Genomic DNA, 57,671 nt, shown 5'->3' on the forward strand with positions numbered 1-57,671 from the left:
AGGCTATGGAGTTCTGTGCTGTGAACAAGGGCGGCGTGTAGCCGGCTTTCGAATAGCGTGCGATTCGGTAGGCCGGTGAGTGGGTCGTGGTGCGCCTGATAATCGAGCCGGGCCTGCGCCTGTTTGAGGCTCGAAATATCGGCGAAAACGGCGACAAAATGGGTGATGAACCTCTCGCGGTTGCGCACTGCGCTGATCGTCAGCCAGCTAGGGTAGATCTCGCCGTTCTTCCGGCGATTGCTGATTTCTCCCTGCCAATGGCCTTCCGCGGTCAGCTGATACCACATGGCTGCGTAAAACGCGCTGTCATGTAGCCCTGAGGCCAGCAGGCGAGGGGTTTCGCCGATGGCTTCGCTCTCGCTGTAGCCAGTGATTTCACTGAAGGCGCGGTTGACGGCATTGATGCGCTGTCGAGTGTCGGTGATCAAGACGCCTTCGGCTGTGCTCTCGAAAACAGTGGCGGCCAATTGCAGCTTTTCCTGCATCTGCTGACGTTCGGTAATATCTCGGGCGATGGTGAGCATGCAGTCTTCGCCGCCGATGGGCAGCGGTCGTGAAGATATTTCGCACAGCCTTATCTGCCCGTCCCTACGTCTGATATGGCTAGTGAAGTCCTTGACGAAGCCATCGCGGTTCAATTGCTCAAGCAGTTGCTGACGCTCATTCAGATCGACCCATATCCCGAGCTCAAGTGTCGTGCGATCCAGCGACAGCGAGCTGTGATAGCCAGTGATACGACTGAAACCATCGTTGATTTCCACCAGCAGTCCGTCGCTTTGCCGCGAAATGAGCAGGCCGTCGGGGGAGGAGTGGAAAGCCTTGGCGAACTTCTCCTCGGATAGCTGCAACTGCTGCTGAGCTTCCTTGAGTGGGGTGATGTCGCGCACAACCACCACCACAGCAGGGGTTGAATCCAGATCGAAAGGTTCAGCGGACAACAGGCCGGTAAACGTTCTGCCGTTGCTGCGGCGAAATGGCATTTCCAGATTGCGGATGCTGCCCTTTTGCAGGCGCTGAAGCAGACTGGGGCCAATATCCGGAATGCCCCAGATGTTCAGTTCACTCGGCGTTCGGCCGATCACCTCGCTGGCGTTTATGCCGATCTGCTCGACGAATGCCCGGTTCGCCTCCAGGAAGCAACCATCCGACAGTCTCGCAATCACCAGGATGTCCGGGCATTGCGCGAATACCGAGGCGAATTTCCCCTCAGATTGACGCAGAGCCTCTTCGGTCTGCTTGGCTTCTGTGATGTCGATCATGAGCCCACGCATCACCGGTTCGTGGCCGTAGCTGATCAACGCAACGATGTCACGTATCCACAACGTTCGGCCGTCGGCACTGATGACGCGATAATCGACGCTGTGATCGTTGCCCAGTTTTGTTTGTTGGTCGCAATAAGTTACGGCAGCTTGCAGGTCCGCAGGGTGCACGAGGCTGTGCCAGAAACCGGGCTTGAGCCATTGGTGGAGCGGGTAGCCGAGCAGGTTCTCGGCGTGAGGCGAGACATAGTTGTACGAATAGTCGTGGGTGCTGGCTTCCCACGCGATGGCCGACAGACTTTCGATCATGCCGCGGTAATGGTATTCGCTGCTGCGCAGCTCCTGTTCGAGTGCCACCCGGCGGGAGATCTCCGAGCTGAGGCGGCGGTTGATCCGGACTACGATCGCCAGAATCGTCGACAGCAGGAGCAGGCCCGGAAGCCCGTAAAGCAAGAAGTCCCGCCAGAACTTGGCGGATTCGCGGGAGCGGGCGTTCAGCGCGGGTGTCCCGAGATCGGCTCGGGGAGGGTCGGCGTAGGTCAGCGCCTGATGCAGACCGTCTTCCGAAGCCGGAAGGTTGCCGCCGACGAAACTGATTCCGTTCAAGTGTTCAATGTCCGGCGATGCAGCATCCGTGCGCTGCATTGATCCGTCATGCATGCCCGGCCAGGTCGTTTCCCCTTGTGGAAGAAGCTGAGCGTCGACGGTGGTCGACCCCATCAAGCACAACAAAGCAATGGCCGGCATCCAAAACATGGCAGCCTCATTAGTTGCATCGTTAGGAATGAGTCGAGTGTAGCTGTGCTTGGGGCGGGTGGCACACTGCCAAATTTCTGTTCCTTGAAACGCAAGACCCCCGGCATGGCCGGGGGTCTTGTTTAGACGCGTTTGAGCTTACTCGTCCAGGAACGAACGCAGATGTTCGCTTCTGGTCGGGTGACGCAGCTTGCGCAGCGCTTTGGCTTCGATCTGACGAATACGCTCACGGGTAACATCAAACTGCTTACCGACTTCCTCGAGGGTGTGGTCAGTATTCATGTCGATACCGAAGCGCATACGCAGCACCTTGGCTTCACGGGCGGTAAGGCCGGAGAGCACTTCACGCGTTGCCTCTTTCAAGCTCTCAACGGTTGCAACGTCGATAGGCGACTGCATGGTTGAGTCTTCGATGAAGTCCCCCAGATGCGAATCTTCGTCGTCACCGATCGGGGTTTCCATGGAGATCGGCTCTTTGGCAATCTTCAATACCTTGCGGATCTTGTCCTCGGGCATTTCCATGCGTTCGCCCAGCTCTTCCGGCGTCGGTTCACGACCCATTTCCTGCAGCATCTGGCGGGAAATGCGGTTGAGCTTGTTGATCGTCTCGATCATGTGCACCGGAATCCGGATGGTGCGAGCCTGGTCAGCGATCGAACGAGTGATCGCCTGACGAATCCACCAGGTGGCATAAGTCGAGAACTTGTAACCACGACGATATTCGAACTTGTCCACCGCCTTCATCAGGCCGATGTTGCCTTCCTGAATCAGATCCAGGAACTGCAGGCCGCGGTTGGTGTACTTCTTGGCAATCGAGATCACCAGACGCAAGTTCGCTTCAACCATCTCTTTCTTCGCGCGGCGGGCCTTGGCCTCCCCGATCGACATGCGACGGTTGACGTCCTTGATTTCCAGCACGGTCAGGCCGGTTTCTTCTTCCAGCGCGGTCAGCTTTTGCTGGCAACGTTGGATGTCGGGCTGCAGGCGACTAATGGCTTCGGCGTATTTGCTCTTGCCTTTGGCCAGTGCATCGGTCCAGCTCTGATCGACTTCGTTGCCAGGAAACTGGCGCAAAAAATCGGCACGTGGCATGCGTGCATCACGCACACACAATTGCATGATAGCGCGTTCCTGCGCACGCAGACGCTCCAAAGCGCTGCGAACACGTTCGACCAGACCCTCAAACTGTTTTGGAACCAGTTTGATTGGCATGAACAATTCAGCCAGAGCCAGCAGCTCTTGGTTAGCCTGCTTGCTGCCACGACCGTGCTTTTTCAGGGCCTTGACAGTGACCGCCATTTGATCGGAGACCGCACCGAAGCGTTGCGCTGCCACGACCGGATCAGGGCCGCTTTCGGCCTCTTCCTCGTCGTCGCCATCGGCAGACTCTTCGTCGTCATCGTCAGCTTCGGCCTTTTCGGCTTTCTGATCGATCGGCGGCGGAACCTCGGCTGGCGGCGCGATGCCGTCGTCCGGGTCGATATAACCGCTCAGAACGTCGGACAGGCGACCACCTTCGGTGGTAACGCGGGTGTATTCGGAGAGAATGTGCTCGACCGTGCCAGGGAAGTGCGCGATTGCGCCCATCACTTCACGAATGCCTTCCTCGATACGCTTGGCGATTTCGATTTCGCCTTCGCGTGTCAGAAGCTCGACCGTACCCATTTCACGCATATACATGCGCACAGGGTCGGTCGTGCGACCGATGTCGGTTTCGACTGCCGCCAACGCTGCGGCTGCTTCTTCAGCGGCCGCTTCGTCGGTGTCAGCTTCGGCCAACAGAAGGGCGTCCGCATCCGGAGCACTCTCGAATACGTTGATCCCCATGTCGTTAATCATGCGGATGATGTCTTCCACCTGTTCCGGATCTGAAATATCCTCCGGCAGGTGGTCGTTGACCTCCGCGTAAGTCAGGTAACCCTGCTCACGACCACGGCTGATCAACTCTTTGAGGCGAGACTGCTGTTGCGCTTTTCCGGACATAACACCCTATCCACTGAAGGTCTTGGCGGGCAAAAAACAAGCCGAGGATTATACCCGAGCTCGGACCTCACGCGCCAGTTGAGGTCGGGGTTTGTGCAGGAACTTTGCGATTTAACAGGTTGAGTAGCTGAACTTTTTCCTCAGCACTCAGCCCGGTCTGCCGTTCCTTCCTGATCAATTGATCCAGGCTTCGCTCGCGTTGGCGGGCGGACAAGCTAGTTATAGTGTCGAAAAACTGTTGTTCAAGGTTATCGGCCGATATCAGCCATTCCTTTTCCGCCAGTTGTCGTAATAATCGTCCCTGATCGGTCCCGTGCCAGCGAGCGATCAACTGCAGCGATCGCAGCTTGGGGTTTTTTTGCAGTGCTTCGAGTAGCGCCACCAGCAACTGTGAGTAAACGTTGTCTTCTGCGGCGAAGTGGCTGGTATCTTCCACCTTCTGTGACAGATCAGGATGATGAAGCAGGGTCCTGAGCGCTGTCAGAGTCGGAGGTTCGACGGTCGCCGGCGTTCGCGGGGCACGTGGCTCAAAATCGGGTCGTTTACCGTTCCTGTCCCACTTCTTGCCCTTGTCCCAAGGTTTCTTTTCCCATTTTTTCTGTTGTCCGCCCGATGTATTGGGCGTCCATTCCTGCTGCGGTTCGTATGCGTCGTGAGGCTGGTAATCGCCGTAATCGGGCACTGAATCGTAGTCGAAGCCCGGATCGTAAACCGGTTGTGGCTCGGCTGGAGCGGTCTGCACCAGCTGATTCACGGCCGCGGTATCCAGCCCGGTAATTTCCTTGAGACGGCGACGCATCAGTTCGCGCAGATTAGCCCCAGGGACTTTTTCGATCAGCGGTGCCGCCAGGGTGACCATATGTGCTTTGCCTTCCAGCGAGCGCGGGTCCGCCTCTTTGGTCAGCTGTTCGAAAAAGTAGTCGGCCAGCGGTTGTGCGTGCTGGTTGATCCTGGCCTTGAATGCGTCAGTGCCTTCCGCGCGAACCAGGGTATCCGGGTCTTCGCCTTCGGGTAGAAACAGAAAGCGCGCGCGACGACCGTCCTGAAGACTGGAAAGCGTTGCCTCCAGTGCTCGCCAGGCGGCGTTGCGGCCGGCCTGGTCTCCGTCGAAGCAGAACAGAACGTTCGGCACCACGCGAAACAACCTTTTAAGGTGCTCTTCGCTGGTGGCGGTGCCCAGTGTCGCGACGGCGTTGCGCAAGCCCTGTTGGGCCAGTGCAATGACATCCATGTAGCCTTCGACCACGATGATCTCGTCGAGGTTGCGATTGTATTTGCGTGCCTCGAACAGGCCGTACAGCTCCTGGCCCTTATGAAATACCGGGGTCTCCGGAGAGTTCAGGTATTTCGGTTTGTCGTCACCCAGAACCCGACCGCCAAAGGCGATGACTCGGCCTCGACTGTCGCGAATGGGGAACATGACCCGGTCGCGAAAACGATCGTAGCGCTTGCCGGTTTCGGCGTTCTCGATCAGCAGGCCGGCATCGATCATGGCCTTCTGCTGAAGGGTGTCGCTGCTCAGATGCTTGTACAGATTGTCCCAGCCAGGCGGGGCGAACCCCAGGCCGAAGTCGCGGGCAATCTCGCCTGACAGGCCACGGCCTTTCAGGTAGTCCACTGCGGATTTACGTGTCGGATGGCTTTTCAGTGCGGCACGGTAGAAATCGGCGGCGGCGGTCAATAGCGGGTAAAGCGGCGAATCAACGGGCTGCCTTGGCTTTTGGCCTCTGACACCCTGTTCGCGGGGTACTTCCATGCCAGCGGCTTTGGCCAGTTCCTCGACGGCCTGGGGGAAATCCAGGTTGTCGTGGTCCATGATGAAGCCAAGGGCGTTGCCACCTGCGCCACAACCGAAGCAGTAATAGAACTGCTTGTCGGGGCTGACGCTGAACGACGGTGTCTTTTCCTTGTGGAAAGGACAGCAGGCGCTGAAGTTCTTGCCGGTTTTCTTTAATTGGACGCGTGAGCTGACAACATCGACGATGTCGGTGCGGTTCAGAAGGTCGTCAATAAAACCTTGGGGAATCAGTCCGGCCATGGCGTTCTCATCATCAGGCGCCCCGCCAGAAAGATCGTGGCGAATCCAAAGCGTAACGACGGTTGCTTGGTCAGTGTAGACGGGTCAACGCTGCCTGAATCAGGCTGGAAGAATGAGACGAGGTTCGTCTTGGTCGCATCTGCGATCGTCGAAAGCCTTTGTCCGTGCTGCTTGAGGCTAAAACTGTAACTGCCGACAGCCCGGCTTTGAGGCCGGGCAAGGCAGAAGCTTGCGACGAACGTCTGTATTAATACAGACGAACGGCGCGGCGCTGTTCGCGCTGAACTTTCTTGGCGTGACGCTTAACAGCAGCAGCTGCCATACGCTTACGCTTGGAAGTTGGCTTCTCGTAAAATTCGCGGCTACGAACTTCGGCCAGAGTGCCGGCTTTCTCGCAGGAGCGCTTGAAACGACGCAGAGCTACGTCGAAGGGTTCATTCTCTTTAACTTTGACGGCTGGCATCCAGAGCTACCTTCATTCATTACCGGGGTCGACGCCTCGTACAACGCTTGCACTGAGTACGCCGGTTTTAAGGGTTGCGGATGTTAACCCCTCGGCGCGAGGAATGCAAAGCCCCTGATCGAAAACTGCTGGTCGCAGGCATAAGCGGCGACTATTATGCGCGCCTTCGAATTCAGCCTCCACAAGGCGTACCCCCATGTTAGTACTGGGATTGGAAACATCCTGCGACGAGACCGGCGTTGCGCTCTACGACAGCGAACGCGGGCTGCTCGCCGATGCATTATTCAGCCAGATCGACCTGCACCGGGTCTACGGCGGCGTGGTTCCGGAGCTTGCCTCCCGCGATCACGTAAAACGCATGCTGCCTTTGATTCGTCAGGTGTTGGCCGAAGCCGATTGCGCTGCGACAGAGATCGACGCGATCGCTTACACCGCAGGCCCCGGCCTGGTTGGCGCGCTGCTGGTCGGGGCTTCCTGTGCACAGGCGCTGGCTTTCGCCTGGGACATTCCCGCCCTGGGCGTACATCATATGGAAGGTCACCTGCTGGCTCCCATGCTGGAAGCACAGCCACCCGAGTTTCCGTTCGTCGCTTTGTTGGCTTCAGGTGGTCATACGCAGCTGGTTCGTGTCGATGGCATTGGTCTTTATGAGCTGCTGGGGGAAACCCTGGACGACGCCGCCGGTGAAGCATTCGACAAGACTGCGAAGATGATGGGCCTGAATTACCCAGGCGGGCCCGAGATTTCTCGTCTGGCGTTAAGCGGAACGTCGGGTCGCTTTACTTTCCCGCGACCGATGACTGATCGCCCCGGCCTTGATTTCAGTTTCAGCGGCCTGAAAACCTTCGCTCTGAACACTTGGCAGCAATGCCAAAGCGCTGGAGACGACGGCGAGCAAACCCGTTGCGACATCGCGCTGGCCTTCCAGCAGGCGGTGGTGGAGACTTTGACCATCAAGTGCAAGCGCGCACTCAAGCAAACCGGCCTCAAGCGCCTGGTCATTGCCGGGGGCGTGAGCGCGAACAAGGCTTTGCGTCAGTCGCTGGAGCAGATGCTCGGCGCACTGGGTGGCAATGTGTATTACGCGCGGCCGGAGTTCTGCACCGACAACGGCGCGATGATCGCTTTTGCCGGGTGTCAGCGCCTACAGGCGGGGCAGAAGGAAAGTCTGAGCATCAGTGTCCAGGCTCGCTGGCCGATGGAGCAGTTGCCGGGTCTTTAATGTAGCGGTTTAGTCAAAAAAGGCTCGAATGAGCCTTTTTCATCTTTTGCATTCAGAAATGCCGTTCGCGCCCGGCAAACAGGTCGCGTAGATTGCCGCGATGACGCCAGACAATCAGCAAGCTCAGCAGAGTCATGGGCAACAGCGCGTGAGGTTCTTGCCAAGCCAGCAGTGGCAGAGTCAGAGGCGTTGCGATCAGCGAAGCCAGTGAACTGGTGCGGGTGAGGTAGAAAATCAGCAGCCAGGCAATGATTGCCAGCAAGGCGGCAGGCGCATACAGGCCCAGCAGCATACCAGCAGCGGTGGCGACGCCTTTGCCGCCACGGAAACGGAAGTACAGCGGGAAAAGATGGCCGAGCACCGCGCAAAGCCCCACCCACGCCTGTTGCCGTGGATCGAGTCCGGCCCAGCCAGCGATCAGCACCGGGATCAACCCTTTGCAGACGTCGCCGATCAGGGTCAGGATAGCGAGCTTCTTGCCGGCCAGGCGCAGCATGTTGGTGGCGCCCGCATTGCCCGAACCACTGGCGCGCGGGTCCGGACTGCCGGTGATGCGGCTGAGCAGGATGGCAAAGGACAGCGAGCCGAGCAGGTAGGCGAGGATCGCCAGTAACCAAAACATGCTAACCATTCCGGGTAGGGATGCCCTGATTCTAACGGCGCATCGCGCCCTTGTCGTGCAGCGGAGAGAAAGGCTTGGACAGAGTTTTCATTGAGGGTCTGGAAGTCGATACGGTGATTGGGGCCTACGACTGGGAGCGCGGCATCCGACAATGCCTGCGTCTGGATCTGAGTTTTGCCTGGGACAATCGGCCGGCGGCGGCAGGTGATGACCTGAGCAAGGCGCTCGATTACGCCAGTGTCTGCGCGCGCATCCAGGCGTTTGCCGATGTGTCGCAGTTCCAGTTGGTTGAGACCTTCGCTGAACGTCTGGCCGAAGTACTGATGAGTGAATTCCATATTCCCTGGCTGCACCTGAAGCTGACCAAGCCCGGAGCCGTGCCAGCGGCCAAAGGCGTGGGCGTGGAGATTGAGCGCGGATGTCGCTGACACGGATTTTCCTTGGGCTGGGCAGCAATATCGACCGGCATCTGCACTTGTGTGCGGGGCTCGAGGCACTGGCTGACTTCCTGACTGACATGTCCTGCTCGCCTGTGTTCGAGAGTCATCCAGTGGGAATCAAGAGTGGGCCATTCATCAATCTGGTGGTGTCAGCGCTGACGGACCTGCCCTTGATCGAGCTTGACCGCCGCCTGAAATTCATCGAGGCCGATAACGGACGCTACGCACCGGACCGCAAGGGTTTGCCGCTGGATATCGATGTATTGCTGTATGGCGATCAGGTTGGCAATTTCGATGGCTTGATCCTGCCGCGCGCGGAAATTCTGAAGAACGCATTCGTGCTGTGGCCTTTGTCTCTGATTGCGCCGCAGATGACGCACCCAGACGTAGGCGTAACATTCGCTCGTTTGTGGGAAAACGCGAAGATCGACCAGCAGCTGTGGCCGGTCGGGTTCGAGTGGCGGGGTAAGCAACTGACTCCGGTCGGGATGTTGCCCTCTATCTAACAGGCATCACCCGTTCTCTGTACGAGTGAGCTTGCTCACGGACGCCTAGTGCCAGTCAGCTTGGGTGGGACTGCCCCACCGCATTCGTGAACAAGCTCACTCCCACAGCGACCGCAAACTCCCCTGTGTCATGCATTCAAACTTGATACGACGCCTTGTAAACCGTCAGCGTATCCAACCGTTCCCGCTTGAGTGCTTCGCCCAGCTCCTGCCCTTGATAGCCCTGGTCCAGCAACGGTTGCACCGCGACTTGCCTGGCGGCCTCGGCCGCGCCACGCAAATACTCGGCCTGTGGATAACTGCGATCCTCGAACCCCTTGCGCCCGCAGGCATCCATCTCGCAGGCGACGATGAATTCCTCGAAACGCTGAGGCCGGCGATACACGTCGAAGCTTTGCAGTAGATCGAGCAACGTCGAAGGTCGCAATTCCAGTGCCCGATGCCCGTGGGTGTGATATTGGCCGACCAGCAGCGCCAGCTCTTGGCAGTCCCTCGGTACCTTGAAGCGCAGGCTCACGGCCTTGATGGCTTTCAGGCCCTTCTGCTCGTGGGCAATGTGCCGAGGCCATTCCTCTTCCGGCGTCAGCCCTTTGCCCAGATCATGCAGCAGGCACGCCCAGCGGACACTGAGCGGCTGATTGTGCACAGCGGACTGATGCAGAACGCTTAGGACATGCAGGCCGGTATCGATTTCCGGGTGATGGGCTGCGGGTTGAGGCACGCCAAACAGTGCATCGATTTCCGGCATCAGCACCTTGAGCGCGCCGCACTCACGCAGCACCTGAATGAATACCTGTGGCTCGCGTTCCATCAATGCGCGGGAAATTTCCTTCCAGCTGCGCTCCGGCGTGAGGGCTTCCAATTCGCCCGACGCGCTGAGTTGACGCATCAGCATCAGTGTTTCGGGAGCAACGATGAAACCGTCGGGTGCATAGCGCGCAGCAAAGCGGGCAACGCGCAGCACTCGCAGGGGGTCTTCCGCGAACGCCGGGGAAACGTGGCGCAAAATGCGCTCCTGCAAATCGCGTTGACCATGATAGGGATCGATCAGATGGCCGTCTTTGTCTTCGGCAATGGCGTTGATGGTCAGGTCGCGGCGGATCAGGTCTTCTTCGAGGGTCACGTCCGGTGAGGCGTGGAACACGAATCCGCCATAACCGCGTCCGGTCTTGCGCTCGGTGCGGGCAAGGGCGTACTCCTCGCCGGTCAGCGGATGCAGAAACACCGGGAAGTCCGTGCCTACGGGGCGGTAGCCCTTGATCAGCATTTCATCGGTTGTCGCGCCGACGACGACCCAATCGGTGTCCGCGACGGGTTTGCCAAGCAGGCGATCGCGTACCGCACCGCCAACTTTATAGATCTGCATAAAAAACCTCCGTAAGCGCGACAGGATAAACCTTACGTCGCGCTTGCGGAGGTGCATTTTTTCTTCAGATCCCGCTTTAGGTTCTATAGGTGAACGACCGCCAGGTCGAGCCGGGGATACTCACTGTCAGCGTGTTCGCTTCTCGGCGGTACGTGGTGGGTTTTCATCACTTGATCGCCCTGCAGCGTCTCCAGATGAATGTCGAAGCCCCAGAGACGATGCAGATGTTTGAGCACCTCGTCGGTAGAGTCGCCCAGCGGCTTCCGGTCATGCTGTTGATGGCGCAGGGTCAGCGAGCGATCGCCGCGGCGGTCGATGCTGTAGATCTGCACGTTGGGTTCTCGGTTGCCCAGGTTGTATTGGGCAGCGAGGGTTTCGCGAATTGTCCTGTAGCCCGTTTCGTCATGGATGGCAGGAACCAGCAGATCGTCCTTCTGATCGTCATCCAGAATGCTGAACAGCTTGAGATCGCGGATTACCTTGGGCGACAGGTACTGCAGGATGAAACTCTCGTCCTTGAAGCTGCTCATCGCAAACTTCACGGCAGTGAGCCAATCAGTGCCGGCCAGGTCCGGGAACCAACGCCGGTCTTCGTCGGTAGGGTGCTCGCACATCCGCCGAATGTCCTGATACATGGCAAAACCCAGGGTATAAGGATTGATGCCACTGTAATAAGGGCTGTCGAAACCGGGTTGGAACACCACGCTGGTGTGGGACTGCAAGAATTCGAGCATGAATCCGTCAGTCACCAGGCCTTCGTCGTACAGGTCGTTCATCAGCGTGTAGTGCCAGAAGGTCGCCCAGCCTTCGTTCATCACCTGGGTCTGGCGTTGTGGATAGAAATACTGCGCAATCTTGCGCACGATGCGCACCACTTCACGCTGCCAAGGCTCGAGCAGCGGCGCATGTTTTTCAATGAAATACAGGATGTTTTCCTGCGGTTCGGCAGGGAAGCGGGCGTTGTCCTCCTTGTCGTTCCTGCTGGCGTTTTTCGGGATGGTGCGCCACAGATCGTTGATCTGCTTTTGCAGGTGCTCTTCCCGATCCTTCATGCGACGGCGTTCTTCTTCCGCCGAAATAGGGTAGGGGCGCTTGTAGCGGTCCACGCCGTAATTCATCAGGGCGTGGCAGGAATCGAGCAGGTCCTCCACGGCGTCGATACCGTGGCGTTCTTCGCATTGCATGATGAATTGCTTGGCGAATACCAGATAGTCGATGATCGAGCTGGCGTCGGTCCAGGTACGAAACAGGTAATTGCCCTTGAAGAAACTGTTGTGGCCATAGCACGCATGGGCCACCACCAATGCCTGCATGCATATGGTGTTTTCTTCCATCAGATAAGCGATGCAAGGATCGGAGTTGATGACGATCTCGTACGCCAGCCCCATCTGCCCGCGTGAGTAAGATTTTTCCGTGCTGAGGAAGTGCTTGCCGTAGGACCAATGGTGATAGCCCAGCGGCATGCCGACCGACGCATAGGCGTCCATCATCTGCTCGGCGGTGATCACCTCGATCTGATTGGGATAAGTGTCCAGGGCATAACGCTCGGCGATGCGGCTGATTTCCCGGTCGTACGCCTGGATCAGTTCGAATGTCCACTCTGAACCCGTGGAAAGGGGTTGGCGCTTCTGCTCTCTAGCGGTCATGTCACTAACCTGCGCTGGAAGAGTTCACGGAATACCGGATAGATATCACCGGCAGAGACCAGCTGCTGCTGGGCAAACGTGTCAGCGAACGCTTCGCCGATACGTTCGTATTCGAACCACAGCGCCTGATGCTCGCGCGGGGTGATCTCGACGTAAGTGTAGTACTGCACGAACGGCATGATCTGCTTGATCAGAATGTCACGGCAGATGGGCGAGTCATCGTTCCAGTTATCACCGTCCGACGCCTGCGCCGCGTAGATGTTCCACTCGTTGGTGGGGTAGCGTTCGGCCATGATCTCCTGCATCAGCTTCAGTGCACTGGAAACGATGGTGCCGCCTGTTTCCCGGGAATAGAAAAACTCCTCCTCGTCGACCTCGCGGGCGCTGGTGTGGTGGCGGATGAACACGACTTCGATCTTGTCGTAGTTCCGCTTCAGGAAAAGGTACAGCAGGATGAAAAAGCGTTTGGCAATGTCCTTGGTCGCCTGAGTCATGGAGCCGGAGACGTCCATCAGGCAGAACATGACGGCTTTTGAGCTGGGGTTGGGTTGCTTGACCAGTAGGTTGTACTTGAGATCGAAGGTGTCCAGATACGGCACCCGTTTGATGCGTGCCTTCAAGCGTTGGGCTTCAACCTCCAATTCTTGAATGTCGCCAAAATTGTCGGGTTCTTCGCGTTTAAGGCGCTCAAGTTCGGCGAGCACTTCTCGAAGCTTGGCTCGACTGCTGCCCGATAGCGCAATGCGTCGGGCGTGTGCCGAGCGCAGCGTACGAATGATGTTGATCCGCGACGGGTTGCCTTCGTTACTGATGCCCGCACGCACGGTTTTGAAGGTATCGGTACCACTGAGGTTGCGTTTGACCAGATTGGGAAGTTCGAGGTCTTCGAACATGAACTCGAGGAATTCTTCCTGGGTGATCTGGAACACGAACTCATCCATGCCTTCGCCGGAGTTGCTCGCCTTGCCGGGCCCCTTGCCACCGCCGCCTCCTTGCGGACGGGCAATGTGCTCGCCGGTGGTGAATTCCTTGTTGCCAGGATGGACGACGGTCTGTTTGCCGCCGCGGCCATGGTGCAGCACCGGTTCGTCGATATCGCGACCGGGGATGCTGATCTGTTCGCCATGCTCCATGTCCGTGATGGAGCGGCGGCTGACTGCTTCTTCGACTGCTTTTTTGATGTGGTCACGGTAACGACGCAGAAAGCGCTGCCGATTTACCGTGCTCTTGTTCTTGCCATTGAGACGTCGGTCGATCACATAGCTCATAGGCCCTCCGGGCAGCTACAAGAAAAAAACAGCCACAAGCTGCAAGCTGATCCTGGCCAGGCATTCAGACGCTGACCCATCCAGCTTGCCGCTTGAAGCTTGTAGCTCACAGCTGCTTTATTGCGACTTCCGCACGCGCAGGTACCACTCGGAAAGCAGTCGTACCTGTTTGTCCGTGTAACCCCGCTCGACCATCCGGGTGACGAAGTCGTTGTGTTTTTGTTGATCCTCTTTGCTGGCTTTGGCGTTGAAGCTGATAACCGGCAGCAGATCCTCGGTGTTCGAGAACATCTTCTTCTCGATCACTACGCGGAGTTTCTCGTAGCTGAGCCAGGTCGGATTCTTGCCATTGTTATTGGCGCGGGCACGCAAGACGAAGTTGACGATCTCGTTACGGAAATCCTTCGGATTGCTGATGCCTGCCGGTTTCTCGATCTTCTCCAGCTCTTCGTTGAGCGCAACTCGGTTGAGGATTTCGCCGGTTTCCGGATCGCGGTATTCCTGATCCTGAATCCAGAAGTCCGCGTACAGCACGTAGCGGTCGAAGATGTTTTGACCGTATTCGCTGTAGGACTCCAGATACGCCGTCTGAATTTCCTTGCCGATGAACTCGATGTAGCGCGGCGCCAGGTATTCCTTGATGAAGCGCAGGTAGCGTTCGCGGGTTTCCGCCTGGAACTGCTCCTGCTCGATTTGCTGTTCCAGGACATACAGCAGGTGAACCGGATTGGCCGCCACTTCGTGCGGGTCGAAGTTGAAGACCTTGGAGAGGATCTTGAACGCAAAGCGAGTCGACAGTCCGTTCATGCCTTCGTCGACACCCGCGCTGTCGCGGTACTCCTGAATCGACTTGGCTTTCGGGTCGGTGTCCTTGAGGTTCTCGCCGTCATAAACCCGCATCTTGGAATAGATGTTCGAGTTTTCCGGCTCTTTCAAACGAGATAGAACGGTGAACTGCGCGAGCATTTTCAGAGTGTCGGGCGCGCAATGCGCCTTGGCCAGCGAGCTGTTGAACAACAGCTTGTCGTAGATCTTGATCTCGTCGCTGACACGCAGGCAGTACGGCACCTTCACGATGTAGATACGGTCGATGAAGGCTTCGTTATTCTTGTTGTTGCGGAAGCTGTGCCATTCCGATTCGTTGGAGTGGGCCAGCAGAATACCGGTGAACGGGATCGCGCCCAGGCCTTCGGTACTGTTGTAGTTACCTTCCTGAGTAGCGGTGAGCAGTGGGTGCAGGACCTTGATCGGCGCCTTGAACATCTCCACGAATTCCATCAGGCCCTGGTTGGCCCGGCACAGCGCGCCCGAGTAGCTGTAGGCGTCGGCGTCGTTCTGTGGATATTCTTCGAGTTTGCGGATGTCGACTTTACCCACCAGGGCAGAAATGTCCTGGTTATTCTCGTCACCCGGTTCGGTCTTAGCTACCGCGGTCTGGTTGAGAATCGACGGGTAGAGTTTCACCACCCTGAACTGGCTTATGTCGCCCCCGAATTCGGCCAGACGTTTGGTCGCCCATGGCGACATGATGGTATTCAGGTAGCGGCGCGGGATGCCGAAGTCCTCTTCGAGGATCGTCCCGTCTTCGGCAGCTTTGAACAGGCCCAAGGGCGATTCGAAAACCGGCGAGCCCTTAATGGCGTAGAAAGGCACTTTTTCAACGAGCTGTTTAAGCTTTTCAGCCAGAGACGACTTACCGCCGCCAACAGGGCCAAGCAGATAAAGGATCTGTTTCTTCTCTTCCAGACCCTGAGCGGCGTGGCGGAAGTACGAAACGATTTGCTCGATGCAGTCCTCCATGCCGTGGAAGTCTTCGAACTCCGGATAGCGCCGGATGACTTTATTGGAGAAGATTCTGGACAGCCGGGAGTTGGTCGATGTGTCGAACAACTCAGGCTCGCCGATGGCCAGCAGAAGACGTTCTGCGGCTGAGGCGTATGCACGGCGGTCGGTTTTGCAGAGCTCCAAGTACTCCTGTAGCGAGAACTCTTCCTGGCGTGTCGATTCAAAGCGTTGTTGGAAGTGGCTAAAAATACTCATGACGTCACCTCGCTCGATACGTGGAGCCGGCGGCGGATCGTCAGTCGATGCTGGATGACTGCCGATCACTCAGCGGTCATTACCCCCCAAACACCATAAAAGTAGCTACCGATGACCCACGCGCCGGTGTACCGGCTCTCCCCTGATTCGGATGGCCTGGGCTAAGGATAGTTCGGATTCGCACACAGAAAGAAGGAAGGCGTGTGAATGAGGGGTAACCGTTCGTCAGTTAGACGCGCGAGGCCGCGTAGGACGCGGCTTCGCGCATCAAAAAAATATTTTTCGATCAGCCTTGCACGGTTTCGCTCGGGAAAGTGGTTTTCCAGAGTTCGAACCCGCCATCCATGCTGTAGACCTCAGAGAAGCCCTGACCTACAAGATAGGCCGCCGCGCTCTGGCTTGAGTTACCGTGATAGCAAAGCACGACGAGCGGTTTGTCCAGGTCGGCCTGACGAATGAAGTCAGCGATGGAATGGTTATCCAGATGGTGCGAGTCGGGGATGTGATTGCTGGCGTAGGTCTGTGCATCGCGGACGTCGACCAGTACGGCGCCTTGTTCGCGCAGGGCTTGGGCCTGCTCCGGCGGAATGCGTTTGAAGTCGGTCATGGCGTGGGCTCCTGGGCCGTCGGGTTCTCGGTCTGTCGAGAACGGTAAAAACGATTTTAACGCTGTACAGGGCTTCGGTCGTTAGCCGTCAAGTCAGTCAATGCCGGTGAAGCGACGTTGCCTTGCTCATTGCAGTCGCAATGGATCAGCTCACGGGTGTCGACATTCATCATTGTCATTGCCCCGCCCCATACGCAGCCGGTGTCGAGGGCGTAGACGCCGGGCTCGCTGCAGCGACCTTCAAGCGCGGCCCAGTGTCCGAAGATGATGCTCAGGCCCTTGGTCTTGCGATCCTTGTGGCTGAACCACGGCGCGTATCCGGCAGGCGCGCTGTCCAGACCTTCCTTGCTCTTGAGGTCCAGCTTGCCGTCGCTGGTACAGAAACGCATCCGCGTGAAGTAGTTGGTGATCACGCGCAGGCGGGTCACGCCATGCAGATCCTTGTCCCACTTGGCCGGTTCGTTGCCATACATGCCATCCAGAAACGGTTCGAACAGATTGTCGTCGCGCAAGGCTTCTTCGACTTCTTCGGCACAGCGCAGGGCCTTTTTCAGTGTCCACTGCGGCGCAATGCCTGCATGCACAAGGGCGATGTCGCGCTCGGCGTCGTAATGCATCAGCTTTTGCTGCCGCAGCCACTCGAGCAGTTCGCTGGCGTCGGGGGCTTCGATGATTTCCCGCAGCGTGTCGCCTTTCTTCAGGCGTTCGATGTTGCGGCCGGCGGCGAGCAGGTGCAGGTCATGATTGCCGAGCACGCAGATGACGGAATCGCGCATGGCATACAGGAAACGCAGGGTTTCCAGCGATTCGGGCCCACGATTCACCAGATCGCCGACCAGCCACAGCTTGTCTCTGGCGGGATCGAACGACACGCGTTGCAGCAGGCACTTCAGCGGTTCGAGGCAACCTTGCAGGTCGCCGACTGCGTAAACCGCCATCAGTGCAGCGCCCCCGGCACAGCCAGGCGGAAGGGGGCAATGACCGCGTCGAAGCGTTTGCCGTCTTCTGCCAGCATCTGATAGGTGCCTTGCATGTTGCCGACCTTGGTGGTCATGACCGTGCCGCTGCTGTAGGTGTGGCTCTGGCCCGCCTGAATCAGCGGCTGCTGACCCACGACGCCTTCGCCACGCACTTCTTCGACATTCCCGTCTCCGTCGGTGATCACCCAGTGCCGCGACAAGAGCTTGGCCGCCAGCTCGCCGCTGTTGTGAACGGTGACGGTATAGGCAAAGGCGAAGCGGTTTTGCTCAGGTTGGGACTGCTCTGCGAGGAAGCGGGTGACGACGCTGACGTCGACCTGATAACGAGGATCGGACATGCAAGAGGCCTTAAAAGCGGGGGCGGAAAAAGCCGGAAAAGCCCGGAGAAGAGTGAGTCTAGGACATGTGAGGCATAAAAAACCAATTGGTGCTTAGACCAGACATGTCCCGAGGGTATCAACCGACGACAGGCTTATCTGTGAGCTTGTCAGCCAGACGCACGAACGCTGCCAGATCCAGCTGCTCCGGACGCAAGCTGCCATCTACACCCGCTTCAGTGATTTCTTCGCTGGTCAGCAAAGCCTTCAAGGTATTGCGCAAGGTTTTACGCCGCTGGTTGAAAGCTTCGCGGACGACGCGCTCCAGCGTACGGTGATCCTTGGCCGGGTGGGGCAGGGTCTCGTGGGGCACGAGACGGACGATCGCCGAATCGACTTTCGGCGGCGGATTGAACGCGCCGGGGCCGACGTTGAACAGATGCTCCACGCGGCAGTGGTACTGGACCATGATCGACAGGCGACCCCAGTCACCCCCGCCAGGGCCAGCCGCCAGCCGCTCGACCACTTCTTTCTGCAGCATGAAATGCATGTCGCGAATCAGGTGGGCGTTCTGCAACAGGTGAAAGATCAGCGGCGTGGATATGTTGTACGGCAGGTTGCCGACCACGCGAAGGCTATTGGGGGCGGCGTTCAGGCTGGTGAAGTCGAACTTCAGCGCATCGCCTTGATGCAGGTTGAAGTTCGGCATGCCGCTGAACTGTTGCATCAGGATCGGCACCAAGTCTTTGTCCAGTTCCACAACGTCGAGTTGGGCGCCGCTGCTGAGCAGGCCTTCGGTCAAGGCACCCTGGCCCGGCCCGATTTCCAGCATGCGGTCATCGGCCTTGGCGCGAATCGAACGCAGGATCTTGTCGATCACGCCCGCATCGTGCAGGAAGTTCTGGCCGAAGCGCTTGCGTGCCTTATGTTGGTATTGCTCAGTCATTTACGGGTCTCGGCCATCTGATAGGCGGTTCGCAGCGCGACCTTGAGGCTGCCGGTGTCGATCTTGCCGCTGCCGGCCAGATCCAGCGCAGTGCCGTGATCCACAGAAGTGCGGATGATCGGCAGGCCCAGCGTGACATTGACGGCGGCGCCGAAGCCTTTGTACTTCAGCACGGGCAGGCCCTGGTCGTGGTACATCGCCAGCACTGCGTCGCAGTGCTCCAGATATTTGGGGGTAAACAGAGTGTCGGCAGGTAGCGGGCCGCGCAAATCCAGACCTTCGCTGCGCAGACGCTCCAGGGTAGGTTCGATGATGTCGATTTCTTCACGGCCCAGATGGCCGCTTTCGCCCGCATGGGGATTCAACCCGCAAACCAGAATGCGCGGGTGAGCAATGCCGAACTTGTTGACCAGGTCAGCGTGCAGGATGCGGGTGACTCGCTCCAGCCGCTCAGGGGTGATGGCGTCGGCGATTTCACGCAAGGGCAGGTGAGTGGTCACCAATGCCACGCGCAGATCGCCGGTGGCGAGCATCATCACCACCTGTTCAGTCCGGGTCAGTTCGGCCAGAAATTCGGTGTGACCGGAGAAAGCGATACCGCTTTCGTTGATCACGCCCTTGTGCACGGGGGCGGTGATCATCCCAGCGAAATCGCCATCGATGCAGCCTTGCCCGGCGCGGGTGAGTGTATCGAGGACGAACGGGCCGTTGGCCTTGTTCAATTGCCCGGTAATCACGGGAGCCTGTAGCGGGGTGTCCCACACGTAGAGGCTGTTGGCCGGAGCCGGCGCGTCAGGCCATGCGCACGGCGTGACGGGAATCAGGGTGACAGCCACACCCAGTTGCGCGGCGCGCTCATTGAGCAGGTCGCAACTGGTGATGGCAATCAGGGGGTGTGGCTGGGACTGCGCGGCGAGCAACAGGCAAAGGTCAGGACCGATGCCAGCGGGCTCGCCGGGTGTCAGGGCGAAACGCTGGGGTTTCACTTGGCAGCCTGGTCAGCGCCAGGCAGCTTGATTTCAACGTAGGCTTCATCGCGAATCTGACGCAGCCAGGTTTGCAACTCTTCGTCGTATTTGCGGTTACGCAGTACGGTCATGGCCTGTTGCTCGCGCGCCTGATTGGTGCTGTCAGTTGCGCGACGGCCCAGGACTTCCAGCACGTGCCAGCCAAATTGAGTCTCGAACGGTTTGGACACGACGCCCTGCGGGGTCTGGTTCATCACATCGCGGAATTCCGGGACCAGCGAGCGTGGGTCAACCCAGTTCATGTCGCCGCCGTTGAGCGCAGAACCCGGATCCTCGGAGAAGCTTTTCGCCAGTTCGCCGAAGTCTTCACCGTTTTGGATGCGGTCATAAATACGCTGTGCCAGCTTCTCGGTTTCGGCCGGGCTGCGGATTTCGCTCGGTTTGATCAGAATGTGACGAACGTGGACTTCGTCGCGCATCTGGGTCTGATTTTCACCGCCGCGTTTTTCCAGCAGCTTGAGGATGATGAAGCCGCCCGGCGTACGGGCCGGAGGCGTCACTTCACCCGGGCTCATCGAACTGAGCATGTCGCCGAATGGAGGTGGCAGTTGCGCAGCTTTACGCCAGCCCATGTCGCCGCCGTCCAGTGCGCTTTCGCTGGCCGAGGAAGAAATCGCCAATTGCTCGAAGTTCGCACCTTGCTGCAGCTTGCCGTAGATGTCCTTGGCCTTGACTGCCGCCGCCTGGATCTGATCCGAGGTGGCGCTGTCAGGTGTAGGCACCAGGATGTTGGCCAGGTGGAACTCTTCCGAGAACTGCGCCTTGCCCAGATCCGAGGCGAGGAAGTTCTTCACTTCCTGCTCTGACACTTGAATGCGCTCGGCCACACGACGCTGACGCACGCGGCTGATGATCATTTCTCTGCGAATCTGTTCGCGTGCGCTGTTGTACGACAGACCGTCGTGCGCCAGTGCAGCCTTGAACTGGTCGATGCTCATGTTGTTGCGTTGAGCAATGGTGCCAACCGCCTGGTTCAGTTCTTCATCGGTGATGCGAATGCCGGAGCGCTCGCCAATCTGCAGTTGCAGGTTTTCCAGAATCAGACGGTCGAGGACCTGAGACTCCAGAGCGCTGGCAGGAGGAACACCCTGGCCGCGCTTGGCGATGGTTTGCTGAACTTCACGGGTGCGCTGGTCGAGCTGGCTTTGCATGACCACGTCGCTGTCGACGATGGCTACAACCTTGTCGATGGTGCGCACTTCAGCGTGCGCCACCGTACCGATGAGTAACGCGCCCAGCATCAGCGGGCGCAGACAATCAGAAAGCTTGGTCTTCACGTTCACGATAACCTTGGATGCCTTTGTCGAGGAAGCTTTCAACTTTTTGGCCGACTACGCCACCAAGTCCCTTCAACACGATTTGTAGGAATACGCCGCGGTCGCCTTTCTCGTTCTGCGGTATCTCTTGAGTGGACTCGTCATAGTCGACCCAGTACCGGTTGATCAGACGCAGCTTCCAGCAGCAGTTGTCATATTCAAAACCACCAAAGGCTTCGAGGGTACGATCACGGTTGTAGTCATATTGCCAGCGACCGATAGCACTCCATTGCGGCGCGACTGGCCAAATGACCGAGAAGTCGTGCTGCTGGATCTTGTAGTAGTCCTTGATGACGGTGCCGTCAGGATAGGTGTAATCGCCGCCGCCCACGCTCCACCGGCCAGTGGTCTGGTCGTAGCGAACCTGGTCGTTGCGGTAGCGGTAACCGGCGTTGATGATCTTGCCGGGATTGTCTTCAGGCTGGTAGTGAACCATCGCGCTGCCGGAGCGGGTGCTGCGGCTGTCCGGGTCCCAGTTGAAATCCGACGTGGCACGCCAGTCGCGGTTGAAGCGGTATTCGTATTCCAGTGCATACGGAGACACGTCGGACTGTGCGTCCTTGCGGTCTTCGTAGCTGATGCCTGGCAACTGCACCTTGCGATCGGCGAAGTAAACCGCCTGACCGATGCTGACGCGCTGACGTTCGAAGCCGTTGTCTTCGATCCAGCGGTTGGTCACGCCCAGCGACAGCTTGTTCTCGTCGCCGATCCGGTCAGAGCCGACGAAGCGGTTGTCACGGAACAGCGAGGCGTAGTTGAAGGTGGTTTCACCTGAGTCGAAAATCGGGATGTTGTCTTGATCTTTCTCAGGGACGTACAGGTAGTACAGGCGCGGTTCCAGGGTCTGGCGATAGTTCTTGCCGAACCAGCTGGTGTTGCGATCGAAGTACAGACCGCTGTCTACGCTGAAGATTGGTACTGCACGGTCTACACCACTATCGAAACTTTGGCGCGTGGCGGAATTCTGGTTTTCGTCAGAGGCGATGAAGGCCTTTCCTTGCCCATCCAGGTCTAGATCATATTTGGTGTAAACATACTTCAGCTTCGGATTTATGAATCCGTAGCTGGCTGTCATCGGTAAGCTGATCGAAGGAGCGAGGTTCATCCTGTCACCGGTGGCGCGTTCAATCCCTCGAATGTTGTTGTCCAAGCGGGAGCTCGCATTACCATCCTCGTCGACGAAGTTGCCATCACGCAAGTCACGATCAAACCGTACCAGTTCGGACTCGTAATCGAACTTCAAACCACCCGGATTGAAAGGCAGCGTGCCGTTCAGGGTCAGTTGAGGCAAACGGCCATACGGCGTGATCTGAGTCACAGTAGTCAGCTGATACTGCTGAACGTTCAGGCGTGCCTGATAGCTGTCGCCGCGATAGGTCAGATCGCCCTGCTGGTTCAGGTAGTCGTGAGTGCTCACGCCTTCCTGGCCGCTTTTCAGGTCCTTGAAATAGTAAGGATCGCTGACTTTGGTGTAGTCGACGTGCGCGGTCAGGCGTTCATCCAGACCGCTGCGGTTCTGCCAGTTGATCATCCAGCGAGTATCTTTGTAATCGGATTCCTGCTTGCGATCGTCGTTGTCGTCGTTCAGGTAAGCGGCACCGAACTGACCTTCGCTGCTCTTGGTCAGGTAACGGAATTCGCCTTCGAGCAACAGACCCCGTTTGGCCATGTAGGTCGGGTACAACGTGGCGTCGTAGTTCGGCGCCAGGTTGAAGTAGTACGGGGTGAGCAACGAGAAGCCGGTGTCGCTGCTGGCACCGATGCTCGGTGGCAGGAAGCCGGACTGGCGACGATCGTCGATCGGGAAATAGATGTACGGCGTGTAGAGGACCGGGATGTCATGCACGCGCAGCGTTGCGTTGGTCGCGGTACCGAAACCGGTGGCCGGGTTCAGGGTGATGTTGTTGCCCTTCACCGTCCAGGCATTGCTGCTTGGTTCGCACGTGGTGTACGTACCGTCCTTCAGGCGGATGATCGCGTTCTCTGCACGGCGAGCGTACAGCGCGTTACCACGCACGTTGGATTTGTGCAGCACGTATTCGGCGTTGTCGACTTTCGCTTCGCCGGTGTCCAGCTGCACTTCGGCGTGATCGCCGACGATCAGCGCGCCGTTGTCGCGCAGACGGACATCGCCGTTCAGCTCTCCACGGTTTTCAGCCTGGTGCAGGCTCGCTTCATCGGATTCGACCTGCATGGAACCCTGACGCAGCACAACGTCACCGGCCAGGGTCGCGATCTGCTCTTCCTGCTGATAGCGCGACGCCTTGGCACCGATGAAAGTCGGCGCGTCGCTCTTCGCGGTCTTGTCATCCATGCCTGGACGAATCGGCTCAATATAGGCACCGGAGCAGTAAGGACCAGTCTCTGCCAGCTGGGCAGCGGTCAACTTCTCGCGTGGCACCCAGTCCAGATGGCTGTAGTCTGCGCTGCGCGACTTCAGGCCACGGCCCTTGGCCTCGGTAACCAGCATCGTCTTGGGCACGACTTCACCGCTTTCGGTGGTCGTTGTCGACTCAGTCACCGTGCTGCTGTTGGACGACACGCTGTTGGCGTCGTGCACTGGCCGCGGAGGCAACTGGGCTGCATTGGTCTTCGGGGAGCAATCCCAGGAACCTGTAGCAGACACCGAGCAGTCATACTGTTCAGCTGCGACCACATACTGGGTGGCCAGAGGTTGCATCGCCAGCAAACTGCCGGTTACGAGCAACGGAAATTTTTTACGAAACGCGGGGGATTTCAATGCCATCTTATTAGTCCGGGCTTCCTGCGCGCCATCTGCCCGCGGGGGGGCCGCACGCCTCTCGATGGGCTGAAAAAGATGTCGGATAATAAAGCATGACCCGCTTGACGGCTAGCGCCGTCGGAGACCCTTGCAATGCCAGATCAAGATGTACGCCTGCAACACCTGAAAGATTGGCTCGATGAGCAACTGCCAAAGTTGTTCGCGGCCCAAGGCTGGGGCGCCATACCCCCGGCCACGTTGACTGCGGCCAGTAGTGACGCAAGTTTCCGTCGCTACTTCCGCTGGGAAGGCGAGGGTCGCACTTTTATCGTCATGGACGCTCCACCCCCTCAGGAAAACTGCAAACCCTTCGTCGATATTGCTCATTTATTGAGCGAATCAGGAATTAATGTTCCCAAAATTTATGCCGAAGACCTGAATCAGGGCTTCCTTTTGCTCAATGACCTGGGTCGAAAAACCTACCTGGATGTCATCGACGAAAAAAATGCGGACCCATTGTTCGCCGATGCCATCGAAGCACTGCTGGCGTATCAGCAACTGCCGATGGATGCGCCGCTGCCTGGCTATGACGCCGCCCTTCTGCGTCGCGAGCTCGAGCTTTTCCCCGAGTGGTACGTCAAGCGGCATCTGGGAATCGAATTCGATCAGGCGCAGCAGGTCAGTTGGCAGCGGGCCAGTAATCTGCTGATCGACAGTGCGCTGGCACAGCCCGTGGTTCTGGTCCATCGCGACTACATGCCGCGCAACCTGATGGTCAGCGAGCCGAACCCCGGCGTGCTGGATTTTCAGGATGCGGTATATGGCCCGGTGACCTACGACATCACTTGCCTGTTCAAGGATGCGTTTTTGAGCTGGCCGGAAGAGCGTGTTGCGGGCTGGCTCAAGACCTATTGGGAGAAGGCCGCGGCGCTGGGGATTGCGGTGCAGGATGATTTCGAGGAATTCCGTCGCGCCAGCGATCTGATGGGCGTGCAGCGTCATTTGAAGGTCATCGGGATTTTTGCGCGGATTTGCCACCGTGACGGCAAGCCACGGTACGTCGCCGATGTGCCGCGCTTCTTATCTTATATAGAAGCCGTGCTGGCGCGCCGACCTGAGTTGGTCGAGTTGAGGAACCTACTGACCAGTCTGGATCAGCCCAAGCAAGAAGCCGCCGTGTGAAGGAATGGATGTGAAGACTGTCTTGAAGAGGGACACATGAAAGCGATGATTCTGGCAGCCGGCAAGGGCGAGCGTCTGCGTCCGCTGACGCTGCACACGCCCAAGCCGCTGGTTCGCGCCGGTGGTGTCCCGCTGATCGAATATCACCTGCGGGCATTGAAAGCAGCGGGTTTTGCCGAGGTGGTGATCAACCACGCCTGGCTCGGTCAGCAGATCGAGGATTATCTGGGCGATGGTCGACAGCTGGGCTTGAGCATTCGCTATTCACCCGAGGGCGAGCCGCTGGAAACCGGTGGCGGGATTTTCCGTGCGCTGCCGTTGCTCGGCGATGAGCCGTTTCTGGTGGTTAACGGGGATATCTGGACCGACTGTGACTTCACGGCGTTGAATGCTTCGATAAACAGCGCGCCAATCCAGGGGTTGGCGCATCTGGTGCTGGTGGACAATCCGCTGCATCACCTCGCTGGCGATTTCGCTCTGGTGGGTGGCGAAGTGCGGGACGACGGCAGCCTGCCGCGCCTGACCTACAGCGGCATCGCTGTTCTGGATCCCCGGCTCTTCGCCGACTGCAGTGAGGGCGCGTTCAAACTCGCACCTCTGTTGCGCGCTGCGATGGCCAAGGGCCTGGTAACCGGAGAACATTTCACCGGGCGCTGGGTCGATGTCGGCACTCACGAACGGTTGGCGGAAGTCGAGCGAATCCTTGCGGTGAAGCCTTAAATGCTCTGGCCATTCACATTGATCGGCGGCGGCGCCGGGTACGCGATTGCCAGCATCCCCGGCGCGATGCTGGGCGCGTTGCTGGGGCAGACGCTGGACCGACGTCTGCATATCCAGAGCCTGGCCGAGCTGCGCGAGCGCATCAGTGGGCGAGAGGCGCTGCGCGATGACGAGCTGATCTTCATCCTGCTGGGCCGAGTGGCGAAAAGTGGTGGTCGGGTGGTTGATGGCCACATTCAGCAAGCCCGGGTCGAGATGCGTCGTCTGGACTTGAGCGAACCGGCTATGCGACGGGCGATTGCGGCGTTCAATCGTGGCAAGGACGGTCGCGATAATTTGCGCGTGCACCTGACACGCCTGAAAACCCAGCCCCATGCCGCCGAAGGCCTGTTGCGTGCCTGCTGGCGCATGGCCTGGGCCGATGGCAAAGCGACGAGAACCGAGCGCGAGTTGATCGTGCTGTGGGGCAAGTGGCTGGGCTGGACTGCGGAGAAGGTCGGGGCTTTATCGTCGACCGAGGATGAACAACGAACGCGGGCGCCCGCCAGCAGGGTTGGCGAATACCAGGAAGCGTTACGCCTGCTTGGTGTGCGCACGGATTCGGAGCCTGCGCAGATCAAGCGCGCGTATCGTCGGTTATTGAGCCGTCACCACCCGGACAAAATCGCTGGTTCGGGTGCCAGTCAGGGCCAGGTCCGCGATGCCACAGAAAGAACTCGCGAACTGCATCATGCCTATGCGGTGATTCGGGAGAGGCGTGGGTTTCGGTGATCTCTCGGGCGTTGTAGGAGCGCGGTGGCTCCTACTGTCCCTCCAACCAACCCCGAACCCGGCGAAACAGTTGATCCTGTTCCATCGCCGCATTGCCCGGAATCGCGTTTAGTGTCACTTGAGTGAAGCGCGCGTTCTTCACGCGCTTGCTGGCATCCAGTCGATCTTGCGCCTGTTGGCGGGGCACCGTCTTGTCCTTGCTCACGAAGTCCGCAGTCGCGACCTTCAGGGTCGGCAACACCTCCAACAACGAAGGTGTGTCCTTGCCGGTATCCACCGCCGTGACCATGACCAGTTTCTGAACCGCAGGCGACGGCCGTTCGCTCATGTAGCGTGCAACCCAGTACGCTCCCGTGCCATGACCCAGCAGCGCGATGCTGTGAGCCTTGTTCTGCTGGGCGAAGACGACGGCGCTATCGATACGGGCGAAGATTTTCTCGGCGTTGGCTTTCGCCAGTTCAGCTTGGGCAGCTGCTTGCTCGGCGGCCGCGGCTGCATCGGCTTCGGCGCTAGCTGCAGGATCGGGCGTCTTGGCTTGGGCGTCCTTGGCCTTGTCTTTGTCAGCGACGGCTTTGTCGTCTGTCAGTGGAGTGTCAGCAGTGCGTGCGAAAATGCCATCGTTGTAGGCGTCCGGCATGCTCAGGCTCAGGCTGGACCAACCCACATCCGGCAGCTTGCGTCGTAGCGGTCCTACAGCATTCGGCCAATCGGTGGATTCATCGGCACCGGGCACGATCACTACCGCGCCTTTGGCGTCGTCGGTGTTAGCCGGCTTCCACAAGGCCAGAAAGCTCTCGTCCCCGGCCTGCAGTTGTTGCTGCTCGGCCTTGGGCACCTGACGCTCCAATGCCAGGGTGTCTTCCTGGCTGCGCGAAGGTAACGCTGCACGTTCGACCGGGGTTTCGGTCGCCTTGTCATCTTTGGCTGGGGCAGGATCTGCCGCCATCGCGATCTGTGTGCAAGGTAGTATCAGCGTCAGGCAAACCGCGGGAAACATTGCGCGAATGGTGTAGGGCATCGAATATTCCAAAAGCCGGAAACAATTCCGGCAGCCTAATGGGTTGATGACTGTTTGTCAGGCCGGGTGTCGACGCCTGCATCTCGGGCGTCTCGCACAACACATGGTCGATCAAGGATTCCGGGAAGTGGAGATGACAGGTTGAGAATCCGCATGCTGCGCCTATGGCTTATCGGCTGTCCGAGAGCGCTCTTGATTGGCCTGCTGCTGAGCATTCTGGCATCGCCCGTGCTGGCCGGAGCGGCGAGTGCGCCCCCCGACGTCCTGAATCGTGACCAGCGGGACTGGCTCAATCAGCGCGGTCAGCTGCGTGTCGGCCTGGTATTGCAGGCGCCTTTCGCGCAGTTCGATCGCCGTGCGCAGGTGCTGTCCGGGGCTAACGTCGATCTGGTCAATCTGATGGCCAAGACCCTACAGGTCGAGTTGCTATGGCGTAACTTCTCCGATCAGGCCGAGCTTGAAAAAGCACTGAACGCTGGGCAGATCGATTTCGCACCGGGACTGACGCAAACCCCGGCCGGGCTGCGCATGTGGTTGTATTCCGACCCTTATATGCGGGTGCCACAACTGGTGGTCGGCGAGCGCGACGGGGCAGGCGCGGTGGACCTGGAGAAACTCGACAGCCTCGTCCGCGTGGCCGTGCGCATGCCCAGCGCCACTGCCGATTACCTGCGTTCCAACTACACCCACCTCAATCTTCAGGGCGTGCCGCTCGAGCGTCAGGCTTTGCAACTGCTGCTGAGCCAGCAGGCGCGTTACGCGGTGGTCGACGAAGCCCAGCTCAGCCGTCTGTCTCGGGAGAGCGAGTTCGCCGGGCTCGCAGTCGTTGGCGATATCGGCTTTCCCCAGTTGCTGAGGGTGGCATCCCGACGCGACGCTCCTGAATTGGCGCAGATCATCAGCCAGGCGCTGAGCGCAATCGCCCCCAAGGACCTGGATCAGCTGCACGCGCAATGGCTGCAGATCAAATATCCCCAGGTCAGCGAGACACCGGGGCTGTGGAAAAACATCGCGGTGCTGTTGCTGGTCCTGTTGATGGCCAGCGCGACGATTGTGTTCTGGCAGCGCAAACAGCAGCAGGTGCTGGAGCGCGATTTGCTTGCCGCCCGTGAAGACATCGCCCGGCGTCTGGCGGGTGAAGAGGCCTTGCGCCTGGCGCAGTTTTCCATCGACCAGAGCACGGTGGGCATTCTTTGGGTCAACTGGGACAGCCACGTGCGTTATGCCAATCAGGCCGCTGAGGCTATGCTCGGGTATGGACGGGGAGGTGTCGTCGACCGGCCGCTGATTGACTTCGAGCCGGGACTGAACATGGACCGCTGGTTGACTCTGTGGAAAAACGCCCGCTCCAGCGATGAAGGCCCGCAGAATTTCGAAAGCAATTGTCTGCGCGCCGACGGCAGCGTCCTGCCTACCGACGTGTCGCTGAGTTTCCTGCGCTTTCGCGAAGCCGAGTACCTGGTGGTGTTCATCACTGACGTCACCGAGCGACGTCGTTCGCTGGCCGCCTTGCAGGAAAGCGAAGCACGTTTGCAGGTGCTGGCCGAACAACTGCGCGACTTGTCGGCACACCTTGAAACTGTCAGGGAAGAGGAAAAGGCCCGAATCGCGAGAGAGGTTCACGACGAACTGGGTCAGATGTTGACTGTGCTCAAACTGGAAACATCCATGTGCGAACTGTCCTACGCCGATCTCGATCCTGGACTACGAGAGCGGCTCAACAGCATGAAGCGCCTGATTGCACAGCTCTTCCAACTGGTGCGCGATGTGGCCACTGCGTTACGGCCGCCGATTCTCGACGCGGGCATCGCTTCGGCCATCGAGTGGCAGGCGCGACGCTTCGAGGCACGTACGCAGATTCCTTGTCTGGTCGAAGTACCGGACAACTTGCCAGCCCTGTCGGACGCAACGGCAATCGGCCTGTTCCGGATCCTTCAGGAGTCGCTGACCAACGTCATGCGCCACGCCCAGGCGCACACCGTTGAGTTGAATCTGAGTCTGAGTGACGGCGTGTTGTGCATGAGCATCGCCGACGACGGACAAGGGTTCGACCAAAGTCACGAACGACCTGCATCCTTCGGTCTGGTGGGCATGCGTGAACGGGTTCTGATCATGGGCGGACGATTGCATCTGGACAGCACGCTGGGAGAAGGCACAACCTTGCGCATCTTCATTCCGCTGGAACAGGTTGCGCAGGAGCAAGTGCAGTGATTCGTGTATTGGTCGCCGAGGATCACACCATCGTTCGCGAAGGCATCAAGCAGTTGATTGGTCTGGCCAAGGATCTGCAAGTGGCGGGGGAGGCCAGTAATGGCGAACAGCTGCTGGAGGCGCTGCGCCATATCGAGTGTGAGGTCGTGCTACTCGACATTTCGATGCCAGGGGTCAATGGCCTGGAGGCGATCCCGAGGATCCGCGCACTGAACAATCCCCCGGCGATCCTGGTGCTGTCGATGCACGACGAAGCACAGATGGCCGCTCGGGCGTTGAAGATCGGTGCGGCGGGTTACGCGACCAAGGACAGTGATCCGGCGCTGCTGCTGACCGCGATCCGGCGGGTGGCCGCGGGCGGGCGTTACATCGACCCGGATCTGGCTGATCGCATGGTGTTCGAAGTGGGGCTGACCGACAGCCGGCCTTTGCACTCGTTGCTGTCCGAACGCGAGTTTTCGGTATTCGAGCGTCTGGCCCAGGGGGCCAACGTCAACGACATCGCCCAGCAGCTGGCCCTGAGCAGCAAGACCATCAGCACCCACAAGGCGCGGTTGATGCAGAAGCTCAACATCACGTCGCTTGCCGAGCTGGTGAAGTATGCGATGGAGCATAAGCTGGTCTGATCGCGTGTCTAAAAGCGACCTTCTGCTGAGACTGTGCTGACGTCACCGCGGGCAAGCGCGCTCCTACAAAAGCACCGCGATACCCTGTAGGCGCGCTTGGTCTGGGCCGCAACCCGACGAACAGGCAGCAACAGGCGAAAAGTATCTCCCTGAGCACATACCTATCCCCGCCATCGTTGTAGGGCAATCCCTACAAAGAACCTTCCATCTCGCCTAGCCGAATCTCTCCTGCCCCCCGATTTGCGTGGCCTGCAGCCTCATCTACGCTTGCTCCCACGGTTGATAATTCAAAGGTGTGGGTAATGAGCAACGTCGATTCAAGCGCTGGGGCGAGTGATGTTCTGGTCAGCTTTCGCGGTGTGCAAAAGAGCTACGACGGCGAAGCCCTGATCGTCAAAGACCTCAACCTGGACATTCGCAAAGGCGAGTTCCTCACCCTGCTCGGGCCTTCGGGTTCCGGCAAGACCACCAGCCTGATGATGCTCGCCGGTTTCGAAACACCGACTGCGGGGGAGATTCTGCTGGCCGGTCGCTCGATCAACAACGTGCCGCCGCACAAGCGCGACATCGGCATGGTGTTCCAGAACTATGCCCTGTTCCCGCACATGACTGTCGCCGAGAACCTGGCGTTCCCGCTGTCTGTGCGAGGCATGAGCAAGACCGATGTCACCGAGAAGGTCAAACGCGCGCTGGATATGGTCCAACTCGGCACCTTCGCCCATCGCTACCCGGCGCAGTTGTCCGGTGGTCAGCAGCAGCGTGTGGCGTTGGCCCGTGCGCTGGTGTTCGAGCCGCAACTGGTACTGATGGACGAACCCCTTGGCGCACTCGACAAGCAGTTGCGCGAACACATGCAGATGGAGATCAAGCATCTGCATCAGCGTCTGGGCGTGACCGTGGTCTACGTCACTCACGATCAGGGTGAAGCGCTGACCATGTCCGATCGCGTGGCCGTGTTCCACCAAGGCGAAATCCAGCAGATCGCGCCGCCGCGCACGTTGTATGAAGAGCCGAAGAACACCTTTGTCGCCAACTTCATCGGCGAGAACAACCGCATCAACGGCACCTTGCTCAGCCAGACCGGCGATCGTTGCCTGGTAGCCCTGACTCGCGGCGAGAAGGTCCAGGCGCTGGCGGTCAACGTCGGACCGGCGGGCAGCCCCGTGACGCTGTCGATTCGCCCCGAGCGCGTGAACCTCAACGGCCGAAGCGAAAGTTGCGTCAACCGATTCTCCGGTCGCGTCGCCGAATTCATCTATCTGGGCGATCACGTGCGGGTGCGTCTGGAGGTCGCCGGTAAAACCGATTTCTTCGTCAAGCAGCCTATTGCCGAGCTGGATCCGGCATTGAGCGTTGGCGACGTTGTGCCCATTGGATGGCAGGTCGAGCACGCTCGTGCGCTGGACCCTTTGCAGGAAGCGTATTGATTCACCTGCGGTACGCGTCAACAGAGTCACCCAGAGGCGAATCAATCGCCCCAACGCTTAAAACAACATTGTTCGTGGAGAGAAATACAGATGCTCAAAACATTGAAACTCACCGCCTTAACGGTCGGCATGATGTGCGCGGCGCAAGCCATGGCAGCTGATCTGACTGTCATCTCCTTCGGTGGCGCGAACAAGACGGCTCAGGAAAAAGCCTTCTACGCACCGTGGGAAAAAGCTGGCGGCGGCAAGATCATCGCGGGCGAGTACAACGGTGAGATGGCCAAGGTCAAAGCCATGGTCGACACCAAGAGCGTGAACTGGGATCTGGTGGAAGTCGAATCGCCGGAGCTGTCCCGTGGTTGCGACGAAGACATGTTCGAAGAAATCGACCCGGCGATCCTGGGCAAGAAAGAAGACTACGTGCCGGGTGCAATACAGACCTGCGGCGTAGGCTTCTTCGTGTGGTCTACCGTGTTGGCCTACAACGCCGACAAGCTCAAAACCGCACCTATCGGCTGGGCCGATTTCTGGAACACCGAGAAATTCCCGGGCAAGCGTGGCCTGCGTAAAGGAGCCAAATACACCCTGGAATTCGCCCTGATGGCCGACGGCGTTGCGCCGAAAGACGTGTACAAAGTGCTGGCGACCAAAGAAGGCCAGGACCGCGCCTTCAAGATGCTCGACAAGCTCAAGCCAAGCATTCAGTGGTGGGAGGCGGGCGCACAGCCTCCGCAATTCCTGCAATCGGGTGACGTGGTCATGAGTTCGGCTTACAACGGCCGTATCGCGGCCGTACAGAAAGAAAGCAACCTGAAAGTGGTCTGGACCGGCGGCGTGTATGACTTCGACGCCTGGGCCATTCCGAAGGGCGCGAAAAATGCCGAAGAAGCGAAGAAATTCCTCGCTTACACCCTCAAGCCTGAACAGCAGAAGACCTACTCCGAGAACATCGCTTACGGTCCGGCCAACACCCAGGCTGTTTCGCTGCTCAGTGCCGACACCCTGAAAGACATGCCGACCACCCCTGAGAACATCAAGGATCAGGTGCAGATCGACGTGAAATTCTGGGCTGATTTCGGTGAGAGCCTGGAACAGCGCTTCAACTCCTGGGCGGCCAAATAAGCCGCTGTCATTAGCGATAAGCGTTGAGTTAGATCCGGGTGCGTTTTTCTCCCTCGCCATAGGGAGAAAACGCACTCCTTGTTGAAAGATTTCGGAGTTCGCTATGGCCACCGCCGTGCCCCTGACTGAAGGCGCCAGCCCGACCTTGAAGCAACGCTTGGCCCGTGCCGAGCGCGTCAACCGCTGGAAGGCTCAGGCGTTGATCGCGCCGTTGGCGATTTTCCTGCTGCTGGTGTTTCTGGTGCCGATTGCGGCGCTGCTCTACAAGAGCGTGAACAACCCTGAAGTGGTGGGCGGTCTGCCGCTGACCGTTACCCAAGTGTCACGATGGGATGGCAAGGGTCTGCCACCGGAGCCGGCTTATAAGGCGCTGAGTGAGGATTTGGCCGCGAGCCGCAAGAATCAGACCCTGGGCGATCTTTCCAAACGCCTGAACCAGGAGCTTGCCGGTTATCGCAGTCTGTTGGCGAAAACTGCCCGCGCCGTTCCGTTCAAGGAAGAGCCGTCTTCCTATAAGGCGGCGCTGGAGGCCATCGACGAACGTTGGGGCGACCCCGCGTACTGGCAGGCGATTCGTCGCAATACCTCAAGTTTTACCCCCTATTATCTGCTGGCCGCTGTCGACCACCGTATCGATGATCTCGGTGAAGTGGCGTCTGCGACCCCCGACCAGGCGATCTACATCGACATCTTCGCCCGCACTTTCTGGATGGGCCTGGTGATCACCGCGATCTGTCTGCTGCTGGCCTATCCCTTGGCCTATCTGTTGGCCAACCTTCCGGCACGGCAGAGCAACCTGCTGATGATTCTGGTGCTATTGCCGTTCTGGACTTCGATTCTGGTGCGTGTCGCCGCGTGGATCGTGCTGCTGCAATCGAGCGGCCTGATCAACGGCGCGCTGATGGCCCTGGGGATCATCGATAAGCCGCTGGAACTGGTGTTCAACCGGGTCGGGGTTTATATCTCGATGGTGCATATCATGCTGCCGTTCATGATCCTGCCGATCTACAGCGTGATGAAAGGCATCTCACCGACCTACATGCGTGCGGCCATTTCCCTGGGCTGCAACCCATTCGCCAGCTTCTGGCGGGTGTATTTCCCGCAGACCTACGCAGGCATTGGCGCGGGCTGTCTGTTGGTGTTCATCCTGTCCATCGGCTACTACATCACCCCGGCGCTGCTCGGCAGCCCTAACGATCAGATGGTCAGCTATTTCGTGGCGTTCTACACCAACACCAGCATCAACTGGGGGATGGCGACTGCGTTGGGCGGCCTGCTGTTACTGGCGACCGTGGTGCTGTACCTGATTTATAGCTGGCTGGTTGGCGCCAGTCGTCTGCGTCTGAGCTGAGGAGAAAGATCATGTTGAGCCCTTATTCCTCGCCTGCCGAACGGCTCTGGCATTACACGCTGCGCACCCTGTGCGGTCTGATCCTGTTGTTTCTGGTGCTGCCGGTCCTGGTGATCGTGCCGCTGTCGTTCAACTCCGGGAGCTTTCTGGTCTACCCGCAGCAGGGCTTTTCGTTGCACTGGTATCAGGACTTCTTCGGCTCGGCCGAGTGGATGCGTTCGCTGAAAAACAGCCTGATCGTCGCCCCGGCCGCCACCGTGCTGGCAATGGGTTTCGGCACACTGGCTGCGATTGGTCTGACCCGCAGCAACTTCCCCGGCAAATCGCTGGTGATGGCGCTGGTGATCTCGCCGATGGTGGTACCGGTGGTAATCGTCGGGGTCGCGAGTTATCTGTTCTTCGCGCCGCTGGGGCTGGGCAACAGTTACACCTCGTTGATTCTGGTGCATGCCGTCTTGGGCGTGCCGTTCGTGATCATCACGGTGTCGGCCACGTTGCAGGGTTTCAACTACAACCTGGTGCGTGCAGCGGCCAGCCTGGGGGCCTCGCCGGTGACTGCGTTTCGTCGCGTAACCCTGCCGCTGATTGCGCCGGGGGTGATTTCCGGGGCGCTGTTCGCCTTCGCGACCTCGTTCGATGAAGTGGTGGTGACCCTGTTCCTCGCCGGGCCAGAGCAAGCAACCCTGCCACGGCAGATGTTCAGCGGCATCCGCGAAAACCTCAGCCCGACCATCGCCGCCGCTGCAACCCTGTTGATTGGGTTTTCAGTGATTCTGTTGCTGGTGCTGGAATGGTTGCGCGGGCGCAGTGAGAAGCTGCGTACAGCGGTGGAGTGATCGGTTTCTGATCGTGCCCACGCTCTGCGTGGGCATGCCTCTCATGACGCTCCGCGTCACATGGACGCAAAGCGTCCGCTCGGGTGTTACCACGCGCAGCGTGGGAACGATCACTCAGGTTGATCGCGATCCGGGTTTTGTATCAATTGCGCCATCACCGTTTAAACTCCCTCTTCGCGACCCATCACGCACGGAGCCCCTCGGTGAACGTCAACGACGCCAGTTTCGAAGAACTGCTCAACGCTTTGCACGACGGCGTCTACATTACCGATGGCGACGGCAAGACACTCAAGGTCAATCACGCCTATGAGCGACTGACCGGACTCAGCGGTGCCGACCTGATCGGCAGGCCCATGCAGGAACTGGTGAAGGCGGGCGTTATCTCGCAATCGGCTTCCTTGCGCGTGTTGCAGGAAGGCCGCCCCGTGTCGGTGATGCAAAGCCTGAGTCAGGGCAAGAAGCTGTTGGTCAGCGCGACGCCCATTCTCGATGCCAACCACCGCATTTCCTACGTCGTCAGCACCGTACGTGACATGACCGAACTGCTGCGCATGAAGCATGAGCGCGATGAATTGCAGCAGCTCAAGCAACTGCGCCACAGTACGGCCAAGCTCCATGCCGGTCAGCGGGACAATCTTTTGCACTCGCCGCTGATGGCCGATCAGGAGGTATCCGGCCGGGTGTTCGCCTTGGCCCGTCAGGTAGCCAGCAGCTCGGTAAAAGTCCTGCTGCAAGGCGAAACCGGTGTCGGCAAAACCCTCGTCGCCCAGTTCATCCACAATGCCAGCCCACGTGCCAGCGAGCCGTTTTTGGCGCTGAATTGCGGCGCCTTGCCCGAGAACCTGATCGAAGCCGAGTTGTTCGGCTATGCCCCCGGCGCGTTTACCGGGGCAGGCCCGAAGGGCAAACGCGGCCTGCTGGAGCTGGCGCATCACGGCACCCTGTTTCTCGATGAGATCGGCGATCTGCCGCTGCCAGTGCAGGTCAAGCTGCTCAAGGTCATCGAAGAAAGCCGCTTCATCCCCGTGGGTGGCCTGGAGTTGAAAGAGGTGGATGTGCGCATCATCAGCGCCACTCACCACGACCTCAAACAACTGGTGGCCGAGGGGCGCTTTCGTGCCGACTTGTTCTATCGGCTCAATGTGGTACCGATCAGCATCCCGGCCCTGCGCGAGCGCAGTGAAGAAATACCGCCGCTGCTGCATTACTACCTCGACAGCTTCAACAGCCGTTATGAGCGCAATGTGCGGTGGAGCCTCGAAGCCCTCGATCTGCTGTGTGAATACGCCTGGCCTGGCAACATTCGCGAGTTGATCAACATCGTCGAGCGTCTGGTGGTGACCAACCTGAACGGCACCATAGAGGCGCTGGATCTGCCCGAGGAAATCCTCAACCTCAATCCGCAGACCACCGACGACAGTCGCCTGCCGTTGCGCAAGGTGCTGGAGAATGCCGAGCGTTCGGCGATTCGTGCCGCGCTCCAGGTACACAAGACCACGCGGCTGGCGGCCAAGGCACTGGGCGTCAGCCAAGCGACCGTGGTGCAGAAGATGAAACGCTGGGAACGCTCTGATTAGGATTTCAATCAAGGCCCTGTAAATCGATCAAAAAGCTGATCAGAACTTTCCGCTCAAATCCCTTTTTAACTCCAAACGATTCGCGCAAACGCCTTGACCACGGTGCTTTGCGCGGGTTGGCACAGCTTTCGCTCTCTCATTCGGCACGTCTTCCGATAAAACAACGTACACAGGACGAACCCGGTGAGCCTTTCTACATCCAAAATCACTGCCTTCAAAATCGCCAATAAACTGATCACCGGCCCAGCCGCCATCGAGCAGCTTGCCGCCGAGCTGACCCGCCTCAACGTCAACAATCCCCTGATCGTCACCGATGCCATTCTGGTTAAGTCCGGCACCGTCGATCTGGCGTTGGCGCAACTGGGTGGACGTCGCTACGGCCTGTTCGATCAGGTCAAACCCGAGCCGGAAATTTCCATCGTCGAGGACTGCACCCGCGCTTATCGCGAAGGTGAGCATGACGGCTTGATCGGACTGGGCGGCGGCAGCGCCATCGACATCGCCAAGGGCGTAGCGGCGTTCGCCGGGCATGAAGGGCCGCTGGCCGAGTTGTTCGGTGTGGATATGGTCAAGCGCAAGGGCCCGGCATTGATCGCTATTCCGACCACCGCCGGTACCGGTTCTGAAGTGACCAACGTCGCTATCTTTTCCGATAAAGAGGCGCAGCTGAAAAAGGGCATCGTCAGCGATTACCTGCTGCCGGACGTCGCCCTGGTCAGCCCGATCATGACCCTGACCTGCCCACGTAGCGTGACAGCGGCCAGCGGCGTCGATGCACTGGTGCATGCGGTGGAGTCGTATCTTTCGGTCAATGCCTCGCCGATTACCGACGCCATCGCGCTGGGTGCCATCAAGCTGATCACCAAGGCGCTGCCCAAGGCTTACGCCAACCCGTCCAACCTGCAGGCCCGCGAAGACATGGCCACCGCCAGCCTCATGGCCGGCATGGCCTTCGGCAACGCCGGGGTGGGTGCGGTGCATGCGCTGGCGTATCCGTTGGGCGGGCGTTTCAACATCGCTCATGGCGTCAGTAACGCGCTGCTGCTGCCCTACGTAATGGCGTGGAACAAAATGGCCTGCGTCGAGCGCTTCCGTGATATCGCCGAAGCCATGGGCCTGCGTGTTGCCGACCTGAGCGACAAGGACGCCGCCGATCAGGCCGTCCAGGCCATGGCCGACCTGTGCGCTGCGGTGGACATCCCGTCCGGCATGCGCAGTTTCAATGTGCCTGAAGAGGCGATTCCGGCCATGGCCGAAGAGGCCAGCAAGATCGACCGTCTGATGCGCAACAACCCGCGCAAACTCACCGCCGCCGACATCGAGAAAATCTACCGCGCTGCCTACTGATTCTGAAATGCCAGAACGCCCGGCCGACAGGTACGGGCGTTTGCCGACACAAGACCAATAAAACAGGTACACACCATGTCCAACACTCCTCAGCCGCGGAGCGAAAGCCCGTACATCCCGCTCGGCCCGTTCAAGGTCCGGCTGCCGTTCATTCATTACAAACTCGAGATGCCGGACTACCTGCAAGGGCTGCTGATGTGCGCCGTGGACCTGGCCGCCATCCCGCTGATGACCGAATTGCTCGGCATGCCGTTCGAGGTGGCTCTGGCGGTGGTGATGCTCAACGGCCTGCTGTATCTGACTCACCATTTGCTGGGCGACCCGACCGTGCCCGGCTGGATTACCCCGGCGGTCCCACTGTTGATGGCCTACTGCGCACAATTTCCAGTGGGCCCGGAGCGTGTCCATGCCTTGATCGCCTTCCAGTTGATGCTCGGGGTGTTCTCGGTCGCGCTGGGGGCGACCGGCATGGCGAAGAAGGTCGTGGAATACGTGCCGTCGGCGATCAAGTCCGGGATTATCGTCGGCGCGGGGCTGAGTGCAGTGATCGCGGTATTTCAGGTCGGCGGCAAATTCAACGTGTTGCCGTGGACCATCTCCATCGCGGTGGGGATCGCGTTCTATCTAATCTTCTCCCAGCACTTCAACGAGCTGAAACAGCGCAACCGCTTTTGGTGGAATTTTGCCAAGTTGGGCATCCTGCCGATCATTCTGCTGGCCGTGGTCATCGCACCGCTGTTTGGTGAAGCGCCGTGGCCGACCATTCAGTGGGGCATCAGCAAGCCGGATTTCGCCGGTCTGTGGAGCCACTACACGGTATTCGGTCTGGGCATGCCACCGCTGTCGATGTTCATTTCGGCGCTGCCGACCATGCTGGCGGTGTACATCATCGTCTTTGGTGACGTGCTCAGTGCCAAGGCGTTACTCGATGAAGCAGAAACTGTTCGCACCGATGAAGTGGTTGATTACAACCCGGATCGTGCCCATCTGATCTTCGGTGCGCGGAACGCTTTGATGAGCATCTTCGGCCCGGATGTCGCCATGTGCGGCCCGAAATGGGCGGCAATGCTGGTGGTGGTGATCGAACGCTTCAAGGGCGGGCCGAAGGCGATGCAGTCGATCATCGGCGGTGTCGGTTCTTTTCGCTGGGGCACCAACACCGGTTTGCTGCTGTTGCCGGTGGTGACGCTGGTGCAACCGATCCTCGGCGTGGCGCTGTCGCTGACCTTGCTGATTCAGGGTTACGTGAGTGTGCGTCTGGGGATTCTCGAAGCACGCAGTCAACGTGATCTGGGCATCGCCGGCGTGATCGGCGCGGTACTGGCGATCAAGGGCGCAAGCTGGGCGTTCGGGATTGGCGTCGTGCTGTGCCTGCTGATTTACGGCAAGAACTTCTTCAAGGGAGAAGTGGATGGCACCTTTACCAAAGACTTGAAGGCGCCTGATGCCAAGCCCGTCGTCAACGCCGAGCGCCTGAAGGAAGACGCGTTGGTGGATTGATAGTCTGTGCTCGCGAAGAGGCCGGCACATCCATCGAGTGTGGCGGCTGTGATTCAGCTTTCGTGAGCAAGCTCACTCCGACAGTTTTTCATTGCTGTGAAGGAACAAGTCGGTTGAACGGCCCGGCATGACGTTGCGCTACGCCTTCCAGCCGGACCAAAAAAGCGGCTCCCGACCTTGGGCCCGTTACTGACCCATCGGCAATGAATAATCTGTGGGAGCGAGCTTGCTCGCGAAGAGGCCTGCAGGGTCACATTGGCTGCACGCTCTGCGCAGGTCTGATCAATTGCAACTGCTGTCGGTAATCATCGGTCACTTGTCGCGCCTGACTATTGCTGGTGACAACCCGCGGCGTGATCAGCACGATCAGCTCCGTGCGCTTCTTGGTCTTGCTGGTGTTGCCGAACAACCAGCGAAGGCCAGGTACACGTCCCAGGTAAGGCACTGCCGACACCGTGTCGCTGTTGTCCTGCTTGATCAGTCCGCCCAGCAACACGGTCTGCCCGCTTTGTACCGCAACCTGGGTCGACACAGAGCGGGTGGAGATGCGCGGGTTGCCGTTGGTGTCGGTGGTCGCGGTGCTGTCGGCATCGCTGACCTGCTGCTGGATATCCATGTACACCAGGCCGCCCGGATTGATGCGTGGCACGACATCCAGTATCACCCCGGTCTGCACATATTCGACACTGCTCAACGTAGTGTCCGAAGTGCTGGTGTTGACGGTGGTCTGGCTGATCGGAATGTTGTCGCCTACTTGAATCTGCGCCTGCTGATTGTTCATCACCACCAGCGAAGGCGCCGACAGCACCTGCGTGCGTCCGCTGGTTTCCAGGGCGTGCAGGGCAAACTGCAGGTTGTTGCTGACGAATGAATAGAACAGCGAATCCGTGGCACCTAAACCGGCGCCGCCACCCCCCAGCGCGCCTTGACTGCCGGCCGTGTTGGCAACGGTGGTGCTGGTGGAATTACCCGCCAGACGCCCCAGATACCACTGCACGCCCAGGTCCAGCTCACCGCTGAGGTTGACCTCCAGAATGCGGGTCTCGATCTGCACCTGCAGCGGCGCGTTGTCCAGGCGTTTGATGGCTGCTTCGATCTCCGCCCATTGCGCTGGACGCGTGCGAACCAGCAGCTGATTGCTGCTCTTCTGCGCGGTGATACGCGTGCTGTCGTCCAGACGCTGGCTGGCGGCGGCAGTGCCTGTGTTGCCGGTGCTCTGGTCTTCTGTGCCGCTGTCGGCGTTTTCATCGGCATCGTCGTTGTCCGAGTCGTCACTGCCCTGTTGCAGTCCTGTCTGACTGGTGCCGCTGCTCGCGGTAGAGCCCAACCCTTGGCCCGTGCCACCCATGCCGGTTCCGTTCATGCCACTCACGCCCGTGCCGCTCAGGCCGCTGCCGTTGCTGCTGGCGCTGCCGTTAAGGGACGACAAGGTGCGGGTGCGCAGGCCCGGCGCCACTTTGGCGGCCGTGTCGTCCTTGATCTGCCCGTTGCCATAGATCTGCCGCAAGTACTTGGCCAGATCGGACGCCTTCATGTTGCGTACGTCATAGACGTACATTTGCGGCTCGTTGCCGCCGCCTTCATCAATGGTGTGAATCCAGTCGCCGACTTCACTCAGATAAGCGGGCTGCGCGGAAATGGCCACCACCGAATTGGTCCGTTCGATTGGCAGAAAACGCACCATGCCCGCCAGGGGCATGCCGCTGTTGGGGCCGAACATTTTCTGGAGTTCCGGCATCAGCTCGCCGACGGTGGCGCGCTGCAAGCCGTACACGCCGATCGACATGCCTTTAAGCCAGTCCACGTCGAAGGTGTCGATGGTGTCCTGATAATTGGCCAACTCGTCCGGTGTGCCTGCGAGGCTGAGCACGTTGCGCGCTGGATCGACCAGCAGAAAAGCATTATCACGGGCAAAGGGTTTGAGCAGTTTCTGCATCTCGGTGGCCGAGATGTAGCGCAGCGGATACAGGCGCGCCGACAAACCGTTGGCGGGCCTGGATACCGGCATCTCCGGCACCAACTTACCGGCTACCGCCTGATTGGCCGGCAGGATCACGTAGCGATCGCCCTGGCGGATCATTGCATTGTCGGTCCACGACAACAGGGTCTCGAGAATCGACAGCGCCTGTTGCTTGTTGACCGCCTGCGATGTGGAAAAGCTGACATCGCCTTTTACGCCCTGGGCGATGCTGTAGTTCTCATGCAGCAAGTCACCCATCACGCTGTTGATGACGGCTTCGATGGGCTGATTGGTGAAGTTGAAAACGATATCGGCCTTGGCATCGGCAGTGCCTTGCGCACTGGGCACGGCCTTGGCCGAGCCTGGGCCGTGGACGAAGGTCTGGCTGCCGCGAATGATCTGCCGGCGGGCCGAAGCGGTGGCTGGCGCTGCCGCCGGGTTCGCTGCGACGACGGGTGCGTCACTCACAGGGGCGCGCTGCGAGCCTGTGCCATTGAGTGCTTCCTGCATCAGGGCCGGGTCGTTTTCGAAACGCTCCGGGGAAGAGGCGCAACCGGCCAGTGCCACGGCGGTGGCCAGGCACAGCAGCGGGCTGCGCAAACGGGAAAACTCAGGGTAGCGATTGTTCATGGTGTGGGTACGTTTGGAAGAGTAATGGGATGTGCTTTTGATGGCGGAGGAAGGCGAAGCAGGGTCAGGCGCAGTTGGCGAGTCTGGCCTTGACCGGTAAAGGTGGCTTGCTGTGGGGTGACGCCGGTCAGGGTCCAGCCACTGTCCAATGCGCTACCGACCGCAAGCTTGATAGTGCGTTTGTCTGGCAATTGCAGAAGCACCCATTGAGCTTGGCCGTCGATGATCACTCCGGTCAGACGCGTGCCGTCCAGCGAAGAAGTGCCGGCAGTGCCGTTGACCGGATCAGGTTGGCGATCAGGGCTGAACATCGATTGCTGCCACGTCAGCGCCAGTGCTTGCGCAGGCATGTCTGCCATTGGCGCAGGTGCGGCCACCTTGACTGTCTCGCGGACCTGGCTGGGCGGTAACCAGGACACGGACTGGCCCGCGCCGCCTGCCAGGCTCACGACCGCACCCGCCAGCAAAGCAGCGGTGCCCAACAGGCCGAGGGTCAGGATATCGAGCTTCATGCTTCAGGCTCCTTGGGCGCAGATGAGGGTGCCGGAGGTTGTGAAGCCTTGGCCTGTTGCAGATAGCCGCGCAGCAGCAGATGCACTTGCAGACGGCCCGCAGCGCCGCTGGACGGTGCTGTCGTTGCGCGGCGAATGCTCAGGTTGTCGATGAACAGAAACGGCTGGGCATATTCCAGCTCGTGCAGCAGGTTGGTCAGCGGCTCCATGGCGCATTCCAGCGTCAGGCTTACCTTCACCTGTCGATAGGGCTCGGCACTGTCCGACTCCGGCATGATCGGCATGCGCTGCGTCACCTCGCAGCCAGGGCCTTCATTGGCATGAGCCTTGACCTTGTCCAGCGTGCGCTGCATCAGTTCGGCGGCCACGGCGCTGGGATCTTCGCCGGGTAACAGACTGCTGCGGCTGGAAGGGTCACGGCGGGCTGTCTGTAATTGCTGCTGCAGCGTCTCGCGTTGCTCCACGACCCCGGCGTAACGCTGCTGCTGTTCGCGCAGCGCGTCGGCCTGGTCCTGTAGCGCCAGCAGGGGATCGAGGAACCAGCTTTGCACCAGCAGCCACCATGCGGCGGCCAGCACCAGAGCCAAGCCAATGAGTGCGGCGCCGCGTCGCTCGCGGGCGTTGAGATCACGACGCATCGGAGGCCTCCCGGTGTAATTGGGCCCGCAGTGAAAAGTGTTCTTTCCCGGTCTGTGCGTCAGGCTGGATGATGCCCTGGAACTGCACGTCGCGAAGGGTCTTGCAGCCTTTCATGCGGCTGATCAAGGCGCTGGCTCCGGCGCTCTGACCCGTAATGGAAACCCCGCCGCTGTCCGATATTTCCAGCTGCTCCACCCATGTGTCAGCGCCCAGACAGCCGGTCAGGTCCACCAGCACGCTGCTCAGTGTCGGCTGGGCGGCCTTCTGTTGGGCCAGATAGCGCGCTGCACCCTGCGTGTTGATCAATTCACGGCGCAATTGCTGTACCTGTTGCACCTGTTGGCGCTGCTGCTCCACACTCTGCTGCATGCTCTGGACCATGGCCGAGCGAGCATCCAGCCACAGCACCATGCAAGTCAGCAGCAAGACGCCACAGGCCCAGCCCAGGTAACGTGGCAGACGCGCACTGCGAACGCGTGGGGGTTTGAGCCCGGCGGGCAATAAGTCGAGGCCCAGCGGCTGGCCGTCGGCGCTGCGGCAATCCACGCGGTGCAAGGCCAGCCCTTGTTCTGCGCAACTGTCGAGAATCGTCTGCAAACGCTCACGCAGGATGGCAACCAGCATGACCTGCGCCAGAGTTTTGCCTTTGCCAAGTACCCGCGCAACGTACTGCATCTGCTCACGCGGGAAGGGGGTGTACTTGTCCAGTTCGAAGCCGACCACGCTGTGCAGATCGCGCAGGGCGCCCAAAGGCAACTGCAGTGGCTGTGCCAGAACCATACTGGCGGGCAGCAGCAAAACCAGGCGTTCGCCTGCATGCTGATGAAACGAGGCAGGCAGCGGCCAGTCGATTTGCTGCTCGCGAACCTGCGGCAGCAACCGGGCACGCGCGCTCGCAGGCAGCAGCGCCTGCAGTTCGCGCAGCCAGGCTTGCCAGAGACGTTGCGCAGGGCTGTCGCGCCAATGTCGCTGCACCCGAGAGAGCGGGGGCGTCAGACGCTGTAAAAGTAATTGCTTCATTCTTGCCAGCGCAGGACCCGGTAAGGTCGAGTCCCCTCCTTCGATGGGTTCAGTAAGAGCGTGACGCTTAGCGTCGTGGTGTGTCCGCCGGGCAATGTCGCCTGACTGCTGATGGTGATCACGGGACCTGCATCCCGGGTGGCGCCTGCGACCTGCGGCAGGCTCAACGCACGCCGCAGCCAGGCCGAGGCCATACGTGCATCCGGCATCGTTTGGCCGCTCCAGAGGGTCACGTTGTCGGCCGCGCACTGATACAGCGGTTGGGTCATGCCGGACAGCTCGCGCAGTTCTTCGATCATGCGCAACGGCGCCCGTCCGCCACCGCGACGTTGCTCCAGTGACTGCGCCATTCGCTGCGACAACTCCGGCGCTGCCCCGCACGCCGTTACCAGATGCGCGAACGCCTCGGCAGGGGCGGTATTCAAATCCAGCTTGCCCTTCTCGCTGCTCAGGCTGACCGCCAGCTGCGCATCGTCAAAGCGCAATTGATGGGCCTGACCGTCTGCAATCCAATGCCGCTCGGGATCGCGGTCCAATTGCGCCAGCACCGCCATGCCGACACCCGCCTGGGCGGCCAGCAACGACTGAGTCTGCTGCCGTTGCCACAGCGCCTGACGGTTCTGCAGGTGCACCCAGCCCAGCAGTCCGGCCAGCAAGGTGCTCAGCAGCGCCAGTACCCACAGCACCAACAGCAGCGCGACGCCGCGTTGACGCTTCATAGCGCATGCGCCTCGCCGGACAAGTCCAGGCGCACGGCAATGCTCTGCATCGGCCAGGGCACAGGCCCTGAAAGCTGCGCATCGACCCGTACGCCAAGCGGCAGGCGTCCCGGCCACGGCCACTGATCCAGCCAGCCACTGGCCTCACCCTTGGGCGATACGCCGCGGTAGCTGAACTGCACGCTCTGCACCTGATGCAGCAGCACTTGCGGTTCGCCCATCGGCAGCAATGCCTGACCTTGCAGGCGCTCCAGACTGACCTGCAAGCGATGCCCGGCGACCAGCGCCAGGCTGTAGCGGTACAAACCTCCACCCAGCGTTGCCGGCAGCGGCGCGTAGAACGTCATGCTCTGCGCATCGCCTTTGAATACCGGTGACTGCTCAGTACCCGGCGCACCGGCTGCCAGGGGCAATGCCTGACCCACCACGCGATGCAGAAAATTCTGCGTCGAGCGCACCTCGTCCAGACGCGTGCTGTAGCGTTCAGCCTTGCCCATGGCGCGGTTGGCCCCGGTGATGGCGGCGCCCACCAGGGTCAGCAACACGCCCAGCAGGCTGATCACCACCAGCACTTCGAGCAACGTGAAGCCCTGCATTCGGCGTGTCATCGAGCGGCCCCCGAACCTGCGCTGCGCACTTGAAGGCTGCTGAAGTGTGCCTGGCGGGCTCCATCGCTGACCTTCAAATCCAGGCGCCACGCCTGTGCCGAGACATTGCCGGCCGGCAGGCTGCTGACATCCAGTTGCCACTTCACGCCGCTCCAATGGCCTTCGGTACGTCCTGATTCCAGACGACCGGCGCTGGCTTCATCCATCAATGAGCGCGCCGCCAGACTCAATCGGTCACTGCGCTGCGCCTGCTGCAACGCTTGCGCGCTTTGCCCGAATGCGACCACCAGCACACTGCTGCACAGCGCCAGCACAGCCAGTGCAGCGAGCATTTCCAGCAAGGTAAAGCCGCGCTGGCCGGTCAATTAAGCGTGCGCAACTGAACGTTGCCCGTCAGCCAGCTGATGTCGATACGCCAACGTTTGTCGCCGCGTGACAACAGCAGGTGACCGCCGCTGGAGCCGCCATCGGGGTAGAAGTCGAATGCCGAGCCCAGGCCGTCGGCCGTCTGCAAGGTAAGCTGCATGTCACGCGGCAACTGCTGAACCTTCTGTCGCGGGCCCTGGAAGCGTCCATTACGCAGGTCAAAGCGAGTCTGTGCCGGTTGCCCGGTGACAATGGCCTGCACCCGGGCTGCGCGCAGCGCCTGAACCGTCGCGCTTAACGCACGGCGCTCACCCGCGGCCTGCAACCCGTTGCCCACGCCATAGCCCATCAGAGCGACGCTGATGCCGATCAATACGATCACCACCAACAGTTCGAACAGGGTGAAGCCGCGGGCGCGGGGCAGGGCGCGCATGGTTATTCCCAGTTACCGATGTCGGCCTTGTAGCCTTCGCCACCTGGCTGGCCGTCCTGACCATAGAAAATCAGGTCGAAGCTGCCGTGTTCGCCGGGATAGCGATAGCCGAAGGCATGTCCGAACGGGTCCTTGAGGTCCGATGGCTTGGCGTAAGGACCTGCCCAGCCAGGGGCGTTCGCTGGTTTGCTGACCAATTGCTGCAAGTTCGCCGGGGGCGTGCCGACATCCAGGCCGTAACTTTCGATCTTCATGCCCAGGCTGGCCAGTTGCGCCTTGCCTGCACCGTATTTGCCTTTATCGACATTACCGCCGACCTGGCGCACGACGATGGTGGCGACGATACCCAGCAGCACGATCACAGCGAGCATTTCCAACAGGGTGAAACCGCCCTGGCGGTGGCCGCGGGCGAGATTGAAACGAGACATGGGTGTTTCCTCAAATGTTACTGGTAAGGCTCATCAGCGGCAGCATGATGGCGAGCATGATCACCGCCACCATCACCGCCATGACCACTGTCAGACTGGGGACGAGGGCCGCGAGCAAGCGGTCTATGCCGCGCTTGGCCTCAACGTCGAACACGTCGGCGACTTTGAGCAACATGCTGTCGAGATTGCCGGCCTGTTCGCCGACCTCGATCATCTGCAGTGCCAGCTCCGGCAGCAGCGGGTGTTCACCGAAGGCTTGGGCCAGCGTGCCGCCGCCCTTGACCCAATCGGTGGCGTGCTCGACCTGAGCGCGCAATGCGTGGTTACCGCAGACCTGACGGACGATGGTCATCGCCTGTAACAGCGCCACGCCATTGCTCAGCAGGGTGCCCAGCGTGCGTGCCAGTCGGGCGGCCTCGACCCGTTGCAGCAACGGGCCGATGACCTTGATCAGGAGTACGCGCCGGTCGTGACGCTGACGGCGCTGCGGATCTCGGCGCATGATGGCGATGCTCCAGATCGACACCACAATCGCTGCGAGCAATAGCAGGCCGTAAGCGCTCAGGAATTCGCCCAGCCCGAGAATGACTTGGGTGATCAGCGGGATCGGCACGCCGAGGTCGCGGAAAATCGGTACGAACTGCGGCACGACGTAGGCCAGCAGCAATGCCAGGGAGCCGAGCACGCCGACCACCAGAAAGATCGGGTAAATCAGCGCGTTGATGACTTCGCCGCGCAGCATCTGGCTGCGCTCAAGGTAGTCGGAGAGCTGTCGCAGCGTATGTTCGAGCGACCCTCCAGCCTCACCGGCACGCACCATGCTGATGTACAGGCCTGAGAACTGGCCGTGTTCTTCTTCCAGCGCCTGACTCAAGGGCTTGCCAGCCTTGACCTGCTCCCGTACCCGCTCCAGCAATGCATGGCGTTTGGGCTCGTGGGTCTGTCTGAGCAGAATGCCCAGCGCGCGTTCCAGCGGCTGACCGGCCCCCAGCAGCGTCGCCAGTCGCTGTGTGAAACTGACCAGCGCGGCGCCATTCATGGCACTGCGACGCATGACGGCGCGCAAGTCGCTACCGGCACTGGCGTCCAGACTCAATACCAGCAGGCCACGCTGTTGCAGGGTGGCCAGAGCGGCTGTTTGGTCGGGGGCTTGCAGCGCACCATTCTGAACGGCGCCTTCGGCATCCAGTGCACGGTATTTGAAATGCGCCATGGTCAGTCGCCGCGCGTAACGCGCAGCACCTCTTCAAGCGAGGTGACGCCTGCAACGGCCTGGCGCAAACCCTCTTCGTAGAGCGTGCGCAACCCCCTGCGGCGGGCGGCTTGCTCCAGCGTGGCGGCATCGGCCTGACGCATCAGTAGCGAACGCAGCTCTTCGTTCATCACCAGCAGCTCAGTGATTGCGCTGCGCCCGTGATAGCCACCGCCGGACAACTCGCTGGCCGGGCGATAGAGCAGAATCGGCCGCTGGTCGGTGAAACGCTCCAGGCCATGTTCAGCCACCAGTTGCGGCGGTGCCTCAAAGGCGACTCGCGTGACAGGGTCGAGCCTGCGCACCAGACGCTGGGCCAGAATGCCTTTGACGGTCGAGGCGATCAGGTAGCTTTCGACGCCCATGTCCAGCAGGCGGGTGATACTCGCCGCAGCGCTGTTAGTGTGCAGGGTGGAAAGCACCAGGTGGCCGGTCAGCGAGGACTGGATTGCGATACGGCAGGTTTCCAGGTCGCGCATCTCACCGATCATGATCACGTCCGGGTCCTGACGCACGATGGAGCGCAGCGCCCCGGCGAAGTCCAGACCGATAGCGGGTTTTACTTGAATCTGGTTAATACCTTCCAGCTGGTATTCCACCGGGTCTTCGACGGTGATGATCTTGCGTTCGGCGGTGTTCAGGCGCGACAGGGCGGTGTACAGCGTGGTGGTTTTGCCGGAGCCGGTGGGGCCGGTGACGAGCAGAATGCCGTGCGGGTTTTCCAGCACGTCGAGAAAGGTCTGCAGACGCTCGCCGTCCATGCCCAGGCTTGGAAAGTCAAAACTCACGGTCTGGCGGTCGAGCAGACGCATGACCACCGACTCGCCGAAACTGGTGGGCACGGTGCTGACGCGCAGATCAAGCTCCTTGCCCTGGATGCGCAGCATGATGCGGCCGTCCTGAGGCAGGCGCCGTTCGGCAATGTCCAGCCGGGCCATGATCTTGAGGCGCGAAATGATCGCTGCCGAAGAACTGGAAGGGGGAGCTTCTGCTTCATGCAGCACGCCGTCGATCCGGTAACGCACCTTGAGGTGGCTCTCAAAGGGTTCGATGTGAACGTCGGAGGCGCGCTGTTCGACCGCGCGCTGCAGGATCAGGTTGACCAGGCGGATGACCGGAGCCTCGGAGGCCAGGTCCTTGAGATGTTCAATGTCCTCTTCGGCGCCACTGTGCTCATCCAGCGTCTCGATCAAGGAGCCCATTGCCGAGCGACCTTGACCGTAGAAGCGCTCGATCAGGCCGTCCACTTCGCTCGCGGCACCCACCGAAACGTACACCGGCAACTGGCAGGCGTAACGCAGCGCGTCGAAGGCATAGGCATTGCCGGGGTTGGCCGCGAGTACGTGAACGCCATCGGCATGCTTGCCAATGGGCAACAGACGATAGTGGCGCAGGAAGCGCTCGCTGAGCGCGGGCAGGGCATCAGCGGGCAGTGGCACGGCGTCGGTCATGAGCAGCGGTGCATTCAGGGTCGATGCCCAGGCGCGTGCCAGGTCCATTTCCGATACCAGCCCCAGACGCGTCAACATTTCGGTCAGCGAGCTGCCGTCGGCATCCTGGGCCAATCGCCGGGCGCGTTCGAGGTCGACTGTCTTGAGCCCGGCATGGGCCAGCAACCAGCCACACAGCGCTTCGGAAGACAGTGCGGTCAGGTGTTGGCTATTGATGGGGGGCAACGTTATGGACACAGCAAGCTTCAAATAACGGGGGCCTCTTTCGAGACCCCCTTTGGTAATGAGTTACGCACCAATTAAGCGCGTGCGTTAGTTTGACGCAGGCGCTGTTTTATTTGCCGGGCGGCCGCGTTTGTTTTCATCAGCCTGATTCTGTTTATGCTGTTTTTTCTCGATTGTTGTACCTTGAGTTTGAGTCATTACAGTTGAATCAGATGCGCCGGAAACGTTTTCCTGTGTATCGGAATCGGCAGCGAAAGTCGCACCGGAAAGCGCAATCGTTACTGCTGCAAGGGTGCCGAGTATTGGCATTTTCATGGGGTAGTCTCCAGTGTTTATATCGTGCTTGAAATACGTGTCTGGCCGCGAGAACGGGCTGGGTACGGCGCTTCTGCCGTCTGGAAACCCCATTCTGCGAGGTCTGCAGGCGGTATCCAGAAAAATTGCTAAACCTACAGACCTGTAGGTTTAGCGGTAGTTCACTGGTTGTGTCAAAAAATTACAAGTTTTAACGATCGTCTGTTTTTTGTTTGACTTCGCCTGAAAACAGAAGCCTTAATTTAAATGCAGCGGGTATTCCCGTGCTAATCAGTGGCTTATTGCCATTAACCTTAGTAGTTGAGATTGTGTCGTCAAACGTTGGTCGCTAGTTCGGCCGCTGTTTTCCGTCGTCCGTTGTTTCTGGTTAGAGACTTCGGTATAGGCAAGCTATTGCCTGGAATCAACGGTTTCAGCGTGTCAACTGCGACAAAACAGCGCGGGCGATATCTGGAGAATGGTTCTATGCGAAACCGTAAAACATTGGGTGCCCATTCGGCTCTGGCCCTGTTGAGTCTGGCCATCAGCCATGCCAACGCTGCCGATACAACCACGCAGGAGCAACTGGCTGCCAAAGAGATTCGCGCTGACAAAGCGGCCGAAAAAACACTGGCCAAGATGACCCAGGAAGAAAAACTGGCGTACATCGGCGGGATCGGCGGTTGGGACGTCAAACCGCTGAGTCAATACGGCGTTCCTCAGATTTACGGTGCCGATGGCGGCGCGGGCATCCGCTATACCAGCCAGGGCAACGATTCGGGCGTGGTCTATCCATCCGGCCCTAACCTGGCAGCCACCTTCAACCCGCGCCGCGCCATCGATTTCGGCCGCGCGCTGGGCTATGACACCGCCACCGGCGGCTACCAGTTCGTTACCGGTCCTGGCATGAACCTGTACCGCATGCCGTGGAGCGGCCGGGCATTCGAGTACCTGTCCGGTGAAGATCCATTCCTGGGCGCCAGCCTGGGCCCGGCAGTGATCAACGGCATCCAGCAGCGCCGCGTGTGGGCTGAAGCCAAGCACTATGCGGGCAACGATCAGGAAACCAATCGCTTCATCCTCAATCAGGTCATGCCGGAGCGTGTACTGCGCGAAATGACGCTGCCTCCGTTTGAGTCGGCAACCAAGAACGGCACCGTGGCGATGATGATGTGTTCGTTCCAGAAGGTGAACGGCGAGTATGCGTGCGAAAACAAGCACCTGATCGACGGCATCCTGAAAAAGGAATGGGGCTACAAGGGCCTGGTACAGAGCGACTACAACGCCGTCGTTCATGGCTTGCCGGCCGCGCAGGCGGGTACCGATCTGGACATGATGGGTGGCCAGATGAACAGCTCGGTGCTGAAGCCTTACCTGGACAGCGGTGAGCTGGACATGGCGACCATCGATGACAAGGTCCGCCGCATCCTCAAGAACATCTACCTGTACCAGTTCGACAAATTCGCGCCGCTGACCACGCACAACATGAACAGCGCAACCAGCAACAAGGTCGCGCTGAACATCGCCCGCGAAGGCATCGTGTTGCTGAAGAACCAGAACGACGTGCTGCCGCTGGACAAGTCCAAGGTCAAGCGCATCGCTGTCGTTGGCAACCTGGCCAAGTACGCGCCGCCAACCGGTTTCGGCAGTGCCCATGTCGACGCCACGCACTACATCAGCGAGTTCAGTGGCCTGAAGCAAATGGCCCCGAACGCCAAGGTCGAGTTCCTGGACGGCCTGTCCCTTGATCCTGCAGCCTCGCCGTGGACCACCACCGACAGCAAGGGCAACGAAGTCAGCGGCATGAAGGCCGAGTTCTTCACCAATGCCAACTGGTCGGGCGAGCCGTCCGCTACCCGTATCGACAGCCACGTCGATATGGACTGGTCCACCGATGACATCCCGAGCAATGGCGACACCTCCAACACTTCGATCCGCTGGAGCGGCAAAGTCACCCCGACCACCAGCGGCGATCAGGTGTTCAAGGTGCGTGCCGATGGCGCGGTCCGCGTGTGGGTCAACGGGGAGAAGATCATCGACAACGGTGATGGCGAAAACATCACCAACAAGAGTATTCCTCCGACCATTCCGGTGTCCGGCAAGATCAAGCTGGAAGCGGGCAAAGCGTACGACGTGAAGCTTGAGTACTCGCGCCGTGACGGGTACCTGTCGACCATGGGCGGCCTGGTGGGTGTACAGATGGCCTGGGCATCGCTCACTGCGCCGCAGGATCTGTCCGCCTATGACGCGGTCGTGGTGGCTGTGGGTAACAGCAATGAATACGAAGGCGAAGGTTTCGACCACAGTTTCGACCTGCCCGAATATCAGAACGAGCTGATCCAGAACATCGCCAAGGCCAACCCGAACACCGTGGTAACGATGCACGGCGGCACAGCGCTGAAGATGAGCGACTGGATCGATCAGGTGCCAGCAGCACTGCACGCCTTCTACCCAGGGCAGAACGGTGGTCAGGCGCTTGCCGAGATCCTGTTCGGCAAGGTCAACCCGTCGGGCAAGCTGCCGATCAGTATCGAACGCAATGTCGAAGACAACCCGCTCTATCCGGACTTCCCCAAGTTCGACAACACCCGCACGCTCAAAGAGATCAGCTACAAGCACGATCTGACGATGCTGGGCTATCGCGGTTACGACAAGAAGGGCACCAAGCCGCTGTTCGCTTTCGGTCACGGCCTGTCGTACACCCAGTTCACCTACAACAACATTTCCGTCACGCCGGGCGTTGCGGTGGGCAACACACCGATCAAGGTGTCGTTCGATCTGACCAACAGCGGCAAACGTGCAGGCTCCGAAGTGGCCGAGCTGTATGTCGGTCAGCAAAACCCGAAAGTGGAACGCGCCGTCAAGGAGCTCAAGGGCTACAAGAAGGTCTTCCTGCAGCCGGGTGAAACACGTCACGTCACCATCGAACTGAATGACCGTTCGTTGGCGTATTTCGACGAGGCGAGCAAGCAATGGGTGGTCGACGCCGATACCTTCAACATCAGTCTGGGCGCTGCGTCGGATGACATTCGACTCAACGCGAAACTGGTCAACTCGTTCCGTCAGGAACTCTCGACTACTACAAGCAACCCGTTGCCGCGTTCAGCGCTGAACTCGACCAAGGTGACCTTGCCAGCCATCAAGACAGGCGGTGTCTTCGACCAAAGCGAAAGTGCTGACGAAAGCACTGGCAGCAGTGATTACGACAACACCGACTACTGATTCAGCGACGAGGCGGGTGCTGCCAGAGGAGGGCACATCAGGGGTGATTCATACCTGATGCGCCGGATGGCTGGCGCTCCCGCCTCGTGGATCGGAAGGTATTGATACAGTGTGGCCAGTGGTCAGGGGCGGATGTCCCTTTCCACTTGCGCCACATACCCGTCAAAGCGCGCTACCAGATCCACCGTCCCGGGAAACCGCAGCCACTGCAGCTGCAACCCGTCCATCATCGCCAGCAGTTGATGGATCGTTGCATCCAGATCCACGTCCCCACGCACCTCCCCTTTTTCCACCAGCATTTCCAGTCGCTCACGCATTCGACGGTGAATCGCCGTGTAGCGGGTCTGAAACCATTCCCAGGCGGGATGGCTGTCTACCAAACTCTCGGCATTGAGAATACTGAACGCGCGAATGACCCCGGGTGCAGTTGCGTTCGAGCGGTTTATCTCCTGCAGCCCGTGCAGAAAGCTGCGAAGTGTCGGCTCGCTCTGCAACTGATCGACGATACGGTGGTTGACCTCGTCTCGCCGTGCGAGGACCCCCATCAGCAGTGCCACTTTGCTGGGGAAATGATGCAGCACGCCGGCCACCGATATGCCGACGATATCCGCGATGCGGGCAATGGACGCCCCGGTGTAGCCTTCGAGGGAAAACAGCTGAAGCGCTGCGTCCAGCAGTTCCTCCCGACGTTTTTCGCCTTTCGGCGCGCGACGGGTACGAGGCGCTGTAGTGGATGAATGACCTGTCATTGCGATGCTCGCGCCTGGCGCCTCCATGAAATACCAATATCCGAGCGACAGTGAATCCTTCTGTGAGCCTCAAGCTCATCTGCTGCCGTGCGTGACAAGTCGAGCATGCTCTTGCGCCGGGTTGCAAGGGCGCATTTGAGGGTTTGGCCTCAGCTACCCACGGCAATCGCATGGAAAGGCCCGTGTTTGCGGGGGAGCGACGGCATTCATCCGCCACCCGAGCCACGCTTCGGACTCTTGGAGTACAATGCGCGCCACCGTGATTTCGCTCAAAAAGGTGCGTCATGCAGCCCTTCGCTATTGCTCCGTCGATTCTGTCCGCCGATTTCGCCCGTCTGGGTCAGGAAGTCGACAATGTCCTGGCCGCCGGCGCCGACATCGTCCACTTCGACGTCATGGACAACCACTACGTCCCCAACCTGACCATCGGTCCGATGGTCTGCGCGGCGTTGCGCAAGTACGGCATCACTGCGCCTATTGATGTACATCTGATGGTCAGCCCTGTGGATCGCATCATCGGCGACTTCATCGAAGCGGGTGCAACCTTCATCTCCTTCCACCCGGAAGCGACTCAGCACATCGACCGCTCCCTGCAACTGATCCGCGAAGGCGGCTGCAAATCCGGCCTGGTGTTCAACCCGGCAACCCCGCTGAACCTGCTCGAATACGTCATGGACAAGGTCGACATGATCCTGCTCATGAGCGTCAACCCTGGCTTCGGCGGTCAAAAATTCATCCCCGGCACCCTCAACAAACTGCGTGAAGCCCGCGCGCTGATCGATGCCAGCGGTCGCGATATCCGTCTGGAAATCGACGGTGGCGTCAACGTCCACAACATCCGCGAAATCGCCGCCGCTGGCGCCGATACGTTCGTGGCAGGTTCGGCTATCTTCAATGCGCCCGACTACCAAGAGGTCATTGAAAAAATGCGTGCAGAACTGGCGTTGGCTCGTTGATGAGCGGCTTCGAACAGCTGTTCCCGGGTCGCCTGCCCAAACTGATCATGTTCGATCTGGATGGGACCTTGGTCGACTCGGTGCCGGATCTGGCCGCAGCTGTGGATAAAACACTGGTTCAGCTCGGGCGCGAACCCGCCGGTATCGACGCGGTGCGCGATTGGGTCGGCAACGGCGTGCGTGTCCTGGTGCGTCGCGCACTGGCCAACAATCTCGATCACAGCTCGGTCGATGAAGCGTCCACCGAGGCTGCGCTGGCGATCTTCATGGAAGCCTACAGCGAGAGCCACGCGCTGACCGTGGTGTATCCCGGCGTGCGTGAAACCCTCAAATGGCTGCAGAAGAAGGGCGTGGAAATGGCCCTGATCACCAACAAGCCGGAGCGCTTCGTGGCCCCGCTGCTCGATGAGATGAAGCTGGGGCGTTTCTTCCGCTGGATCGTCGGTGGCGATACCTTGCCACAGCAGAAACCCGACCCAGCCGCGCTGTTCTTCGTGATGAAAATGGCCGGTGCCCCCGGCTCGCAATCGCTATTTGTGGGCGACTCGCGCAATGACGTGCTGGCTGCCAAGGCGGCCGGTGTTGCCTGCGTGGCACTGAGCTATGGCTATAACCACGGCCGGCCGATCGCCGAGGAGTCCCCGGCGTTGGTGATCGACGATTTGCGCAAATTGATTCCCGGTTGCTTAGATCTTGGGGCTGAGATAACGTTGCCCGACGTTCAACCCCCCTCCTTTAGAGAATCCATCGTGGTGGTCACTCGCAAACTCTGGATGAAAGTCATCAAGGCCCTGGCCCGTTGGCGTTGGCGCACCTGACTTGAATCTGGCCGGACGTCCGGCGCGTTTGCACACCTGACCGTTTTACCCTCAGACCACGAGGCTGATCATGACCCGCGAAGAATTCCTGCGCTTGGCCGCTGAAGGCTACAACCGCATTCCGCTTGCCTACGAAACGCTGGCCGACTTCGACACGCCGCTGTCGATCTATTTGAAGCTTGCCGATGAGCCGAACTCCTACCTGCTGGAGTCGGTGCAGGGCGGGGAGAAGTGGGGGCGCTACTCGATCATTGGCCTGCCGTGCCGCACCGTGATGCGCGTGCATGAGCACAAGATCAGCGTGACCCACGACGGCGTCGAAGTCGAAAGCCTGGAGGCCGAAGATCCGCTGGCCTTCGTCGAAACCTTCAAGGCCCGCTACAACGTACCGACCATCCCGGGCCTGCCGCGCTTCAACGGTGGCCTGGTCGGTTACTTCGGCTACGATTGCGTGCGCTACGTGGAACCGCGTCTTGGCAAATGTCCAAATCCCGATCCCCTGGGCGTGCCGGACATTCTGCTGATGGTCTCCGATGCGGTCGTCGTGTTCGACAACCTGGCGGGTAAGATGCACGCCATCGTATTGGTCGATCCCACGCAGGCAGAGGCCTACGAAAGTGGACTGGCACGTCTTGAAGTTCTGATGGAAAGGCTGCGTCAGCCGATCACTCCACGTCGTGGTCTGGATCTGACACGCCCGCAAGCCGCCGACCCGATCTTCCGCTCGAGCTTCACCCAAGCCGACTACGAAAAAGCCGTCGACACCATCAAGGAGTACATCCTGGCGGGCGACTGCATGCAGGTCGTGCCATCGCAGCGTATGTCCATCGACTTCAAAGCCGCACCCATCGATCTGTATCGCGCGCTGCGCTGCTTCAACCCGACGCCATACATGTACTTCTTCAACTTCGGCGACTTCCACGTCGTCGGCAGTTCGCCGGAAGTGCTGGTGCGGGTCGAAGACAACCTGATTACCGTGCGCCCGATTGCCGGTACTCGCCCTCGTGGCGCGACTGAAGAAGCGGATCACGCGTTGGAAGTTGACCTGCTGTCCGATGACAAGGAAATCGCCGAGCACTTGATGCTCATCGATCTGGGGCGCAATGACACCGGTCGTGTCTCGGAAATCGGTTCGGTGAAGCTGACCGAGAAGATGGTGATCGAGCGCTACTCCAATGTGATGCACATCGTCTCCAATGTCACCGGCCATTTGAAAAGCGGGCTGACGGCGATGGACGCGCTGCGGGCGATCCTGCCGGCGGGCACCTTGTCTGGCGCACCGAAGATTCGCGCAATGGAGATCATCGACGAACTCGAGCCGGTCAAGCGCGGCGTGTACGGCGGCGCGGTGGGTTATCTGGCGTGGAACGGCAACATGGACACCGCGATTGCCATCCGCACCGCGGTGATCAAGAACGGCGAGCTGCACGTCCAGGCGGGCGGCGGTATCGTGGCCGATTCGGTGCCAGCGCTGGAGTGGGAAGAAACCCTGAACAAACGCCGTGCCATGTTCCGCGCGGTGGCGTTGGCGGAGCAGACGCCAGAGACGTGATGGGAAAAATCCGCTGAACGTTACACCTGTGGGAAGCTTGCTCACGAAAGCGCGTGTTCAGGCGCTACATCTGCTGTGGATGTACTGGCCTTTTCGTGAGCAAGCTCACTCCCACAGATTAATCCTGGCCTGCCGCTGGATTTCAGCGGCAGGCCATTTCATCGCAAGAATTTGCGTTAAAAATCCAGACTGACCGCCAAATTCACCCCTTGCTGTGTCACGTCATCATTCTTGCGCCAGTTGTAACCGGCTTGCAGCGTCAGGTCAAGCGCAAGCTTCTGACTCACGCCAACACTTGCCCGATTCAAACTGCGTTGCGGCTCATAACCCTGCAGATTGAAATCCACCCCCGGCACGCTGTTCAGGGCAATGGTCACGTCCTGCTGGTCGGTCTCGAACTCCCGCTCATGCGCCACTTCACCAAACAGTTGCGTCTGAGGCGTGATCTCGAATTTGCCCTGCAAACCTGCGCCCAGTCGTTTCGACTTGCGGGTCTGGTCGTCATAGGTCAGCGCGGTGGCGCGAGTGCTGTTTTCTGAATAGCCATCGACTTCTACGCGAGAATAGTCGGCGCTGAAAAAAGGCGAGAGGTGCCAGCGGCTGCTCGGTTGGGCGAGATCGAAA

At 59.7% G+C, this 57,671-nt stretch carries 49 protein-coding genes and 1 pseudogene (2 of these 50 cut by a window edge); 19 read left to right on the top strand and 31 right to left on the bottom strand.

Features of this window, described 5'->3' with window-relative positions:
- The 4 genes and pseudogenes from CE491_RS28075 to rpsU all read right to left on the bottom strand — a co-directional run.
- Window positions 1-1,727, bottom strand: a pseudogene (locus CE491_RS28075) (sensor domain-containing protein) (its annotated part extends 1,231 nt beyond the left edge of the window); the annotation flags it as partial.
- A gap of 426 nt (window positions 1,728-2,153) precedes the next feature.
- Window positions 2,154-3,998: an RNA polymerase sigma factor RpoD gene (gene rpoD, locus CE491_RS28080; protein ID WP_110951578.1), complete on the bottom strand. Its 1,845-nt coding sequence runs from the start codon at window positions 3,996-3,998 to the stop codon at window positions 2,154-2,156.
- Window positions 3,999-4,065: 67 nt separating this feature from the next.
- A complete protein-coding gene (dnaG, locus tag CE491_RS28085) occupies window positions 4,066-6,036 on the bottom strand; it encodes a DNA primase (RefSeq protein ID WP_110951579.1) in 1,971 nt (656 codons plus the stop codon).
- Between the two features lie 247 nt (window positions 6,037-6,283).
- Entirely contained in the window at window positions 6,284-6,499 is a 216-nt protein-coding gene (gene rpsU, locus CE491_RS28090) for a 30S ribosomal protein S21 (protein ID WP_110951580.1), read from the bottom strand.
- A gap of 196 nt (window positions 6,500-6,695) precedes the next feature.
- On the opposite strand from rpsU, the gene tsaD reads away from it, so the two are divergent.
- Window positions 6,696-7,721: a tRNA (adenosine(37)-N6)-threonylcarbamoyltransferase complex transferase subunit TsaD gene (gene tsaD / locus CE491_RS28095; RefSeq protein ID WP_110951581.1), complete on the top strand. Its 1,026-nt coding sequence runs from the start codon at window positions 6,696-6,698 to the stop codon at window positions 7,719-7,721.
- A 52-nt stretch (window positions 7,722-7,773) separates the two neighbouring features.
- Here the strand turns inward: tsaD and plsY are convergent, their stop codons facing one another.
- Window positions 7,774-8,343 (bottom strand): glycerol-3-phosphate 1-O-acyltransferase PlsY, encoded by a 570-nt coding sequence (gene plsY, locus CE491_RS28100; protein ID WP_199885281.1) that lies wholly within the window; start codon window positions 8,341-8,343, stop codon window positions 7,774-7,776.
- A 74-nt stretch (window positions 8,344-8,417) separates the two neighbouring features.
- Here plsY and folB point away from each other — a divergent pair, with 74 nt between their 5' ends.
- Both folB and folK read left to right on the top strand, forming a co-directional pair.
- Window positions 8,418-8,771, top strand: a complete 354-nt coding sequence (gene folB / locus CE491_RS28105) for a dihydroneopterin aldolase (protein WP_110951583.1) — start codon at window positions 8,418-8,420, stop codon at window positions 8,769-8,771.
- Complete coding sequence (gene folK, locus CE491_RS28110; RefSeq protein ID WP_110951584.1) at window positions 8,762-9,289, top strand: 2-amino-4-hydroxy-6-hydroxymethyldihydropteridine diphosphokinase; 528 nt, start codon at window positions 8,762-8,764, stop codon at window positions 9,287-9,289. The genes folB and folK overlap by 10 nt, the downstream gene beginning before the upstream one ends.
- Before the next feature lie 136 nt (window positions 9,290-9,425).
- Here folK and CE491_RS28115 read toward each other — a convergent pair whose 3' ends face one another.
- The 11 genes from CE491_RS28115 to CE491_RS28165 all read right to left on the bottom strand — a co-directional run bounded on the left by CE491_RS28115 (window position 9,426) and on the right by CE491_RS28165 (window position 23,549).
- Window positions 9,426-10,655: a multifunctional CCA addition/repair protein gene (locus tag CE491_RS28115; protein ID WP_110951585.1), complete on the bottom strand. Its 1,230-nt coding sequence runs from the start codon at window positions 10,653-10,655 to the stop codon at window positions 9,426-9,428.
- 83 nt (window positions 10,656-10,738) lie between these two features.
- Window positions 10,739-12,301, bottom strand: coding sequence for a SpoVR family protein (locus tag CE491_RS28120; protein ID WP_110951586.1), 1,563 nt, complete (start codon window positions 12,299-12,301; stop codon window positions 10,739-10,741).
- Window positions 12,298-13,569, bottom strand: a complete 1,272-nt coding sequence (locus CE491_RS28125; protein ID WP_110951587.1) for a YeaH/YhbH family protein — start codon at window positions 13,567-13,569, stop codon at window positions 12,298-12,300. Before CE491_RS28125 ends, CE491_RS28120 begins: the two co-directional genes overlap by 4 nt.
- Before the next feature lie 117 nt (window positions 13,570-13,686).
- Window positions 13,687-15,609, bottom strand: coding sequence for a PrkA family serine protein kinase (locus CE491_RS28130; RefSeq protein WP_110951588.1), 1,923 nt, complete (start codon window positions 15,607-15,609; stop codon window positions 13,687-13,689).
- 286 nt (window positions 15,610-15,895) lie between these two features.
- A complete protein-coding gene (gene glpE, locus CE491_RS28135; protein ID WP_110951589.1) occupies window positions 15,896-16,216 on the bottom strand; it encodes a thiosulfate sulfurtransferase GlpE in 321 nt (106 codons plus the stop codon).
- A 56-nt stretch (window positions 16,217-16,272) separates the two neighbouring features.
- A complete protein-coding gene (locus CE491_RS28140; protein ID WP_110951590.1) occupies window positions 16,273-17,154 on the bottom strand; it encodes a symmetrical bis(5'-nucleosyl)-tetraphosphatase in 882 nt (293 codons plus the stop codon).
- The gene (apaG, locus tag CE491_RS28145; protein ID WP_110951591.1) at window positions 17,154-17,534 is read right to left on the bottom strand and encodes a Co2+/Mg2+ efflux protein ApaG; all 381 of its coding nucleotides are present in this window, start codon (window positions 17,532-17,534) and stop codon (window positions 17,154-17,156) included. The genes CE491_RS28140 and apaG overlap by 1 nt, the downstream gene beginning before the upstream one ends.
- A 118-nt stretch (window positions 17,535-17,652) precedes the next feature.
- Window positions 17,653-18,459 carry a 16S rRNA (adenine(1518)-N(6)/adenine(1519)-N(6))-dimethyltransferase RsmA gene (gene rsmA, locus CE491_RS28150; protein WP_110951592.1) on the bottom strand — a complete coding sequence of 269 codons (807 nt, stop codon included), beginning with the start codon at window positions 18,457-18,459 and terminating at the stop codon, window positions 17,653-17,655.
- Entirely contained in the window at window positions 18,456-19,445 is a 990-nt protein-coding gene (pdxA, locus tag CE491_RS28155; RefSeq protein ID WP_110951593.1) for a 4-hydroxythreonine-4-phosphate dehydrogenase PdxA, read from the bottom strand. The genes rsmA and pdxA overlap by 4 nt, the downstream gene beginning before the upstream one ends.
- On the bottom strand, window positions 19,442-20,764 hold the full coding sequence (locus CE491_RS28160) for a peptidylprolyl isomerase (RefSeq protein ID WP_199885282.1): 1,323 nt from the start codon (window positions 20,762-20,764) through the stop codon (window positions 19,442-19,444). Before CE491_RS28160 ends, pdxA begins: the two co-directional genes overlap by 4 nt.
- Window positions 20,745-23,549: an LPS-assembly protein LptD gene (locus tag CE491_RS28165; protein WP_110951595.1), complete on the bottom strand. Its 2,805-nt coding sequence runs from the start codon at window positions 23,547-23,549 to the stop codon at window positions 20,745-20,747. Before CE491_RS28165 ends, CE491_RS28160 begins: the two co-directional genes overlap by 20 nt.
- A gap of 129 nt (window positions 23,550-23,678) precedes the next feature.
- Between CE491_RS28165 and CE491_RS28170 the strand changes: the two genes are divergently transcribed.
- Genes CE491_RS28170 through CE491_RS28180 form a run of 3 tightly spaced genes read left to right on the top strand, consistent with a single transcriptional unit; the run spans window position 23,679 to window position 26,198 of the window.
- Complete coding sequence (locus CE491_RS28170) at window positions 23,679-24,707, top strand: aminoglycoside phosphotransferase family protein (RefSeq protein WP_110951596.1); 1,029 nt, start codon at window positions 23,679-23,681, stop codon at window positions 24,705-24,707.
- A gap of 36 nt (window positions 24,708-24,743) precedes the next feature.
- A complete protein-coding gene (gene murU, locus CE491_RS28175; RefSeq protein ID WP_110951597.1) occupies window positions 24,744-25,427 on the top strand; it encodes an N-acetylmuramate alpha-1-phosphate uridylyltransferase MurU in 684 nt (227 codons plus the stop codon).
- The gene (locus CE491_RS28180) at window positions 25,428-26,198 is read left to right on the top strand and encodes a DnaJ domain-containing protein (protein ID WP_110951598.1); all 771 of its coding nucleotides are present in this window, start codon (window positions 25,428-25,430) and stop codon (window positions 26,196-26,198) included.
- A gap of 31 nt (window positions 26,199-26,229) precedes the next feature.
- Here CE491_RS28180 and CE491_RS28185 read toward each other — a convergent pair whose 3' ends face one another.
- Window positions 26,230-27,216, bottom strand: a complete 987-nt coding sequence (locus tag CE491_RS28185) for an alpha/beta hydrolase family protein (protein WP_110951599.1) — start codon at window positions 27,214-27,216, stop codon at window positions 26,230-26,232.
- Between the two features lie 153 nt (window positions 27,217-27,369).
- Between CE491_RS28185 and CE491_RS28190 the strand changes: the two genes are divergently transcribed.
- The 9 genes from CE491_RS28190 to CE491_RS28230 all read left to right on the top strand — a co-directional run bounded on the left by CE491_RS28190 (window position 27,370) and on the right by CE491_RS28230 (window position 39,213).
- Complete coding sequence (locus CE491_RS28190) at window positions 27,370-29,427, top strand: PAS domain-containing sensor histidine kinase (RefSeq protein ID WP_199885283.1); 2,058 nt, start codon at window positions 27,370-27,372, stop codon at window positions 29,425-29,427.
- Window positions 29,424-30,053 (top strand): response regulator, encoded by a 630-nt coding sequence (locus CE491_RS28195; RefSeq protein WP_110951601.1) that lies wholly within the window; start codon window positions 29,424-29,426, stop codon window positions 30,051-30,053. The genes CE491_RS28190 and CE491_RS28195 overlap by 4 nt, the downstream gene beginning before the upstream one ends.
- Window positions 30,054-30,355: 302 nt before the next feature.
- Window positions 30,356-31,480 carry an ABC transporter ATP-binding protein gene (locus CE491_RS28200; protein ID WP_110951602.1) on the top strand — a complete coding sequence of 375 codons (1,125 nt, stop codon included), beginning with the start codon at window positions 30,356-30,358 and terminating at the stop codon, window positions 31,478-31,480.
- 90 nt (window positions 31,481-31,570) lie between these two features.
- Window positions 31,571-32,602: a polyamine ABC transporter substrate-binding protein gene (locus CE491_RS28205; protein ID WP_110951603.1), complete on the top strand. Its 1,032-nt coding sequence runs from the start codon at window positions 31,571-31,573 to the stop codon at window positions 32,600-32,602.
- Between the two features lie 103 nt (window positions 32,603-32,705).
- Window positions 32,706-33,953, top strand: a complete 1,248-nt coding sequence (locus CE491_RS28210; RefSeq protein WP_110951604.1) for an ABC transporter permease — start codon at window positions 32,706-32,708, stop codon at window positions 33,951-33,953.
- Between the two features lie 11 nt (window positions 33,954-33,964).
- Window positions 33,965-34,789 (top strand): ABC transporter permease, encoded by an 825-nt coding sequence (locus CE491_RS28215; protein ID WP_110951605.1) that lies wholly within the window; start codon window positions 33,965-33,967, stop codon window positions 34,787-34,789.
- A gap of 203 nt (window positions 34,790-34,992) precedes the next feature.
- Entirely contained in the window at window positions 34,993-36,366 is a 1,374-nt protein-coding gene (locus CE491_RS28220) for a sigma-54 interaction domain-containing protein (RefSeq protein WP_110951606.1), read from the top strand.
- A gap of 204 nt (window positions 36,367-36,570) precedes the next feature.
- Window positions 36,571-37,713: an iron-containing alcohol dehydrogenase gene (locus tag CE491_RS28225; RefSeq protein WP_110951942.1), complete on the top strand. Its 1,143-nt coding sequence runs from the start codon at window positions 36,571-36,573 to the stop codon at window positions 37,711-37,713.
- A 75-nt stretch (window positions 37,714-37,788) separates the two neighbouring features.
- Window positions 37,789-39,213: a hypothetical protein gene (locus tag CE491_RS28230; protein WP_110951607.1), complete on the top strand. Its 1,425-nt coding sequence runs from the start codon at window positions 37,789-37,791 to the stop codon at window positions 39,211-39,213.
- 250 nt (window positions 39,214-39,463) lie between these two features.
- On the opposite strand, the gene gspD is transcribed toward CE491_RS28230, so the two are convergent.
- The 12 genes from gspD to CE491_RS28290 form a co-directional block, all read right to left on the bottom strand.
- Window positions 39,464-41,803 (bottom strand): type II secretion system secretin GspD, encoded by a 2,340-nt coding sequence (gspD, locus tag CE491_RS28235; protein ID WP_110951608.1) that lies wholly within the window; start codon window positions 41,801-41,803, stop codon window positions 39,464-39,466.
- The gene (locus tag CE491_RS28240; RefSeq protein ID WP_110951609.1) at window positions 41,800-42,315 is read right to left on the bottom strand and encodes a general secretion pathway protein GspN; all 516 of its coding nucleotides are present in this window, start codon (window positions 42,313-42,315) and stop codon (window positions 41,800-41,802) included. Before CE491_RS28240 ends, gspD begins: the two co-directional genes overlap by 4 nt.
- Window positions 42,312-42,953 carry a type II secretion system protein GspM gene (gene gspM, locus CE491_RS28245; protein ID WP_110951610.1) on the bottom strand — a complete coding sequence of 214 codons (642 nt, stop codon included), beginning with the start codon at window positions 42,951-42,953 and terminating at the stop codon, window positions 42,312-42,314. The genes CE491_RS28240 and gspM overlap by 4 nt, the downstream gene beginning before the upstream one ends.
- Complete coding sequence (locus CE491_RS28250; RefSeq protein WP_110951611.1) at window positions 42,943-43,974, bottom strand: type II secretion system protein GspL; 1,032 nt, start codon at window positions 43,972-43,974, stop codon at window positions 42,943-42,945. Before CE491_RS28250 ends, gspM begins: the two co-directional genes overlap by 11 nt.
- Complete coding sequence (locus CE491_RS28255) at window positions 43,971-44,693, bottom strand: general secretion pathway protein GspK (RefSeq protein WP_110951612.1); 723 nt, start codon at window positions 44,691-44,693, stop codon at window positions 43,971-43,973. Before CE491_RS28255 ends, CE491_RS28250 begins: the two co-directional genes overlap by 4 nt.
- Window positions 44,690-45,301, bottom strand: a complete 612-nt coding sequence (locus tag CE491_RS28260) for a prepilin-type N-terminal cleavage/methylation domain-containing protein (protein WP_110951613.1) — start codon at window positions 45,299-45,301, stop codon at window positions 44,690-44,692. The genes CE491_RS28255 and CE491_RS28260 overlap by 4 nt, the downstream gene beginning before the upstream one ends.
- Complete coding sequence (locus tag CE491_RS28265; protein WP_110951614.1) at window positions 45,298-45,666, bottom strand: prepilin-type N-terminal cleavage/methylation domain-containing protein; 369 nt, start codon at window positions 45,664-45,666, stop codon at window positions 45,298-45,300. Before CE491_RS28265 ends, CE491_RS28260 begins: the two co-directional genes overlap by 4 nt.
- Window positions 45,663-46,100, bottom strand: coding sequence for a type II secretion system protein (locus CE491_RS28270; protein ID WP_110951615.1), 438 nt, complete (start codon window positions 46,098-46,100; stop codon window positions 45,663-45,665). Before CE491_RS28270 ends, CE491_RS28265 begins: the two co-directional genes overlap by 4 nt.
- Window positions 46,101-46,102: 2 nt before the next feature.
- Window positions 46,103-46,528: a type II secretion system major pseudopilin GspG gene (gene gspG, locus CE491_RS28275; protein WP_110951616.1), complete on the bottom strand. Its 426-nt coding sequence runs from the start codon at window positions 46,526-46,528 to the stop codon at window positions 46,103-46,105.
- A 10-nt stretch (window positions 46,529-46,538) separates the two neighbouring features.
- Window positions 46,539-47,741, bottom strand: coding sequence for a type II secretion system inner membrane protein GspF (gene gspF, locus CE491_RS28280; protein WP_110951617.1), 1,203 nt, complete (start codon window positions 47,739-47,741; stop codon window positions 46,539-46,541).
- A gap of 2 nt (window positions 47,742-47,743) precedes the next feature.
- A complete protein-coding gene (gene gspE, locus CE491_RS28285; RefSeq protein WP_199885294.1) occupies window positions 47,744-49,462 on the bottom strand; it encodes a type II secretion system ATPase GspE in 1,719 nt (572 codons plus the stop codon).
- An 81-nt stretch (window positions 49,463-49,543) separates the two neighbouring features.
- Complete coding sequence (locus CE491_RS28290; protein WP_110951619.1) at window positions 49,544-49,771, bottom strand: hypothetical protein; 228 nt, start codon at window positions 49,769-49,771, stop codon at window positions 49,544-49,546.
- Between the two features lie 465 nt (window positions 49,772-50,236).
- On the opposite strand from CE491_RS28290, the gene CE491_RS28295 reads away from it, so the two are divergent.
- Window positions 50,237-52,972, top strand: a complete 2,736-nt coding sequence (locus CE491_RS28295; protein ID WP_110951620.1) for a beta-glucosidase — start codon at window positions 50,237-50,239, stop codon at window positions 52,970-52,972.
- A gap of 122 nt (window positions 52,973-53,094) precedes the next feature.
- Here CE491_RS28295 and CE491_RS28300 read toward each other — a convergent pair whose 3' ends face one another.
- Window positions 53,095-53,721: a TetR/AcrR family transcriptional regulator gene (locus tag CE491_RS28300; RefSeq protein WP_110951943.1), complete on the bottom strand. Its 627-nt coding sequence runs from the start codon at window positions 53,719-53,721 to the stop codon at window positions 53,095-53,097.
- Window positions 53,722-54,005: 284 nt separating this feature from the next.
- On the opposite strand from CE491_RS28300, the gene rpe reads away from it, so the two are divergent.
- From rpe to trpE, 3 genes are all read left to right on the top strand, one after another.
- Window positions 54,006-54,677 (top strand): ribulose-phosphate 3-epimerase, encoded by a 672-nt coding sequence (gene rpe, locus CE491_RS28305; protein WP_110951621.1) that lies wholly within the window; start codon window positions 54,006-54,008, stop codon window positions 54,675-54,677.
- Window positions 54,677-55,495 (top strand): phosphoglycolate phosphatase, encoded by an 819-nt coding sequence (locus CE491_RS28310; protein WP_110951622.1) that lies wholly within the window; start codon window positions 54,677-54,679, stop codon window positions 55,493-55,495. The genes rpe and CE491_RS28310 overlap by 1 nt, the downstream gene beginning before the upstream one ends.
- Before the next feature lie 70 nt (window positions 55,496-55,565).
- The gene (gene trpE, locus CE491_RS28315) at window positions 55,566-57,047 is read left to right on the top strand and encodes an anthranilate synthase component I (RefSeq protein WP_110951623.1); all 1,482 of its coding nucleotides are present in this window, start codon (window positions 55,566-55,568) and stop codon (window positions 57,045-57,047) included.
- Window positions 57,048-57,223: 176 nt separating this feature from the next.
- Here trpE and estP read toward each other — a convergent pair whose 3' ends face one another.
- A protein-coding gene (gene estP / locus CE491_RS28320) for an esterase EstP (protein WP_110951624.1) crosses the window boundary here: on the bottom strand, window positions 57,224-57,671 show its end. Its footprint extends 1,493 nt past the window's final position; the window shows 448 of its 1,941 coding nt (coding positions 1,494-1,941); its start codon lies beyond the right edge, outside the window; it ends in the stop codon at window positions 57,224-57,226.

The sequence above is a fragment of the Pseudomonas bohemica genome (genome assembly GCF_002934685.1).
GTDB classification, from domain to species: Bacteria; Pseudomonadota; Gammaproteobacteria; order Pseudomonadales; family Pseudomonadaceae; genus Aquipseudomonas; species Aquipseudomonas bohemica.

Coding starts and splice junctions, on each gene's coding strand:
- rpe (WP_110951621.1), top strand. CDS start 54,006: ATGCAGCCCTTCGCTATTGCTCCGTCGATTCTGTCCGCCGATTTCGCC.
- CE491_RS28240 (WP_110951609.1), bottom strand. CDS start 42,315: ATGAAGCTCGATATCCTGACCCTCGGCCTGTTGGGCACCGCTGCTTTG.
- gspG (WP_110951616.1), bottom strand. CDS start 46,528: ATGTCTCGTTTCAATCTCGCCCGCGGCCACCGCCAGGGCGGTTTCACC.
- CE491_RS28300 (WP_110951943.1), bottom strand. CDS start 53,721: ATGACAGGTCATTCATCCACTACAGCGCCTCGTACCCGTCGCGCGCCG.
- CE491_RS28130 (WP_110951588.1), bottom strand. CDS start 15,609: ATGAGTATTTTTAGCCACTTCCAACAACGCTTTGAATCGACACGCCAG.
- apaG (WP_110951591.1), bottom strand. CDS start 17,534: ATGTCCGATCCTCGTTATCAGGTCGACGTCAGCGTCGTCACCCGCTTC.
- tsaD (WP_110951581.1), top strand. CDS start 6,696: ATGTTAGTACTGGGATTGGAAACATCCTGCGACGAGACCGGCGTTGCG.
- folK (WP_110951584.1), top strand. CDS start 8,762: ATGTCGCTGACACGGATTTTCCTTGGGCTGGGCAGCAATATCGACCGG.
- rpoD (WP_110951578.1), bottom strand. CDS start 3,998: ATGTCCGGAAAAGCGCAACAGCAGTCTCGCCTCAAAGAGTTGATCAGC.
- dnaG (WP_110951579.1), bottom strand. CDS start 6,036: ATGGCCGGACTGATTCCCCAAGGTTTTATTGACGACCTTCTGAACCGC.
- CE491_RS28115 (WP_110951585.1), bottom strand. CDS start 10,655: ATGCAGATCTATAAAGTTGGCGGTGCGGTACGCGATCGCCTGCTTGGC.
- CE491_RS28295 (WP_110951620.1), top strand. CDS start 50,237: ATGCGAAACCGTAAAACATTGGGTGCCCATTCGGCTCTGGCCCTGTTG.
- CE491_RS28215 (WP_110951605.1), top strand. CDS start 33,965: ATGTTGAGCCCTTATTCCTCGCCTGCCGAACGGCTCTGGCATTACACG.
- gspF (WP_110951617.1), bottom strand. CDS start 47,741: ATGGCGCATTTCAAATACCGTGCACTGGATGCCGAAGGCGCCGTTCAG.
- CE491_RS28165 (WP_110951595.1), bottom strand. CDS start 23,549: ATGGCATTGAAATCCCCCGCGTTTCGTAAAAAATTTCCGTTGCTCGTA.
- rpsU (WP_110951580.1), bottom strand. CDS start 6,499: ATGCCAGCCGTCAAAGTTAAAGAGAATGAACCCTTCGACGTAGCTCTG.
- CE491_RS28205 (WP_110951603.1), top strand. CDS start 31,571: ATGCTCAAAACATTGAAACTCACCGCCTTAACGGTCGGCATGATGTGC.
- murU (WP_110951597.1), top strand. CDS start 24,744: ATGAAAGCGATGATTCTGGCAGCCGGCAAGGGCGAGCGTCTGCGTCCG.
- CE491_RS28230 (WP_110951607.1), top strand. CDS start 37,789: ATGTCCAACACTCCTCAGCCGCGGAGCGAAAGCCCGTACATCCCGCTC.
- CE491_RS28270 (WP_110951615.1), bottom strand. CDS start 46,100: ATGCGCGCCCTGCCCCGCGCCCGCGGCTTCACCCTGTTCGAACTGTTG.
- plsY (WP_199885281.1), bottom strand. CDS start 8,343: ATGTTTTGGTTACTGGCGATCCTCGCCTACCTGCTCGGCTCGCTGTCC.
- trpE (WP_110951623.1), top strand. CDS start 55,566: ATGACCCGCGAAGAATTCCTGCGCTTGGCCGCTGAAGGCTACAACCGC.
- CE491_RS28140 (WP_110951590.1), bottom strand. CDS start 17,154: ATGGCGGTTTACGCAGTCGGCGACCTGCAAGGTTGCCTCGAACCGCTG.
- CE491_RS28310 (WP_110951622.1), top strand. CDS start 54,677: ATGAGCGGCTTCGAACAGCTGTTCCCGGGTCGCCTGCCCAAACTGATC.
- CE491_RS28170 (WP_110951596.1), top strand. CDS start 23,679: ATGCCAGATCAAGATGTACGCCTGCAACACCTGAAAGATTGGCTCGAT.
- CE491_RS28185 (WP_110951599.1), bottom strand. CDS start 27,216: ATGCCCTACACCATTCGCGCAATGTTTCCCGCGGTTTGCCTGACGCTG.
- CE491_RS28290 (WP_110951619.1), bottom strand. CDS start 49,771: ATGAAAATGCCAATACTCGGCACCCTTGCAGCAGTAACGATTGCGCTT.
- CE491_RS28250 (WP_110951611.1), bottom strand. CDS start 43,974: ATGAAGCAATTACTTTTACAGCGTCTGACGCCCCCGCTCTCTCGGGTG.
- gspM (WP_110951610.1), bottom strand. CDS start 42,953: ATGCGTCGTGATCTCAACGCCCGCGAGCGACGCGGCGCCGCACTCATT.
- CE491_RS28180 (WP_110951598.1), top strand. CDS start 25,428: ATGCTCTGGCCATTCACATTGATCGGCGGCGGCGCCGGGTACGCGATT.
- CE491_RS28200 (WP_110951602.1), top strand. CDS start 30,356: ATGAGCAACGTCGATTCAAGCGCTGGGGCGAGTGATGTTCTGGTCAGC.
- CE491_RS28190 (WP_199885283.1), top strand. CDS start 27,370: ATGCTGCGCCTATGGCTTATCGGCTGTCCGAGAGCGCTCTTGATTGGC.
- glpE (WP_110951589.1), bottom strand. CDS start 16,216: ATGACCGACTTCAAACGCATTCCGCCGGAGCAGGCCCAAGCCCTGCGC.
- CE491_RS28260 (WP_110951613.1), bottom strand. CDS start 45,301: ATGACACGCCGAATGCAGGGCTTCACGTTGCTCGAAGTGCTGGTGGTG.
- CE491_RS28120 (WP_110951586.1), bottom strand. CDS start 12,301: ATGACCGCTAGAGAGCAGAAGCGCCAACCCCTTTCCACGGGTTCAGAG.
- rsmA (WP_110951592.1), bottom strand. CDS start 18,459: ATGACTGAGCAATACCAACATAAGGCACGCAAGCGCTTCGGCCAGAAC.
- CE491_RS28255 (WP_110951612.1), bottom strand. CDS start 44,693: ATGAAGCGTCAACGCGGCGTCGCGCTGCTGTTGGTGCTGTGGGTACTG.
- CE491_RS28125 (WP_110951587.1), bottom strand. CDS start 13,569: ATGAGCTATGTGATCGACCGACGTCTCAATGGCAAGAACAAGAGCACG.
- gspD (WP_110951608.1), bottom strand. CDS start 41,803: ATGAACAATCGCTACCCTGAGTTTTCCCGTTTGCGCAGCCCGCTGCTG.
- CE491_RS28210 (WP_110951604.1), top strand. CDS start 32,706: ATGGCCACCGCCGTGCCCCTGACTGAAGGCGCCAGCCCGACCTTGAAG.